The 56,313-nt window shown below is 65.1% G+C and carries 55 protein-coding genes; 15 read left to right on the top strand and 40 right to left on the bottom strand.

The annotated features are described in order from the left end of the window. Positions 1–27: 27 nt before the first annotated feature. The 29 genes from tatC to V7778_RS20655 form a co-directional block, all read right to left on the bottom strand. Positions 28–783, bottom strand: a complete 756-nt coding sequence (gene tatC / locus V7778_RS20795) for a twin-arginine translocase subunit TatC (protein ID WP_335558754.1) — start codon at positions 781–783, stop codon at positions 28–30. After that, positions 783–1,277, bottom strand: coding sequence for a Sec-independent protein translocase protein TatB (tatB, locus tag V7778_RS20790; RefSeq protein ID WP_335558752.1), 495 nt, complete (start codon positions 1,275–1,277; stop codon positions 783–785). The genes tatC and tatB overlap by 1 nt, the downstream gene beginning before the upstream one ends. Positions 1,278–1,289: 12 nt before the next feature. Next, on the bottom strand, positions 1,290–1,541 hold the full coding sequence (gene tatA / locus V7778_RS20785; RefSeq protein WP_211521041.1) for a Sec-independent protein translocase subunit TatA: 252 nt from the start codon (positions 1,539–1,541) through the stop codon (positions 1,290–1,292). Positions 1,542–1,657: 116 nt separating this feature from the next. After that, complete coding sequence (locus tag V7778_RS20780) at positions 1,658–2,032, bottom strand: histidine triad nucleotide-binding protein (RefSeq protein ID WP_335558750.1); 375 nt, start codon at positions 2,030–2,032, stop codon at positions 1,658–1,660. A 123-nt stretch (positions 2,033–2,155) separates the two neighbouring features. Then, positions 2,156–2,494, bottom strand: coding sequence for a phosphoribosyl-ATP diphosphatase (locus V7778_RS20775; protein WP_335558748.1), 339 nt, complete (start codon positions 2,492–2,494; stop codon positions 2,156–2,158). Next, entirely contained in the window at positions 2,491–2,901 is a 411-nt protein-coding gene (gene hisI, locus V7778_RS20770; protein ID WP_335558747.1) for a phosphoribosyl-AMP cyclohydrolase, read from the bottom strand. The genes V7778_RS20775 and hisI overlap by 4 nt, the downstream gene beginning before the upstream one ends. A gap of 2 nt (positions 2,902–2,903) precedes the next feature. Then, a complete protein-coding gene (hisF, locus tag V7778_RS20765; RefSeq protein ID WP_211521037.1) occupies positions 2,904–3,665 on the bottom strand; it encodes an imidazole glycerol phosphate synthase subunit HisF in 762 nt (253 codons plus the stop codon). 169 nt (positions 3,666–3,834) lie between these two features. Then, on the bottom strand, positions 3,835–4,611 hold the full coding sequence (gene hisA, locus V7778_RS20760) for a 1-(5-phosphoribosyl)-5-[(5-phosphoribosylamino)methylideneamino]imidazole-4-carboxamide isomerase (protein ID WP_211521036.1): 777 nt from the start codon (positions 4,609–4,611) through the stop codon (positions 3,835–3,837). A 37-nt stretch (positions 4,612–4,648) separates the two neighbouring features. Then, positions 4,649–5,290, bottom strand: coding sequence for an imidazole glycerol phosphate synthase subunit HisH (gene hisH, locus V7778_RS20755; RefSeq protein WP_335558745.1), 642 nt, complete (start codon positions 5,288–5,290; stop codon positions 4,649–4,651). A 10-nt stretch (positions 5,291–5,300) separates the two neighbouring features. Further along, entirely contained in the window at positions 5,301–5,891 is a 591-nt protein-coding gene (gene hisB, locus V7778_RS20750) for an imidazoleglycerol-phosphate dehydratase HisB (protein ID WP_211521034.1), read from the bottom strand. Between the two features lie 46 nt (positions 5,892–5,937). Then, complete coding sequence (hisC, locus tag V7778_RS20745; RefSeq protein WP_335558742.1) at positions 5,938–7,041, bottom strand: histidinol-phosphate transaminase; 1,104 nt, start codon at positions 7,039–7,041, stop codon at positions 5,938–5,940. Further along, positions 7,038–7,877: a DNA-methyltransferase gene (locus V7778_RS20740; RefSeq protein WP_335558740.1), complete on the bottom strand. Its 840-nt coding sequence runs from the start codon at positions 7,875–7,877 to the stop codon at positions 7,038–7,040. The genes hisC and V7778_RS20740 overlap by 4 nt, the downstream gene beginning before the upstream one ends. Next, complete coding sequence (hisD, locus tag V7778_RS20735; protein ID WP_335558738.1) at positions 7,874–9,211, bottom strand: histidinol dehydrogenase; 1,338 nt, start codon at positions 9,209–9,211, stop codon at positions 7,874–7,876. Before hisD ends, V7778_RS20740 begins: the two co-directional genes overlap by 4 nt. A 2-nt stretch (positions 9,212–9,213) precedes the next feature. Beyond that, positions 9,214–9,888, bottom strand: a complete 675-nt coding sequence (gene hisG, locus V7778_RS20730; protein ID WP_335558736.1) for an ATP phosphoribosyltransferase — start codon at positions 9,886–9,888, stop codon at positions 9,214–9,216. Positions 9,889–9,890: 2 nt separating this feature from the next. Further along, positions 9,891–11,144 (bottom strand): UDP-N-acetylglucosamine 1-carboxyvinyltransferase, encoded by a 1,254-nt coding sequence (murA, locus tag V7778_RS20725; protein ID WP_335558734.1) that lies wholly within the window; start codon positions 11,142–11,144, stop codon positions 9,891–9,893. A 2-nt stretch (positions 11,145–11,146) separates the two neighbouring features. Continuing rightward, on the bottom strand, positions 11,147–11,383 hold the full coding sequence (locus tag V7778_RS20720) for a BolA family protein (protein ID WP_211522907.1): 237 nt from the start codon (positions 11,381–11,383) through the stop codon (positions 11,147–11,149). 25 nt (positions 11,384–11,408) lie between these two features. Continuing rightward, positions 11,409–12,176 (bottom strand): ABC transporter permease, encoded by a 768-nt coding sequence (locus tag V7778_RS20715; protein WP_335558731.1) that lies wholly within the window; start codon positions 12,174–12,176, stop codon positions 11,409–11,411. Continuing rightward, on the bottom strand, positions 12,173–13,096 hold the full coding sequence (locus V7778_RS20710) for an ABC transporter ATP-binding protein (RefSeq protein WP_335558729.1): 924 nt from the start codon (positions 13,094–13,096) through the stop codon (positions 12,173–12,175). Before V7778_RS20710 ends, V7778_RS20715 begins: the two co-directional genes overlap by 4 nt. A 185-nt stretch (positions 13,097–13,281) precedes the next feature. After that, positions 13,282–13,557: an STAS domain-containing protein gene (locus V7778_RS20705; protein ID WP_335558727.1), complete on the bottom strand. Its 276-nt coding sequence runs from the start codon at positions 13,555–13,557 to the stop codon at positions 13,282–13,284. Next, positions 13,557–14,204, bottom strand: a complete 648-nt coding sequence (locus tag V7778_RS20700; protein WP_335558724.1) for an MlaC/ttg2D family ABC transporter substrate-binding protein — start codon at positions 14,202–14,204, stop codon at positions 13,557–13,559. The genes V7778_RS20705 and V7778_RS20700 overlap by 1 nt, the downstream gene beginning before the upstream one ends. A gap of 102 nt (positions 14,205–14,306) precedes the next feature. Beyond that, positions 14,307–15,134: an MlaA family lipoprotein gene (locus V7778_RS20695; protein ID WP_335558722.1), complete on the bottom strand. Its 828-nt coding sequence runs from the start codon at positions 15,132–15,134 to the stop codon at positions 14,307–14,309. Continuing rightward, complete coding sequence (gene mlaD / locus V7778_RS20690) at positions 15,131–15,604, bottom strand: outer membrane lipid asymmetry maintenance protein MlaD (RefSeq protein ID WP_211521610.1); 474 nt, start codon at positions 15,602–15,604, stop codon at positions 15,131–15,133. The genes V7778_RS20695 and mlaD overlap by 4 nt, the downstream gene beginning before the upstream one ends. A gap of 33 nt (positions 15,605–15,637) precedes the next feature. Next, a complete protein-coding gene (gene mlaE, locus V7778_RS20685) occupies positions 15,638–16,420 on the bottom strand; it encodes a lipid asymmetry maintenance ABC transporter permease subunit MlaE (protein WP_335558720.1) in 783 nt (260 codons plus the stop codon). Next, positions 16,417–17,220, bottom strand: coding sequence for an ABC transporter ATP-binding protein (locus tag V7778_RS20680; RefSeq protein WP_335558718.1), 804 nt, complete (start codon positions 17,218–17,220; stop codon positions 16,417–16,419). The genes mlaE and V7778_RS20680 overlap by 4 nt, the downstream gene beginning before the upstream one ends. Positions 17,221–17,566: 346 nt before the next feature. Next, positions 17,567–19,030: a glutamate synthase subunit beta gene (locus V7778_RS20675; protein WP_335558716.1), complete on the bottom strand. Its 1,464-nt coding sequence runs from the start codon at positions 19,028–19,030 to the stop codon at positions 17,567–17,569. Between the two features lie 91 nt (positions 19,031–19,121). After that, a complete protein-coding gene (locus V7778_RS20670) occupies positions 19,122–23,843 on the bottom strand; it encodes a glutamate synthase-related protein (protein WP_335558713.1) in 4,722 nt (1,573 codons plus the stop codon). A 250-nt stretch (positions 23,844–24,093) separates the two neighbouring features. Beyond that, a complete protein-coding gene (locus V7778_RS20665) occupies positions 24,094–24,804 on the bottom strand; it encodes a transposase (RefSeq protein WP_335558710.1) in 711 nt (236 codons plus the stop codon). Positions 24,805–25,094: 290 nt separating this feature from the next. Then, entirely contained in the window at positions 25,095–25,775 is a 681-nt protein-coding gene (locus V7778_RS20660; RefSeq protein ID WP_335558707.1) for a response regulator transcription factor, read from the bottom strand. Further along, a complete protein-coding gene (locus V7778_RS20655; RefSeq protein WP_335558705.1) occupies positions 25,772–26,962 on the bottom strand; it encodes a sensor histidine kinase in 1,191 nt (396 codons plus the stop codon). Before V7778_RS20655 ends, V7778_RS20660 begins: the two co-directional genes overlap by 4 nt. Before the next feature lie 156 nt (positions 26,963–27,118). Here V7778_RS20655 and V7778_RS20650 point away from each other — a divergent pair, with 156 nt between their 5' ends. Beyond that, positions 27,119–27,367, top strand: a complete 249-nt coding sequence (locus V7778_RS20650; RefSeq protein WP_211522920.1) for a DUF3297 family protein — start codon at positions 27,119–27,121, stop codon at positions 27,365–27,367. 170 nt (positions 27,368–27,537) lie between these two features. Here V7778_RS20650 and V7778_RS20645 read toward each other — a convergent pair whose 3' ends face one another. Continuing rightward, positions 27,538–30,651: a DEAD/DEAH box helicase gene (locus V7778_RS20645; RefSeq protein ID WP_335558702.1), complete on the bottom strand. Its 3,114-nt coding sequence runs from the start codon at positions 30,649–30,651 to the stop codon at positions 27,538–27,540. Between the two features lie 272 nt (positions 30,652–30,923). Between V7778_RS20645 and V7778_RS20640 the strand changes: the two genes are divergently transcribed. Continuing rightward, positions 30,924–33,290 (top strand): Tex family protein, encoded by a 2,367-nt coding sequence (locus V7778_RS20640; RefSeq protein ID WP_335558699.1) that lies wholly within the window; start codon positions 30,924–30,926, stop codon positions 33,288–33,290. A 10-nt stretch (positions 33,291–33,300) separates the two neighbouring features. Continuing rightward, positions 33,301–33,747 (top strand): GNAT family N-acetyltransferase, encoded by a 447-nt coding sequence (locus tag V7778_RS20635; RefSeq protein WP_335558696.1) that lies wholly within the window; start codon positions 33,301–33,303, stop codon positions 33,745–33,747. A 28-nt stretch (positions 33,748–33,775) separates the two neighbouring features. Here V7778_RS20635 and V7778_RS20630 read toward each other — a convergent pair whose 3' ends face one another. Further along, positions 33,776–34,054 carry a hypothetical protein gene (locus tag V7778_RS20630; RefSeq protein WP_335558695.1) on the bottom strand — a complete coding sequence of 93 codons (279 nt, stop codon included), beginning with the start codon at positions 34,052–34,054 and terminating at the stop codon, positions 33,776–33,778. 57 nt (positions 34,055–34,111) lie between these two features. Next, complete coding sequence (locus tag V7778_RS20625; RefSeq protein WP_335558693.1) at positions 34,112–34,420, bottom strand: hypothetical protein; 309 nt, start codon at positions 34,418–34,420, stop codon at positions 34,112–34,114. Positions 34,421–34,563: 143 nt separating this feature from the next. Between V7778_RS20625 and grxD the strand changes: the two genes are divergently transcribed. After that, positions 34,564–34,878 carry a Grx4 family monothiol glutaredoxin gene (gene grxD, locus V7778_RS20620; RefSeq protein ID WP_211521625.1) on the top strand — a complete coding sequence of 105 codons (315 nt, stop codon included), beginning with the start codon at positions 34,564–34,566 and terminating at the stop codon, positions 34,876–34,878. Then, positions 34,871–35,464: a UbiX family flavin prenyltransferase gene (locus V7778_RS20615; protein ID WP_335558691.1), complete on the top strand. Its 594-nt coding sequence runs from the start codon at positions 34,871–34,873 to the stop codon at positions 35,462–35,464. Before grxD ends, V7778_RS20615 begins: the two co-directional genes overlap by 8 nt. 42 nt (positions 35,465–35,506) lie before the next feature. On the opposite strand, the gene V7778_RS20610 is transcribed toward V7778_RS20615, so the two are convergent. The 3 genes from V7778_RS20610 to V7778_RS20600 all read right to left on the bottom strand — a co-directional run bounded on the left by V7778_RS20610 (position 35,507) and on the right by V7778_RS20600 (position 37,555). Further along, a complete protein-coding gene (locus V7778_RS20610) occupies positions 35,507–35,680 on the bottom strand; it encodes a hypothetical protein (RefSeq protein ID WP_211521627.1) in 174 nt (57 codons plus the stop codon). A 133-nt stretch (positions 35,681–35,813) separates the two neighbouring features. Continuing rightward, entirely contained in the window at positions 35,814–36,233 is a 420-nt protein-coding gene (locus V7778_RS20605; protein ID WP_211521628.1) for a hypothetical protein, read from the bottom strand. 257 nt (positions 36,234–36,490) lie between these two features. Next, positions 36,491–37,555: an MBL fold metallo-hydrolase gene (locus V7778_RS20600; protein ID WP_335558688.1), complete on the bottom strand. Its 1,065-nt coding sequence runs from the start codon at positions 37,553–37,555 to the stop codon at positions 36,491–36,493. 128 nt (positions 37,556–37,683) lie between these two features. Here V7778_RS20600 and V7778_RS20595 point away from each other — a divergent pair, with 128 nt between their 5' ends. The 8 genes from V7778_RS20595 to V7778_RS20560 all read left to right on the top strand — a co-directional run bounded on the left by V7778_RS20595 (position 37,684) and on the right by V7778_RS20560 (position 46,239). Next, positions 37,684–38,085 (top strand): MerR family transcriptional regulator, encoded by a 402-nt coding sequence (locus V7778_RS20595; RefSeq protein WP_335558686.1) that lies wholly within the window; start codon positions 37,684–37,686, stop codon positions 38,083–38,085. Between the two features lie 118 nt (positions 38,086–38,203). Then, positions 38,204–39,388: an isovaleryl-CoA dehydrogenase gene (locus tag V7778_RS20590; protein WP_335558685.1), complete on the top strand. Its 1,185-nt coding sequence runs from the start codon at positions 38,204–38,206 to the stop codon at positions 39,386–39,388. Between the two features lie 253 nt (positions 39,389–39,641). Next, positions 39,642–41,492, top strand: coding sequence for a bifunctional isocitrate dehydrogenase kinase/phosphatase (gene aceK, locus V7778_RS20585; protein WP_335558682.1), 1,851 nt, complete (start codon positions 39,642–39,644; stop codon positions 41,490–41,492). Beyond that, positions 41,485–42,684: an acetyl-CoA C-acyltransferase gene (locus tag V7778_RS20580; protein ID WP_335558680.1), complete on the top strand. Its 1,200-nt coding sequence runs from the start codon at positions 41,485–41,487 to the stop codon at positions 42,682–42,684. Before aceK ends, V7778_RS20580 begins: the two co-directional genes overlap by 8 nt. A gap of 91 nt (positions 42,685–42,775) precedes the next feature. After that, complete coding sequence (locus V7778_RS20575) at positions 42,776–43,444, top strand: SDR family oxidoreductase (RefSeq protein ID WP_335558679.1); 669 nt, start codon at positions 42,776–42,778, stop codon at positions 43,442–43,444. A gap of 36 nt (positions 43,445–43,480) precedes the next feature. After that, entirely contained in the window at positions 43,481–44,608 is a 1,128-nt protein-coding gene (locus tag V7778_RS20570; RefSeq protein WP_335558678.1) for an acyl-CoA dehydrogenase family protein, read from the top strand. Further along, entirely contained in the window at positions 44,605–45,150 is a 546-nt protein-coding gene (locus V7778_RS20565) for a GNAT family N-acetyltransferase (RefSeq protein WP_335558675.1), read from the top strand. The genes V7778_RS20570 and V7778_RS20565 overlap by 4 nt, the downstream gene beginning before the upstream one ends. A 15-nt stretch (positions 45,151–45,165) precedes the next feature. Continuing rightward, complete coding sequence (locus V7778_RS20560) at positions 45,166–46,239, top strand: hypothetical protein (RefSeq protein ID WP_335558673.1); 1,074 nt, start codon at positions 45,166–45,168, stop codon at positions 46,237–46,239. Positions 46,240–46,245: 6 nt separating this feature from the next. Here the strand turns inward: V7778_RS20560 and V7778_RS20555 are convergent, their stop codons facing one another. The 5 genes from V7778_RS20555 to V7778_RS20535 form a co-directional block, all read right to left on the bottom strand. Beyond that, positions 46,246–46,659 carry a YciI family protein gene (locus V7778_RS20555; RefSeq protein ID WP_335558671.1) on the bottom strand — a complete coding sequence of 138 codons (414 nt, stop codon included), beginning with the start codon at positions 46,657–46,659 and terminating at the stop codon, positions 46,246–46,248. A gap of 40 nt (positions 46,660–46,699) precedes the next feature. Next, a complete protein-coding gene (locus V7778_RS20550; protein ID WP_335558668.1) occupies positions 46,700–47,137 on the bottom strand; it encodes a nuclear transport factor 2 family protein in 438 nt (145 codons plus the stop codon). Between the two features lie 2 nt (positions 47,138–47,139). Further along, the gene (locus tag V7778_RS20545; RefSeq protein ID WP_335558665.1) at positions 47,140–48,201 is read right to left on the bottom strand and encodes a S66 peptidase family protein; all 1,062 of its coding nucleotides are present in this window, start codon (positions 48,199–48,201) and stop codon (positions 47,140–47,142) included. Positions 48,202–48,426: 225 nt separating this feature from the next. Further along, positions 48,427–51,273 (bottom strand): TonB-dependent receptor domain-containing protein, encoded by a 2,847-nt coding sequence (locus V7778_RS20540; protein ID WP_335558663.1) that lies wholly within the window; start codon positions 51,271–51,273, stop codon positions 48,427–48,429. A gap of 175 nt (positions 51,274–51,448) precedes the next feature. Then, entirely contained in the window at positions 51,449–53,254 is a 1,806-nt protein-coding gene (locus V7778_RS20535) for an ABC transporter substrate-binding protein (RefSeq protein WP_335558661.1), read from the bottom strand. A gap of 180 nt (positions 53,255–53,434) precedes the next feature. Between V7778_RS20535 and V7778_RS20530 the strand changes: the two genes are divergently transcribed. Together V7778_RS20530 and dacB are read left to right on the top strand one after the other, a co-directional pair. Then, entirely contained in the window at positions 53,435–54,673 is a 1,239-nt protein-coding gene (locus tag V7778_RS20530) for a nucleoside recognition domain-containing protein (RefSeq protein WP_335558659.1), read from the top strand. An 8-nt stretch (positions 54,674–54,681) separates the two neighbouring features. Further along, the gene (gene dacB / locus V7778_RS20525; RefSeq protein WP_335558658.1) at positions 54,682–56,169 is read left to right on the top strand and encodes a D-alanyl-D-alanine carboxypeptidase/D-alanyl-D-alanine endopeptidase; all 1,488 of its coding nucleotides are present in this window, start codon (positions 54,682–54,684) and stop codon (positions 56,167–56,169) included. Positions 56,170–56,313 lie beyond the last annotated feature (144 nt).

Raw genomic sequence — 56,313 nt, 5'->3', positions numbered from 1 at the left:
ATGAGGCTGGGAGCGTCGAGGTGAGGTTTAGACCGTCTCTTCCGGCCGCCGTGTCGCCCTGACGAACACCGGCGCCAGCAGCAAGCCCAGCTCGTACAGCAGGCACATCGGAATCGCCAGCGCCAGCTGGCTGACCACGTCGGGCGGTGTGACGATGGCGGCGATGACGAAGGCGCCGACGATCACGTAGGAGCGGATCTCGCGCAGCTTCTGCAGGCTGACGATGTTCATGCGCACCAGGATCACGACCACCACCGGCACTTCGAAGGTGACGCCGAAGGCCAGGCACATCGACATCACGAAGTCGAGATAGTTTTCGATGTCCGGCGTCACCGCGATCGACTGCGGCGCGAACTCGCCGATGAAGTGGAACACACGGCCGAACACGAAGAAGTAGCAGAAGGCCACGCCGGCGATGAACAGCAGCGAGGACGAGACCACCAGCGGCAGCACCAGGCGTTTTTCGTGGGCGTACAGGCCGGGCGCGATGAAGGCCCAGGCCTGGTAGAACACCCAGGGCAGCGCCAGGATGAAGGCCAGCAGCAGCGTGACCTTCATCGGCACCAGGAAAGGCGAGATCACGCCGGTGGCGATCATCTTGGAGCCGACCGGCAGCGATGCGATCATCGGTGCGGCAATGAGGTCGTAGATGTGCGAAGGCCCCGGCCACAGCATCAGCGCCGCGCACACGATCGCGACCCCGATCGAGGCCTTGACCAGGCGGTCCCGCAGCTCGACCAGGTGGGAGATGAAGGTTTCTTCGCCGGCGGCTTGCTCAGTCATCAGAAGAAGGAAGTATTGGATTTGGAACCCGGGCGGAACTTGCGCACCCGTGCGGCGCCCGACATCACATGGCGCTTGGTGCCATGGCGGTTCTTGTACCAGGCCGGCACGCTCGAAGTGCGCACCAGTTTCTTGCGGCGGAAGTCGCGCGCCTTGCGCTCGATGTCCTGCGGCGTGGCCGGCACGTTGAAGCCGGAATCATGGGCCGCGCGGCCGTCCCACAGCGCCTCGACCTCGTCGACGTGGCTGTGGACCGTGTGCTCGACCTCGTCCTTGAACGACTGCGCGCTCTCCTGCACTTCCTTGTGCAGGTTGCGCAGCTCGTCCAGCTCGATCTCGCGGCTGACTTCGGACTTCACGTCGTGCAGGTAGCGCTGGGCGCGCCCGTACAGGGTGCCCGCCATGCGCGCCACCTTCGGCAGCTTTTCAGGGCCGATCACGACCAGGGCGACGACGCCGATGATCGCGAGTTTGGACAGTCCGAGATCGATCATGGGACCCTGGAATTACGAACGGGTCTTGTCGCGGGCTTCCACGTCGATGGTCGTCTTGTCGGCGACCTGCTGCGGCTGGGTGGTGGAAGCGTTCGGGTTGGCGTTGGCCGCATTGGCCTTCTCTTCGTCACCCTTCACGCCGTCCTTGAAGCCCTTCACTGCTTTGCCGAGATCGGAACCGATATTGCCGATCTTCTTGGTGCCGAAAATCAGCATCACGACGACCAGGACAATGACCCAGTGCCAAATACTCATCGAACCCATGTTTGTCTCCTAGCAAGGCGCCAAGCGCCTGTAAATCGGGAATGCGTATATTTCAGTATACGCGATGTGGGGCTCTTGCCCCCATATAAAAGCTTAGAAGGGACTTAGGCGCTTGCTCACGTTCCCAGGCCGCGCCAGGGGCGCTTGCCGCCGTACATATGCAGGTGCAGGTGGTAGACCTCCTGTCCGCCATCCGGCCCGCTGTTGATCAGGGTCTTGAAGCCGCCGCTACGGCCGCCGTCGCCGTCGGTCTTTACCGCGACACCATGCTCCTCGGCAAGCCGAGGCGCCAGCGCCAGCATCTTGCCCAGCACGGCGGCATGCTCGGCGCTGCAGTCGGACAGGGTGGCCACGTGCTGCTTCGGGATCACCAGCAGGTGCACCGGCGCGGCCGGGTTGATGTCCTTGAAGGCGAGCAGGTCGTCGTCCTCGTAGACGACGGCGGCCGGGATCTGCTTGGCGACGATCTTGCAAAAAATGCAGTTATCCATCTTGTCTCCGGATGATTACAGTGCTTTCCGTTGGAAAACCCGACTATCCTACCAGCGCCGCATGACATCGGGATGACGATCTTGTCACCACATGCCGGCCGATGGATAGCGAGTGAGTACTGACTACTCTTTCCGGGCAGCTTTTTCGTCGAGTCCGGACAAGCCTTCGCGGCGCGCCAGTTCGTCCAGTACCTGCTGCGGCGTCAGGTTGAAGCGGGCCAGCAGCACCATCGAGTGGAACCACAGGTCGGCGCACTCGTACAAGACCTTGGTGGCGTCGCCGGAGACGCGCGCGTCCTTGGCGGCCATCACGGTCTCGGTGGCTTCCTCGCCGATCTTCTTGAGGATGGCGTCGTCGCCCTTGGCGAACAATTTGGCCACATAGGATTTGTCGGGGTCGCCGCCGTTTTCCAGCTTGCGCGATTCGATCACGGCCGCGACACGGGCCAGGGTAACGCTCATGAGGGTTTCTTATCCGCGGAATAAATGGTGTCGGGATCCTTCAGCACCGGCTCGGCCGTCTGCCAGTCGGCGCCGTCGAATTTCTGGAAGAAGCAGGAGTGGCGCCCGGTGTGGCAGGCAATGCCGCCCGCCTGCTCGATCTTGAGCAGCACCACGTCCTCGTCGCAGTCGAGGCGCATTTCCAGCACCTTCTGCACGTGGCCGGACTCTTCGCCCTTGTGCCACAGCTTCTTGCGCGAACGGCTCCAGTACACGGCCTCGCCCAGCTCGGCGGTCTTGGCCAGGGCGTCGCGGTTCATCCAGGCGAACATCAGGATGTCGCCGGTGGCGGCTTCCTGGGCGATCACCGGCACCAGGCCGTGTTCGTCCCAGCGCACCTTGTTCAGCCATTTTGCGTTGGTCGCCATGCTTACTCCAGCCTCATCGGGATGCCACGCTCGGCCATGTAGCGCTTGGCTTCGCCCACCGTGTGCTGCCCGTAGTGGAAGATGCTGGCCGCCAGCACCGCGTCGGCGTGGCCTTCCAGGATGCCGTCGGCCAGGTCTTGCAGGCCGCCGACGCCGCCGGAGGCGATCACGGAGATGCCGACCGCGTCCGAGACGGCGCGCGTCAGGCCCAGGTCGAAGCCGACCTTGGTGCCGTCGCGGTCCATCGAGGTGAGCAGCAGCTCGCCGGCGCCCAGGCTTTCCATCTTGCGCGCCCACTCGACGGCGTCGAGGCCGGTGGCGTTGCGCCCGCCATGGGTGAAGACTTCCCACTTGCCGGGCGCGACCTGCTTGGCGTCGATCGCCACCACGATGCACTGCGAGCCGTGCTTTTGCGAGGCGTCAAATACCAGCTGGGGGTTGGTGACGGCCGAGGTGTTCATGCTGACCTTGTCCGCGCCCGCATTCAGCAGGCGGCGCACGTCCTCGACCTTGCGCACCCCGCCGCCGACGGTCAGCGGAATGAAGACGGTCGAGGCCACGGCTTCGATGATCGGCAGGATCAGGTCGCGGCCGTCGCTCGAGGCGGTGATGTCGAGGAAGGTGATTTCGTCGGCGCCCTGCCCGTCATAGCGGCGTGCGATCTCGACCGGGTCGCCGGCATCGCGCAGCTCGGTGAAGTTGACGCCCTTGACCACACGGCCGCCGGTGACGTCGAGACAGGGGATGATGCGTTTTGCGAGCATATAAGTTGTAGCGTTAGCCTGGTTCCGTCGTTAGCGCCCGAACGTCATCCCCGCAAAGGCGGGGACCCAAGTTTGCTTGCAGATCGGTACTGCATCCCCGTTCACACTGGACAAGGGCATTGGGTCCCCGCCTTCGCGGGGATGACGTGCCAAGGCTGCGGACTGACGGTTAAGCGTCCGCGCCCTCAGTCAGTTCATCCGCACGCACCTGCGCCGAGGTCAGGTCCAGCGTGCCTTCATAAATCGAACGGCCGCAGATCACGCCTTCGATGCCTTCGTCCTGCACCGCGCACAGCGCTTCCACGTCGGCCAGGTTGTGCACGCCGCCCGAGGCGATGATCGGGATGCGCACGGCCTGGGCCAGCTTGACGGTGGCTTCGATGTTCACGCCGGCCATCATGCCGTCGCGGCCGATGTCGGTGTAGACGATCGATTCCACGCCGTAGCCTTCGAATTTCTTGGCCAGGTCGATGACCTCGTGGCCCGACATCTTGCTCCAGCCGTCGGTGGCGACCTTGCCGTCCTTGGCGTCCAGGCCGACGATGATGCTGCCCGGGAAGGCGCCGCAGGCGTCGTGCAGGAAGCCGGGGTTCTTTACCGCGGCGGTGCCGACGATGATGTAGGTGATGCCGTCGTCCAGGTAGCGCTCGATGGTGTCGAGGTCGCGGATGCCGCCGCCCAGCTGGACCGGGATCTCGTCCAGGTCGTTCTGGTCGGCGTATTCCTGCACCACTTGCAGGATCGACTTGATCGCCGCTTCGTTCTTGGGCTTGCCCGCGAACGCGCCGTTCAGGTCCACCAGGTGCAGCCGGCGCGCGCCTTTCTTGAGCCAGTGCAGCGCCATTTCGGCGGGATCTTCGGAAAACACGGTGGCGAGGTCCATATCGCCTTGTTTCAGGCGAACGCAGTGACCGTCTTTCAGGTCGATGGCGGGGATCAGCAGCATGATGGTGGTCGTTTGGTTGACGGGGTTGAACGGAAGTTCAAGGATTCCAGTGGATGAAATTGCGGTACAGGCGCAGCCCTGCGGCCGCGCTCTTTTCGGGGTGGAACTGGGTGGCGACGAGATTGTCGCGCGCCACCGCGCAGCAGTAGGGCGCGCCGTAGTCGGCTTCGCCTATGGTGTCGAGCGGGTCGCCCGGCGCCGCATAGTAACTGTGCACGAAATAGAAATAGCTGTTGTCGGCCACGCCTTCCCACAGCGGGTGGGCGCGGGTCTGGCGCACGCGGTTCCAGCCCATCTGCGGGACCTTGAAGCGCGAGCCGTCCGCCTGCAGCTTGCCGTCGAGCTGGAAGCGCACCACCTTGCCGGGCAGCAGGCCCAGGCCGGGGGTGCCCTCGTTTTCCTCGCTCGCGTCGAACAGCATCTGCTCGCCCACGCACACGCCCATGACCGGCTTGTTCTTCACGGCGCGCAGCAGGGCTTCCTCGGCGCCGGATTCACGCAGGCTGTTCATGCAGTCGCGCATCGCGCCCTGGCCGGGCAGGACGATGCGGTCGGCCGCGTCGATGTCGGCCGCCTTGCTCGAGACCAGCACTTCGGCCTCCGGCGCGGCCGCGCGCAGGGCCTGCGCCACCGAGCGCAGGTTGCCGAGGCCGTCCACCACCACAATCTTGGTCGTCATGGTGTGGGCCTCAGAGGCTGCCTTTGGTCGAAGGAATGATGCCGGCGGCGCGCTCGTCCAGCTCGGTGGCCATGCGCAGGGCGCGGCCGAAGGCCTTGAACACGGTTTCGCACTGGTGGTGGGCGTTCACGCCGCGCAGGTTGTCGATGTGCAGGGTCACGCCGGCGTGGTTGACGAAGCCGCGGAAGAATTCGCCCGTCAGGTCGACGTCGAAGGTGCCGATCATGGCGCGCGTGAACGGGATGTGCATTTCCAGGCCCGGACGGCCGGAAAAATCGATCACCACGCGCGACAGCGCTTCGTCCAGCGGCACATAGGAATGACCGTAGCGGCGGATGCCCTTCTTGTCGCCCACGGCCTTGGCCACCGCCATGCCGAGGGTGATGCCGGTGTCCTCGACGGTATGGTGCGCATCGATGTGCAGGTCGCCGACGGCTTCGACCTCGAGGTCGATCATGCCGTGGCGCGCGATCTGGTCCAGCATATGGTCGAGGAAGGGAACGCCAGTGTTCAGCTTCTGGCGGCCGGTGCCGTCGAGATTGATCGCGACGCGGATCTGCGTCTCGTTGGTGTTGCGCGTGATGTCGGCGGTGCGGGTCATTGCAGGGTGCTCGTCAGTCGGCCTTCTCCCCTTGGGGAGAGACCGGTTACAGGGACGCTTTCAGGGCAGTCAGGAATTGGATGTTTTCTTCCGGGGTGCTGACCGTAACGCGGATGCAGTTCGTCAGCAGCTTATGCATTTTACTCAAATTTTTGATCAGGACCTTCTCGGCATGGAGACGGGCGCAGACGGCGTCGGCGTCCGGTACCCGCAGCGCGATGAAATTCGCGGCGGACGGGAAGACTTCGACACCCGGCAGGGCCGCCAGTTCGCTCGCCAAACGGCTGCGCTCGGCATTGATGCTCTCGGCCTGGCGGTCCAGGATCTCCAGGTGGTCGAGCGCGAACTCGGCCGCCACCTGGGTCAGCACGTTGACGTTGTAGGGCGGACGCACTTTTTCGAACTCGGCCAGCAGCTCGGCATTGCCGGACAGATAGCCCAGGCGGATGCCGGCCAGGCCCAGCTTGGACAGGGTGCGCATCACCACCAGGTTGGGGAAGTCCGGCAGGCGGCCCATGAAGCTTTTCTGGGCGAAAGGCTGGTAGGCCTCGTCGACCACGGCAATGCCCTTGTCGCCCAGGGCGCGGATCACCGCTTCCATGTCGGCGTCGTCGAACAGGTTGCCGGTCGGGTTGTTCGGGTAGGCCAGGAACACCAGCGACGGCTGGTGCTGCTCGATGGCGGCCAGCATGGCTTCGCGGTCGAGCGAGAAATCGGCCTTCACCGGCACGCCGACGAAGTCCGCCCCGGCGAACTGGGCCGAGCGCGAGAACATCACGAAGGCCGGCACCGGGGCCATGACCACGGCCCGTCGCATGTCAGCGCCATTCGCTTGCCGTGCGACGGCGGTGGCCATGATCGCAATCAACTCGTCCGAGCCGTTGCCGAGCAGGACATCATAGCCGGCGGGCACGCCCAGCTTGGCGCAGATCTTGTTCTTGATGGTACGGTAGGACGCTACCGGATAACGGTTCAGGGCCGCGTCGGCCAGGCGCGCGCCCAGCTCGGCGCGCAAGCCTTCCGGCAGCGCGTAGGGATTCTCCATCGCGTCGAGCTTGATGTAGCCGCTGGCGTCCGGCACATGGTAGCTGCCGATCGCCCGCACGTCCGCACGGATGGTGTTCTCGATCAGCTTGTCGATGGCGCTCATGGATTTCCTTCAGAAGTGATGGCAATGGCCCCCTTGGCCGCCGCCTTGCGTTTTTTGGCTGCCGCCTTGGCCGCCAGGGGCACCTCGGGCGCCGCCAGGCGGGCCTGGATGATCTCGCAATAGGCCGGGTTCAGCTCGAAGCCGGTAAACCGGCGCCCCAGGCGCTGGGCCGCGATGGCCGTGGTGCCGCTGCCCATGAAGGGATCGAGCACCACGCCGCCCGGCGGGCAGGAGGCCTTGACCATGCGCTCGATGATCTCGAGCGGCTTCTGGGTCGGGTGGTCGGCGCGCTCCGGGTGTTCGCGGTGCAGGCGCGATACGCTCCACACGTCCTTCGGGTTGTAGCCGACTTCCAGCCACTTGGCCCCCACGAAGATCGAACGCGAACGGGCCTTCTTGGTCTCGGCGTCGTAGGGAATGCGCACCGCGTCCAGGTCGAAGTAATAATCCTTGCGGTTCACGAAGAAGCCGATGGTGTCGTGCACCGAGCTGAAGCTGCGCACGCTGCCGCCCATCGAGGGCACGCGGCGGTCCCAGATGATCTCGTTCATCATCGTCATGCGTTTCTTCAGCATCACGAAGATCTCGGGCGCAAAGCGCCAGGTCAGGAAGATGTACAGGCTGCCGTTGGCCTTCAGCTTGGGCAGCACGGCGGCGATCCACTGCTCGGTCCAGGCCAGGTAGGCTTCGACGCTCTGCTGGTCGGAAGCGTTGCCGTAGTCCTTGCCGAGGTTGTAGGGCGGGTCGGTCAGGACCAGGTCGATGGACGCATCCGGGATGCGCGCGAGTCCTTCGAGCGCATCCTCGCAGAAGACCTGGTCGACCCAGTCCGTCATGACGATTTGATCCTTAAAGGTTGGAGCCTAAATTCGGCGCTCCTGGCGTGCGCCTGCAGGCCTTCGCCATAGGCCAGTTCGGCCGCCACCTTGCCCAGGGTTTGCGCGCCCTGCTCGCTCACCTGGATGATGGACGAGCGCTTCTGGAAGTCGTACACGCCCAGCGGCGAGGAGAAGCGCGCCGTGCGCGAGGTCGGCAGCACGTGGTTCGGGCCGCAGCAGTAGTCGCCCAAGGACTCCGACGAGAAGCGGCCCAGGAACATGGCGCCGGCGTGGCGGATTTTATCGGCCCAGCGCATCGGCTCCTCGGCCGAGATTTCCAGGTGCTCGGCGGCGATGGCGTTGGCGATCGCGCAGGCTTCCTCCATGTCGCGCACCTTGACCAGGGCGCCGCGGTCAGTCAGCGAGGTCGTGATGGTTTCATGACGCGGCATGGTCGGCAGCAGCTTGTGGATGCTCTGCTCCACCTTGGCGATGTAATCGGCATCCGGGCACAGCAGGATGGCTTGCGCCAGCTCGTCGTGTTCGGCCTGCGAGAACAGGTCCATCGCCACCCAGTCCGGATCGGTCGTGCCGTCGCACAGCACCAGGATCTCGGAGGGCCCTGCGATCATGTCGATGCCCACGGTGCCGAACACGCGGCGCTTGGCCGAGGCGACGAAGGCATTGCCCGGGCCGACGATCTTGTCGACGGGCGGGATGGTCGCGGTGCCGTAGGCCAGGGCGCCGACGGCCTGGGCGCCGCCGATGGTGATCACGCGGGTCACGCCGGCGATCGCGGCGGCAGCCAGCACCATGCGGTTCTTCACGCCGTCCGGGGTCGGGACCACCATGACGATCTCTTTCACCCCCGCGACCTGTGCCGGAATCGCGTTCATCAGCACCGACGAGGGATAGGTGGCCTTGCCGCCCGGGACATAGATGCCGACGCGGTCGAGCGGGGTCACACGCTGGCCCAGCACGGTGCCGTCAGGCTCGGTGAAGGTAAAACCGTTCAGTTCCTGTTTCTGGCGCTCGTGGAATACGCGGATGCGTTCGGCGGCGGTGCGCAGCGCGGCGCGCTGGGCTTCGGGAATCGCGGCCAGGGCCGCGTCGAGTTCCGCCTGCGCGACGTCGAAGGCGGCGATCGAGGATGCGCCGCCGTTCGGGATCCGGTCGAACTTGTTGGTGTACTCCAGCACGGCGGCGTCGCCGCGCTTCCGGACATCCGCAAGAATCGCCGCGACCGCCGTTTCGATGGCGTCATCGGTCTCCGCCTCGAACGCCAGCAGTGCGTCCAGGGTGGGCTTGAAATCGGGAGCGGTGGAATCGAGCTTGCGGATCTGTACTGCCATGGTCAGCCTTGTTGAGCGGTGGCGCGCTGGAACGCGTCGAGGATGGGTTGCAGGCGCTCGCGCTTGAGCTTGAGCGCGGCCTGGTTGACCACCAGGCGCGAGGAGATGTCCATGATCTTTTCGACTTCGACCAGGTTGTTGGCGCGCAGGGTGCCGCCGGTCGAGACCACGTCGACGATGGCGTCCGACAGGCCGACCAGCGGCGCCAGCTCCATCGAGCCGTACAGCTTGATCAGGTCGACGTGCACGCCCTTGCTTGCAAAGTGCTCGCGCGCGGTGTTGACGAACTTGGTCGCCACGCGCAGGCGCGCGCCCTGGCGCACCGCGGTCTCGTAGTCGAAGCCGGCGTTCACCGCGACCGACATGCGGCACTTGGCGATCTGCAGGTCGATCGGCTGGTACAGGCCTTCGCCGCCATGCTCGAGCAGCACGTCCTTGCCGGCCACGCCGAAGTCGGCGGCGCCGTGCTGGACATAGGTCGGCACGTCGCTGGCGCGCACGATCAGCACGCGCACGCCGGGGTCGTTGGTCGGCAGGATCAGCTTGCGCGAGGTCTCGGGGTTTTCCAGCACCTCGATGCCCGCCGCGGCGAGCAGCGGCAGGGTGTCTTCGAAGATGCGGCCCTTGGACAGCGCCAGGATCAGGCCGGAACTCGTGTTTTGACTGTTCGGATTCATGCTCACTTGATACGGACGATGTCGGCGCCCACGGCCGACAGCTTCACTTCCATGCGGTCGTAGCCGCGGTCCAGGTGGTAGATGCGGTCCACCAGGGTCGTGCCTTCGGCCGCCATGCCGGCGATGACCAGGGACGCCGAGGCGCGCAGATCGGTCGCCATCACGGGCGCGCCCACCAGGCGGTCCACGCCTTTGATGAAGGCGGTATTGCCTTCGGTGTGGATCGAGGCGCCCAGGCGGTTCATCTCCTGCACGTGCATGAAGCGGTTCTCGAAAATCGTCTCGGTCACGCGGCTCGGGCCCGAGGCGATGGTGTTCACGGCCATGAACTGGGCCTGCATGTCGGTCGGGAAGCCGGGATACTCCGTGGTGCGGAAGGACACCGGGTTCGGACGGCCGTCCATGCGCGCACGGATGGTGTTGCCCGACACGGTGAGCTGCAGGCCCATCTCGCGCAGCTTGTCGAGGGCGACGTCGAAGATGTCGGTGCGGGTGTTGGTCAGGACGATATCGCCGCCGGTGGCCGCGACCGCGCACAGGAAGGTGGCGGCTTCGATGCGGTCGGAGATGACGGCGTGTTCGGCGCCGTGCAGCTCGGCCACGCCCTGGATCACCAGGCGATCGGTGCCGATGCCGTCGATCTTGGCGCCCATGGACACCAGGAGGTTGGCCAGGTCGGTCACTTCCGGCTCGCGCGCGGCGTTTTCGAGCACGGTCTCGCCTTGGGCCAGGGTGGCGGCCATCAGCAGGTTCTCGGTACCGGTGACGGTGATCATATCGGTGTGGATGCGCGCGCCCTGCAGCTTGTTGGGCGCCTTGGCGTAGATGTAGCCGCCTTCGATCGTGATCTCGGCGCCCATCTGGCGCAGGCCCTTGATGTGCTGGTCGACCGGGCGCGAACCGATGGCGCAGCCGCCCGGCAGCGAGACCTTGGCTTCGCCGAAGCGCGCCAGCAGGGGACCGAGCACCAGGATCGAGGCGCGCATGGTCTTGACCAGCTCATACGGCGCTTCGAGCGAGGTGATGTTGGCGCCGTTCAGGGTGACGTTCTCGTCGTCCTGGTCGACCTTGAGGCCGGTCTGCTCGAGCAGGCGCAGCATGGTGCGCACGTCGTGCAGGCGCGGCACGTTCGACAGGCGCACGTCGCCCGCAGTAAGCAGGCCGGCGCACAGGATGGGCAGGGCCGCGTTCTTGGCGCCCGATACCGGAATCTCGCCGTTCAGGCGCTTGCCGCCAACGATCTGGAGCTTGTCCATGCTTAGCCTCCGAATTCTTCAGGGGTCAGGGTTTTCATCGACAGCGCGTGGATTTCCTCGCGCATGCGGTCGCCGAGCGCGGCATACACCAGCTGGTGGCGCTGGATCGGGCGCTTGCCGGCGAAGGCAGGCGACACGATCACGGCCGTGAAATGGCGGCCGTCGCCTTCGACCTGCAAATGGGTGCATTCGAGGCCGGCGCTGATGTAGCTGTGGATCAGTTCTGGTGTGGTTTCCACGACAAACTCCAATAGATTCTTTATTTTAATGGCGCAGCTTGTAGCCACGCTGAAGCAGGTTGATCGCCATTGCCGCCAGCACCGCGAAGAACACGGCGACGATGGCCAGGCTGGTCCAGGGCGAGACGTCGGACTTGCCGAAGAAACCGTAGCGGAACCCGTCAATCATATAAAAGAACGGGTTGAAATGCGAGACGGCGAGCCAGAAGGGCGGCAGTTTTTGAATGGAATAGAACACGCCGGCCAGGAAGGTCGCCGGCATGATCAGGAAGTTCTGGAAAGCGGCCAGCTGGTCGAATTTCTCGGCCCAGATGCCGGCGATCACGCCCATGGTGCCCAGGATGGCCGCGCCCAGGAAGGCGAACACGACGATCCATAGCGGCGCCACGAAGTCGAGGTGGGCGAACCAGGCGGTGACCAGGAAGACGCCGGCGCCGACCGCGATCCCGCGCAGCACCGAGGCCAGCACATAGGCCGACAGGATCTCCGCATGCGACAGCGGCGGCAGCAGGATGAAGACCAGGTTGCCGGTGATCTTGGACTGGATCAGGGACGAGGACGAGTTGGCGAAGGCGTTCTGCAGCACGCTCATCATCACCAGGCCCGGGATCAGGAAGGCGGTATAGGACACGCCCTCGAGCATCTCGATCCGGCCGTCGAGCACGTGGCCGAAGATCAGAAGGTAGAGCATGGCGGTGACGATCGGCGCCGCCACGGTCTGGGTCGCGACTTTCCAGAAGCGCAGCGACTCCTTGTAGAACAGGGTGCGGAAGCCCACGGAGAACAGGTTCATTGCTTTCCCTCCTCCATGATCTGGATGAAGATGTCTTCCAGGTCGGCCTGCTCGAGCTGCATCTCGTCGATCACGGCGCCCGACTCGCGCAGGCGCGCCAGGATGGGTTCCACCTCGGCGTAGTCGTTCACGCGCAAAGTGAAGGTGTTGCCACCCCGGTTGCCGTTATTGTGTTCGTCGTGCGAGACCAGGTGGCGCAGGCCTTCCGGCAGCGCGCCGCTCTTGAGGTGCACCACCAGCTGCGACCCCGACACGCGGCGCAGCAGGTTCGGCATGGTGTCCAGCGCCACCACCTGGCCCAGCTTGAGCATGGCCACGCGCTGGCACATGGCCTGGGCTTCCTCAAGGTAGTGGGTGGTCAGGACCACGGTGTGGCCTTCGCGGTTCAGGCGCGCGATGAACTTCCACAGGGTCTGGCGCAGCTCCACGTCGACGCCGGCGGTCGGTTCGTCGAGCACGATCACGGGCGGCTTGTGCACCAGGGCCTGGGCCACCAGCACGCGCCGCTTCATGCCGCCGGACAGGGCGCGCATGTTGACGTCGGCCTTGTTGGTCAGGTCGAGGTTGTGCATCACCTCGTCGATCCAGGCATCGTTGTTCCTGATCCCGAAGTAGCCGGACTGCAGGCGCAGGGTCTCGCGCACCGTGAAGAAGGGATCGAACACCAGCTCCTGCGGCACCACGCCCAGGCGGATGCGCGCTTCGCGGAAGTCGCTCACCACGTCATGGCCATGCACGCGCACGCTGCCCGCGTCGGGACGGATCAGGCCTGCGATGGTGGAAATCAGGGTGGTCTTGCCGGCGCCGTTGGGGCCGAGGAGGCCGAAGAACTCGCCTTCCTCGATATTCAGGGAAACGCCCTTGAGGGCCTTGAAGCCCTTGTAGCTTTTCTCGACGTTGCTGATCTGGATCGCTGTCATTCTTGTTGGGAGGCGCGGACGCGCTGGGACGGTGCGGGGAAACAGCCCATTATAGGTGAATTCGCAATGTCAAGAGCGCCAGGGGGAATTTCGGTACGGGCGATACGGCGGGAGGGTTGGCGGCATGGCCGCCAACCCTCCCGCGAAGCGACAAACAAAAACGGCGGGCCGCAGCCCGCCGTGTATCAGTCTTGCGGCAGCAGCGAATCGACCCCGTAGAGGATTGCGAGCTTGTGGACGTTGTCCGGCATGTTGATGAAGCGCAGGCGCTGGCCGGCTGCCTGCGCGCGGCGCTGCCAGGCCAGCAGCATCGCCACGCCCGAGGAATCGGCGGCCTGGATGCCGGCCAGGTCGAACACGGTCTCGCCGGCCTGGATCGCCTGCGCGCCCTGCTCCAGCGCCGCGCGCGCGGTCTGGAAGGTCAGTGCCTCGAGCGTGAGCATCGCGTTCGCCTCGGCCATTATTTCGGCGCCTTCAGCGGCTTGGACGCCAGCTGCGCGTTGCGATCGGCCAGGGTCTTGATCAGGCCGTCGATGCCGCCCTTGTTGATCTGGCTGGTGAAGGTGCTCTTGTAGGTCTCGACCAGCCAGGCGCCCATCACGTTCAGGTCATAGATCTTCCAGCCCTGCGCGCCCTTGGCGACGCGGTAGTTCAGGGTGATCGGCTCGCCGCGGGCGACGTTCACCTGCGAACGCACTTCGACGTCGGTGGCGCCGGCTTCCGCGCGCAGCGGCTTGAATTCGACGGTCTGGTTATCCACCTGCGACAGTGCGCCGGCATAGGTGTAGACCAGCAAGGTGCGGAACTCTTCCGACAGGCGCTTTTGCTGTTCCGGGGTGGCCTGGCGCCAGAAGCGGCCGGCCGCCTGCATGGTCATTTTTTCGGAATCGACGTGCGGCAGGATCTTGGTGTTCACCAGGCCCATGATCTTGTTGCGGTTGCCGGCCTGGATTTCCTTGTCGGCCTTGACCGAATCGAGGATCTCGGTGCTGATGCGCTTGACGAAGACGTCCGGCGCTTCGGCGCTGGCGGGAGCGGCGGCAAGCGCGCTGGTGGCGAAGGCGACGCTGGCGGTCGCGGTGGCGATGAACTGGATGAATGGCTTCATGTATGGCTTTCCTTATCGATGGGGCCCGCCGTGCTCAGCCGGGGGGCTTTCCCTGTTAACTCTTTCTGGCGCCATCGGATGACACCAGTGTGTAAGGACTTGTTACTTCGTCGGCGTCTCGCTGGCCTTGCCCGCCGGATCGGCAGCCGGCTCGGCATTGCTGGTCGCCGCGTCGGCCGCAGCCGGCGCCTCGGCCGCATTCGACGCCTCGGCCTCGTCCGCTTGACGCGGCACATTGCCGTCGTAGACCTGGCTCTGGCGGCGCTGCATGTAGCCGTCGCGGATGAACTCGTAGCGGTCCAGGGCGGCGTCTTCCAGCAGGCTGGTGGCGTCGAGCAGGCTGGCGCGCTTGTCGACCACGCGCACGGCGGCACCGATGTTGCGCCAGTTGGCCGGTTCCTTGTACTTCCAGATATCGCCGCCGAAATCGGCCGGCAGGGCGGCGGTGTCACGCACCGTAGATGGGCCCAGCAGCGGCAACATCAAGTAGGGACCGCTCGGCACGCCCCACACGCCCAGGGTCTGGCCGAAATCCTCGTTATGCTTCGGAATGCCGGCTTCGGAGGCGATATCGAGCAGGCCCAGGATGCCGAAGGTCGAATTGACGGCGAAGCGGGTGACGTCGCCCATGCCGGCCTCGCCCTTACCTTGCAGCAAGTTGTTCACGGCGCTCCAGGCGTCCGACAAGTTGCCGAAGAAATTGCCCACGCCGGTCTGCACGAAGCTCGGCGTGACGTTCTTGTAGGCGGTGGCGGTCGGCTTGAGCACGGTGCGGTCGACCGCATCGTTGAAACTGAACACGGCGCGGTTATAGCCTTCGAGCGGGTCCTGCGGATTGGTCGCGGTCGAGGCGCAGCCGGAGAGCACCAGGGCTGCCGCGACGGCGGCAAACACGGGAGCGCGGCGGGCGGTACGGGAAACGTGGGTCATTCGCTACCTTCCTTTCCTTCAGCGGCCTTGCTATAGATGAATTGGTTGATCAGGTCTTCCAGCACCGCAGCCGACTGGGTGCGGTTGATGCGGTCGCCGTCGACCAGGTTCTGGGTATCGCCACCCGGCTCGATGCCGATGTACTGCTCGCCCAGCAGGCCGGCGGTCAGGATCTTCAGCGAGCTGTCCTTCGGGAATTTATAGGAAGGCTCGAGATCGAGGCGCACCAGGGCCTGGTAAGTCTTGTCGTCGAAGCTGATTTCGCCCACGCGGCCGACCACCACGCCCGCGCTCTTGACCGGCGCCTGCGGCTTGAGGCCGCCGATGTTGTCGAACTTGCCGGTCACGGCATAGGTCTTGCTGAACGAAATCGTGCTCATGTTGCCTGCCTTCAGGGCCAGGAACAGCAGCGAGGCCAGGCCAAGGAGAACGAACAGGCCGACCCAGACGTCGATAGTTTTGCGATGCATGTGAATACCTTACGAACCTAAGTTGTGAATTCTTTACTTGTTGAACATCAGGGCGGTCATGATGAAGTCCAGCCCCCAGACCATCAGCGATGCGATCACGACGGTGCGCGTGGTGGCGCGCGAGACGTCTTCCGGCGTCGGCTGGGCCTGGTAGCCCTGGAACAAGGCCGTAAAGGTCACTGCCACGCCAAAGATAAAGCTCTTCAGCACACCGTTCAGTACGTCAGCTCGCACATCGACGCCGGATTGCATCTGCGACCAGAACGCGCCTTCGTCCACGCCGATCAGCTGCACGCCGACCAGGTAGCCGCCCAGCACGCCCACCGCCGAGAACACCGCGGCCAGCACCGGCATGGCGATCACGCCGGCCCAGAAGCGCGGCGCCAGCACGCGCTGCACCGGGTTGATCGCCATCATTTCCATGGCGGAAAGTTGCTCACCCGCCTTCATCAGGCCGATCTGGGCCGTGAGCGAAGTGCCGGCACGGCCGGCGAACAGCAGGGCCGTCACCACCGGTCCCAGTTCGCGGGTCAGCGCCAGCGCCACCACCTGGCCCAGCTTCTGCTCGGCGCCGTACTGGTTCAGGGTGTAGTAGCCCTGCAGGCCCAGCACCATGCCGACGAACAGGCCGGACACGACGATCAGCACCAGCGAATAGTTGCCGATGAAGTGGACTTGCTCCGAGATCAGGGCCGGGCGGCGGAAGGCGCCCGGCGACACGCCCAGCAAATTGAAGAAGGCGCGGGTGGCGAAGCCCAGACTGGCGATGGCTTCGCGCACCGTGCGGCCGATGGTTCCCAGGAGACGGGCGATCATTTGCGCGCTCCCAGGCCCAGGTCGTCGGCCAGCGACTTGCCCGGGTAGTGGAAGGGCACGGGGCCGTCCGGCGCCGCGTTGACGAACTGCTTCACGTACGGGTCTTCCGAGACGCGCAGCTCGGCCGGCGTGCCTTCGGCCACGATCTTGCCAGCCGACATGAAGTACACATAGTCGGCAATGGCGAAGCATTCGTGCACGTCGTGCGAGACCAGGATCGAGGTCGAACCGAGGGCGTCGTTCAGGTTGCGGATCAGGTTGGCGGTCACGCCCATCGAGATCGGATCGAGGCCGGCGAAGGGCTCGTCGTACATGATCAGCTCGGGATCGAGCGCCACGGCGCGCGCCACCGCGACGCGGCGCGCCATGCCGCCCGAGATCTCGGCCGGTTTCAGCTTGTGCGCATTGCGCAGGCCGACGGCGTTCAGCTTCATCAGGACCAGGTCGCGGATCAGTTCCGGCGGCAGGTCGGTATGCTCGCGCAGCGGGAAGGCCACGTTGTCGAACACCGACAGGTCGGTAAACAGGGCGCCGAACTGGAACAGCATGCCCATGCGGCGGCGCAGGCGGTACAGGCCGTCGTTGTCGAGCTGGTGCACGACTTCGCCGCCGACACGGACCTCGCCGCGCTGGGGGCGGATCTGGCCGCCGATCAGGCGCAGCACGGTGGTCTTGCCGCAGCCCGAGCCGCCCATGACGGCAACGAGCTTACCGCGTGGGAAGTCCATGCGGAGGTTCGACAGGATGGAACGCTCTCCGTACGCAAAGTGCAGATCGCGGATTTCGACTAGGTTCGACACAGCGTTATGAAATTTTTGGGAATCCGGTATTGTAGTGCAGAAAGGGCAATCCCTGCTGGCAGCACCCCGGATCCTGGTGGCGCATCGACGTGCAATTACAACACAAATAACCCACGAGTCATTAATTTTCTCTCGTAAGTAATTGTTTTTGAAGACATATGTATGTCTATTAATATTGCAGTTTGTTGAATAATATCAACAAGTGCCCATAAGAAACTACCCTCACGGGTGGTGGGAATGACTGACCAAAGGGTCAGAGACGGCGCGGCATGCTGCACAGCAGCAAAGCAAATTTGCATAAAAAAAAGGCGGCCGCGAGGCCGCCCAAGACGCAAAAACAAACAGCTCAGCGCGGCAAGACCGAGCTGCCCATCAGGTATTCATCGACCGCGCGTGCGCACTGGCGGCCTTCGCGGATCGCCCACACCACCAGCGACTGGCCGCGGCGCATGTCGCCGGCGGCGAAGATCTTCGGCGACGAGGTCTGGTAGCAGCCGTCGCCGTCGGTGGTGGCGCGCGCATTGCCGCGGGCGTCCTTCTGCACACCGAAGGCGTCCAGCACCTGCTGCACCGGCGAGACGAAGCCCATGGCCAGGAACACCAGGTCGGCCTTCATCTCGAATTCCGAATCCGGCACTTCGACCATCTTGCCGTCCTTCCATTCGACGCGGCAGGCGACCAGCTTCTCGACCTTGCCGCCCTTGCCTTCGAGGCGCTTGGTGGCCACCGCCCAGTCGCGCTGGCAGCCTTCCTCGTGCGAGGACGAGGTGCGCAGGCGGGTCGGCCAATAGGGCCAGACGAGGGGCTTGTTTTCCTGCTCCGGCGGCATGGGCATCAGCTCGAACTGGGTGACCGAGGCCGCGCCGTGGCGGTTCGAGGTGCCGACGCAGTCGGAACCGGTATCGCCGCCGCCGATCACGATCACGTGCTTGCCCGTGGCCTTGATCTGGTCCTTCAGCTTGTCGCCCGCGTTGACGCGGTTCTGCTGCGGCAGGAATTCCATCGCAAAGTGCACGCCCTTGAGCTGGCGGCCCGGGACCGGCAGGTCGCGCGGCTGTTCCGCGCCGCCGGCCAGGACCACGGCGTCGAAGTCCTTCTCCAGGTCTTCCGGGAAGATGGTGTCACGCGCCATGTTGCTGACGGTGGCCGGGAAATCCTTGCCGATCAGGACGCTGGTGCGGAACTGCACTCCCTCCTCGCGCATTTGTTCAATCCTGCGGTCGATCAGGTCCTTCTCCATCTTGAAGTCGGGGATCCCGTAGCGCAGCAGGCCGCCCAGGCGGTCGCTTTTCTCGAACACGGTCACGTCGTGGCCGGCGCGCGCCAGCTGCTGGGCCGCGGCCAGGCCGGCGGGGCCGGAGCCGACCACGGCGACCTTCCTGCCGGTCTTGATTGCCGGGGGCTGGGGCACGATCCAGCCGTGCTCCCAGCCGCTGTCGGCGATCTTGCGCTCGATCGACTTGATGCCGACCGGCTCGTTGTTGATGCCCAGGGTACAGGCGGCTTCACAGGGCGCCGGGCAGATGCGGCCGGTCACTTCGGGGAAGTTGTTGGTCGAGTGGAGGTTCTCGACGGCCTGGCGGTAGTTGCCGTGATAAATCAGGTCGTTCCAGTCCGGGATCATGTTGTTGACCGGGCAGCCCGTGTTGCAGAAGGGGATGCCGCAATCCATGCAGCGCGCGCCCTGCACCTTGGCCTGGCCGTCGGTCAGGGTGACGACGAATTCCTTGTAGTTCTTGACGCGATCGGTCGGCTCGAGGTGGCCCTCTTCCTGCCGTTCGAATTCCATGAAGCCGGTAATTTTGCCCACGTTGTTTTCCTCTATATATTCAGCTGTAGCGTCAACCAACACCACCCGTCATCCCCGCGATGGCGGGGATGACGTTGTTGAAGTGTGGTGGTTAAGCAGCCATCTCGATCTTGTCGTTCGCCTCTTCCATGCTCGAGTTGTGCATTTCCTCGAGCGCCCGCTTGTAGTCGGTCGGGAAGACCTTGACGAACTTGGTGCGGCTGTTGGCCCAGTCGTCGAGCAGGTTGCGCGCGCGGGTGGAACCCGTGTGCTTGAAGTGGCGTTCGATCAGGCGGCGCAGGATGGTTTCGTCCGATTCGCGCTCGCCGTCGCGGGTCTGGCTGTGCCAGCCCGCCTTGTCGGCTTGCTGCTTGGACGGCAGCACCGGCTCCAGGTTCACCATCGCGGTATTGCACTTGCCCTCGAACTCGCCTTTCGGATCGTAGACAAAGGCCACGCCGCCCGACATGCCCGCCGCAAAGTTGCGGCCGGTCTCGCCCAGCACCACCACGGTACCGCCGGTCATGTATTCGCAGCCGTGGTCGCCGCAGCCTTCCACCACGGCGGTGGCGCCCGAGTTACGCACCGCGAAGCGCTCGCCGGCCACGCCGTTAAAGAAGGCTTCACCGGCAATCGCGCCGTACATCACGGTATTGCCGACGATGATGTTGTCCACCGCCCAGCCGCGGAACTCGGTGTTCGGACGCACGATGATGCGGCCGCCCGACAGGCCCTTGCCCACGTAGTCGTTGCCTTCGCCGACCAGGTCCATGGTGATGCCGGCCGCCAGAAAGGCCGCGGCCGACTGGCCCGCGGTGCCCTGCAGCTGGATGTGGATGGTGTCGTCCGGCAGGCCGGCATGGCCGTAGCGCTTGGCCACTTCGCCCGACAGCATGGCGCCGACGGTGCGGTTGACGTTCTTGACCGGCGAGATGAAGGAGACGCGCTCGCCCTTCTCCAGCGCCGCCTTGGCCTGGGCGATCAGCTTGTGGTCCAGGGCCTTGTCCAGGCCGTGGTCCTGCTCGCCGGTGTGGAAGAGCTGGGTGCGCGAATCGGTCTTCGGCTGGTAGAAGATGTTCGAGAAGTCCAGGCCCTGCGCCTTCCAGTGGCCGATGGCTTTCGACTTGTCCAGCAGGTCGGCCCGGCCGATCAGTTCGTCGTAGGTGCGGATGCCCAGTTGCGCCATCAGCTGGCGCGCTTCTTCGGCGACGAAGAAGAAGTAGTTCACCACGTGTTCCGGCTTGCCCTGGAACTTGGCGCGCAGGACCGGGTCTTGCGTCGCCACGCCCACCGGGCAGGTGTTCAGGTGGCACTTGCGCATCATGATGCAGCCTTCCACCACCAGCGGCGCGGTGGCGAAACCGACTTCGTCGGCGCCCAGCATGGCGGCGATCACGACGTCGCGGCCGGTGCGCATCTGGCCATCTGCTTGAACCCGAATTCGGCTGCGCAGTCCGTTCAGCACCAAAGTCTGCTGGGTCTCTGCGAGACCCAGCTCCCATGGGGTGCCGGCATGCTTGACCGAGGACAGCGGCGAAGCGCCGGTGCCGCCGTCATGGCCCGCCACCACCAGGTGGTCGGCCTTGGCTTTCGAGACGCCCGCGGCCACCGTGCCGATGCCGACTTCCGACACCAGCTTGACCGAGATCGATGCGCGCGGGTTGGCGTTCTTGAGGTCGTGGATCAGCTGCGCCAGGTCTTCGATCGAGTAGATGTCGTGGTGCGGCGGCGGCGAGATCAGGCCCACGCCCGGCACCGAGAAGCGCAAGGATGCGATGTACTCGGACACTTTATGGCCCGGCAGCTGGCCGCCTTCGCCCGGCTTGGCGCCCTGCGCCATCTTGATCTGGATCTGGTCGGCCGAGTTCAGGTACTCGGCGGTGACGCCGAAGCGGCCCGAGGCGACCTGCTTGATCTTGGAGCGCAGCGAGTCGCCCTCTTCCAGCGGGATGTCGGCCACGACACGGTCCGAACCCAGGATCGAGGCCAGGGTCTCGCCCTTGCTGATCTTGATGCCCTTGAACTCGTTCATGTAGCGCGCCGGATCCTCGCCGCCTTCGCCGGTATTGCTCTTGCCGCCGATGCGGTTCATCGCGATCGCGAGCGTCGCGTGGGCTTCGGTCGAGATCGAGCCGAGCGACATGGCACCGGTGGCGAAGCGCTTGACGATGTCCTTGGCCGGCTCCACTTCCTCGAGCGGGATCGCCTTGCTCGGGTCGATCTTGAACTCGAACAGGCCGCGCAGGGTCAGGTGGCGGCGCGTCTGGTCGTTGATCAGCTGCGCGTATTCCTTATAGGTGCTGAAGCTGTTCGAGCGGGTCGAGTGCTGCAGCTTGGCGATCGCGTCCGGGGTCCACAGGTGGTCCTCGCCGCGCACGCGGTAGGCGTATTCGCCGCCCACGTCCAGCGCATTGGCCAGCACCGGGTCGTTGCCGAAGGCCAGGGCATGCAGGCGCAGCGCTTCCTCGGCCACTTCGAACAGGCCGATGCCTTCCACGGTCGACGAGGTGCCCTTGAAGTACTTGTCGACCAGCGACTTGTTCAGGCCGATCGCTTCGAAGATCTGGGCGCCGCAGTAGGACATGTAGGTGGAGATGCCCATCTTGGACATCACCTTCATCAGGCCCTTGCCGGTCGCCTTGATGTAGTTGTAGATGGCGGTGTCCGCCGACATCTCGTGCGGCAGGCCATGCGCCAGGTCGGCCAGGGTTTCCAGGGCCAGGTAGGGGTGCACGGCTTCGGCGCCGTAGCCGGCCAGCAGGGCGAAGTGGTGGGTTTCGCGGGCCGAGCCGGTTTCGACGACCAGGCCGGTGGAGGCGCGCAGGCCGCGGCCCACCAGGTGCTGGTGGATGCTGGAAGTGGCCAGCAGCGCAGGGATCGCGACCATGTCCGGCGACAGGCGGCGGTCCGAGACGATCAGGATGTTATGGCCCGACTTGACCGCGTCGACGGCTTCGGCGCACAGCGAGGCGATCGAGGCCTCGATGCCTTCCTTGCCCCAGGCAATCGGGTAGCAGATGTTCAGCTCATACGACTTGAACTTGCCGCCGGTGTGCTGGCTGATGTGGCGCAGGCGCGCCATGTCGTCGAAGTTCAGGATCGGCTGCGACACCTCGAGGCGCATCGGCGGGTTGACGTTGTTGGTGTCCAGCAGGTTCGGCTTGGGACCGATGAAGGAGACCAGCGACATCACCATGCTTTCGCGGATCGGGTCGATCGGCGGGTTGGTGACCTGGGCGAACAGCTGCTTGAAGTAGTTGTACAGCGGCTTGAGCTTGTTCGAGGTGACCGCCAGGGGCGAATCGTTGCCCATCGAACCCGTGGCTTCCTCGGCCAGCACGGCCATCGGCGCCATCAGGAATTTCAGGTCTTCCTGGGTATAGCCGAAGGCCTGCTGGCGGTCCAGCAGGGTGAGCGCGGGCTTCTCGCCCTGGGCGGCGCCGTCCTTGGCGCGGTGCAGGGCCAGCTGCGATTCGGACAGCTTGATCTCGTTGAGCTTGATGCGCACCGACTTGATCCAGGCTTTATAGGGCTTGGCGTTGGAGTAGGTGTCCTTCAGCTCCTTGTCGTCGATGATGCGGCCGGCTTCGAGGTCGATCAGGAACATCTTGCCCGGCTGGAGGCGCCATTTCTTGACGATGCGCGATTCGGGGATCGGCAGCACGCCGGATTCGGAAGCCATGACCACCAGGTCGTCCTCGGTGACGACATAGCGCGCCGGGCGCAGGCCGTTGCGGTCCAGGGTGCCGCCGATGTGGCGGCCGTCGGTGAAGGCCATGGCGGCCGGGCCGTCCCAGGGTTCCATCATCGCGGCGTGGTATTCGTAGAAGGCGCGGCGGTTATCGTCCATCGACGTATGGTTTTCCCAGGCTTCCGGGATCATCATCATCATCGCCTGGGCGACCGGATAGCCGGCCATCACCAGCAGTTCGAGCGCGTTGTCGAAGCAGGCGGTGTCGGACTGGCCTTCGTAGATCAGCGGGAACAGCTTGTTCAGGTCCTCGCCCAGCACGGCCGACTTGAGCATGCCTTCGCGGGCGCGGGTCCAGTTGAAGTTGCCCTTTACGGTGTTGATCTCGCCGTTGTGCGCGATCAGGCGGTAGGGGTGGGCCAGCGGCCATTCCGGGAAGGTATTGGTGGAGAAGCGCTGGTGCACCAGGGCCAGGGCCGAGATACAGCGCGGGTCCTGCAGGTCCTTGTAATAGACGCCGACCTGGTCGGCCAGCAGCAGGCCCTTGTACACGATGGTGCGCGCCGACATCGAGGGCACGAAGAATTCCTTGCCGTGCAGGAGCTTGAGCGCCTGGATCGCGTGACCGGAAGACTTGCGGATCACGTAGAGCTTACGTTCCAGCGCGTCGGTGACCATGATGTCCGGGCCGCGGCCGATGAAGATCTGGCGGATCACCGGCTCCTTGGCCTTGACGAAGGGCGACATCGGCATGGTCTCGTCGACCGGCACGTTGCGCCAGCCCAGCACGACCTGGCCTTCGATGCGCACCGCGCGCTCGATCTCCTGTTCACAGGCGATGCGCGAGGCGTGTTCCTTCGGCAGGAAGACCATGCCCACGCCATATTCGCCCGGCGGCGGCAGTTCCACGCCCTGCTTGGCCATCTCGTCGCGGTAGTACTGGTCCGGAATCTGGATCAGGATGCCCGCGCCGTCGCCCATCAGGGCATCGGCGCCGACGGCACCCCGGTGGTCCAGGTTCTTCAGGATCAGCAAGCCTTGCTCGATGATCGAATGGCTCTTGTTGCCCTTGATATGGGCGATGAAACCGACGCCGCAAGCGTCGTGTTCATTGGCGGGATCGTACAAACCTTGGGCAATCATGGGGCTTTCTCCACAGCTTTGGTAGGGGTATTTAAATCGAGAATAGTGCAATGCAGCAGAATCGGCAACAACAATAATTAGGGTCAGAGTCGAATTGTTTGACAACTTTTTGATAAACGAATTAATTGGGGACAGAGTGAATGGAAAGCGCGGAGGATCTGGCTTTCATGCTGCAAGCGCTTGATTTAAAATGGAAAAATAAGAAGAAAACGGCACGGATAACCGTGCCGTCAGGAGGGGAATGTGCTGCTCAGGGCTGCGGAAGAGGCGGAATCGGCTCGCGGAAAGGGCGTCCGCGCTTGGCCGGCAGGATCTGGCGCCTGGTTTTGCGCTCGAGCTCGGCCTTGAAGGTGTCCGAACCCAGCGGCGCGTTCTTCATGACCGAGGTGGTGACGAAATCGACCTCTTGCTGGGACATGCCCTGCTCCACCAGCGCCATGTAGGCCGCCTCGCGCTGGAAGGGCGTATTGCCCAGCCCCCAGTAGAGCGAATGCTCGGTGACGATGCTGTCAGGACGCAGGCCGGCATGGTGGATATAGCTGGACCAGGGGTAGTCGGCGGGGGCGTTCACCAGTTGGGCGCGTACCGGATTGAGCTCGATGTAGCGGCTGCACACCAGGAAATAGCGTTCGGTATCGATCAGCGAGGTACGGAAGCGTCCTTCGAACAGGCTGCCGGTGCGCTCGTACTTGTTGTTGAACCAGGGGACATAGAAGCGGCCGACCTTTTGCATCATCTGGGCCAGGCCGGTATCGTTCGAGGGCGTGGCGAGCAGGTGCAGGTGGTTCGGCATCAGCACATAGGCATGGATCGCCACCTCGTAGAAGCGGGCGGTCTCCTTCAGCCAGGCCAGGAAACGCTGGTAGTCCGCCTCTTCGCGGAAAATGGGCTGGCGGTTATTGCCACGCTGGATGACGTGATAGGGCTGGTTTGGAACGATGAGTCGGGGAAGGCGTGCCATGGCATCTGCTCAAACGATGAGCAGGCATTTTACCTGAGAAATCGACTCTGTCCCTTATTAATCGCAAGCCACTGCTGAAAACCGTGGACTCTGTCCCCATTTATTACGAACCAAGGCCAAAAATCAATTGACTCTGTCCCTATTTAGGGCAAATCCTGGCCTGAGGTTCAGATCGCTGGGGATATTGGCCAATAAATCGACTCTGACCCTCATTATCCGGGTGGATATTGGCCAATAATTCTACTCTGACCCTCATTGTAAGAAAGGGGACCATCGGGTCCCCTTGCGGATCAGGCCAGCGTGAAGCCGGCGGAGAGGCTGTAGCCTTCGCCGTAGGCGCTGCGCAGCGGCAGGTCCTGGCCGAGGCCGGAACGCGCCTTCTTGCGCAGGCGGTAGACCAGCATGTCCACCCGCCGGCTGGCGTCCGGATCCTCGCCCCCCATGCCGGCCACGATCACGTGGCGCGGGACGGGACGGGTATTGATCGTCAGCAGGTGCAGGAAATTGCACTCTTTTTCGGTCAGGTCGATCACCTTGCCCATCAGCTCGAGCTGGCGCGCGCTCACGCGCAGGGTCCATTTGCTCGGGGTCGGCGCAGGGTCCTGAGGACGCACGCGGCGGTCCAGGGCTTCGATGTGGGCGGCCAGTTCCGGGAACTTGATCGGCTTGGTCAGATAATGGTCGGCGCCCAGGCGCAGGCCGAGGATGCGGTTGTCGAAGGCCACGCGGCCGGTCAGGACCAGCAGCCCGATTTCCGGGTACAGCTGGCGCATGCGGGGGATCACGTTGAAGCCGTCCTCGTCCGGCAGGCCGAGGTCGAGCACCACCACGGCGGCCGGGGTGCGCGTCAGGGCGGCCCACATCTCGCTGGCGGTCCTGGCGATCGTGACCTCATGGTCGAGCTCCCGCAGGAACTCGGCCATGTCGTCGGCGTACTCGCCATTGTCTTCAACAATCAATATCTGCGTCATGGGTTGGCCATGTTATTCGTATCTTGCCTTGCGTCCAGATCCGGAGCGCGGGACCGATTATCACTGCTGGAACTCCCTGAGGCAAGCTGTTGTTGCCCTGAATCCTCACTCGACGGCAGCCAGAGACGGAATTCAGTGGCTTTCTCGCCCTCCCTGGCCGGCGCCAGCAGCACACTGCCGCCATGGACGTCGAGGATGGAGCGCGCCATATATAAGCCGAGGCCGCTGCCCGGCAGGTCCGCCGCATTGCTGCCGCGATAGCCCTTGTCGAAAATGAAGGCGGCGTCCTCGGGCGGAATACCACCGCCCTCGTCGCGCACGGCGATCTCGACGCCGCCTGCGGCGGGACGCACCGCCAGCGCCACCGGCGTGCCCGGCGGCGAGAAGGCCAGCGCATTGTCGACCAGGACCTTCAGCGCCAGCCGCAGGCCGGCCGGCTCGCCGCGCAGCTGGAAGGCGTGGGCGCCGGTGTCGACGCGCGCTTCGCGGCCGGCGGCGCGCACCTGGGCGGCCGCGGCCTCGACCAGCTCGTTGACCGCCATCGTGTTGGCCTGGCGCGCCTTGCCGAGGGCCGCCATGCGGTCCGGCGACAGGTATTCATCCAGCATCCCGATCAGGCGGTCGACGGCGGCGCCGATCTTGCGGTAGCGCTGGCGCGTGGGCTCGTCGGCGTTGACCGCCGTGGCTTCCAGGCGCTGGATGGCGCCGTCGATGGTGGCCAGCGGCGTGCGGAATTCGTGGTTGAGCATGCTGGCGAAGCGCTTCTGCTCGGCCTGCTGGGCGCGGCGCGGCGACAGGTCGCGCAGCAGGCCGACCAGGGTCGCCGGCGTTTCGGTGGGGACGATGCTCAGGACTTCCAGCGGCAGCGGACGGCCGCCGGCGTCTGGAACGTCGAGCTCGGTCGAGCGCCGTTCGCCGGGTGCGGCGCCCGCCACTTCGCGCAGGCAGGCCGCCAGCACCGCCAGCGGACCGCCGGCGCCAGGGGCCGCCAGCGACTCGCGCAGCGCGTCCGCGTCGTGGCCGAGCAGCGTGGTGAACGCGGGGCTGAGATAGCGCAGCTGGAAGCCGGGCAGCGCGATGCTGAATGCGATGTCGCCGCCCAGTTCGGCCATGGTGCGGAACTGTCCGGCCGACACCCCGACGTCGGGCTGTGCTGCGGCGTCGGTGGTGTCATGGGTGAAATTCATCAAGGCTTTCGGTTCGAGGCGTTGAACATGCTTGCGTGCCAGTATATCGTCCGCATTCATTATTTGCACGGCAACACCTGTCGAAGAATATTCGACGCGCAGATTCTGCGAACAAATGCGCCACGGAGCGGGGACTTGCGCGATAATTCGCCCACTATGAACGATACCGCAACCCTCCCCCCACTCCCAGACCGGCTCTCGATCGACCCGAGCAGCCCTTTCCACAACCCGGACGTGTTCCAGCGCGAGATCGGCATCCGCTTCAACGACAAGGATCGCCATGATGTCGAGGAATACTGCCTCAGCGAAGGCTGGATCAAGGTCGCTGCCGGCAAGACGCTCGATCGCAAGGGCAAGCCGATGCTGATCAAGCTCAAGGGCAAGGTCGAGGCTTTTTACAAGTAACTACTTCTCTCTACATACCAAAGGCTGCTTCGGCGGCCTTTTTTATTGTTGGTGGTGTGCCGGCAAACTTGGGTTCCCGCCTTCGCGGGAACCTAAGTTTTTTCGCAGACCACAACATCGAACAAAAGAATGGCGGACCCAAAGCCCGCCATTCTTTTGTCTTCGTCCGCCTACTGCTCGTCCAGCGGCGCAAAGATCGCCTGCAGGTCCTCCTGCGTCAGCGCCATCTTCTGCGATTCGCCTTCCGCCAGGATCGACGCCGCCAGCTCCGACTTCTTCTGCTGCAGCTGCTGGATCTTTTCTTCCAGCGTGCCCTTGGCGATCAATTTATAGACAAACACCGGCTTGTCCTGCCCGATGCGCCAGGCGCGGTCGGTGGCCTGGTTCTCGGCTGCCGGGTTCCACCACGGGTCGTAGTGGATCACGGTGTCGGCCGCGGTCAGGTTCAGGCCCACGCCGCCGGCCTTCAGGCTGATCAGGAAGATCGGCACGGCGCCCTGCTGGAAGGCGGCCACCTGGGCCGAGCGGTCGCGCGTTTCGCCGGTGAGGATGGCGTAGGGGATGTCGCGGGCGTCGAGTTCTTCCTCGATCAGGCCGAGCATGCTGGTGAACTGCGAGAACACCAGGATCTTGCGGCCTTCCTGCAGCAGGTCCTCGACCATCTGCATCAGGTCCGTGAGTTTGGCCGACACCGCCGCCGTATTCTTCTTGGCCGGCATCGACTTCACCAGGCGCGGGTCGCAGCAGACCTGGCGCAGCTTGAGCAGCGCTTCGAGGATGACGATCTGGCTGCGCGCCACGCCCTTGCGGTCGATCTCCTCGCGCACCTTCTTGTCCATCGCCAGGCGCACCGTCTCGTACAGGTCGCGCTGGGGGCCGGACAGTTCGATACGGCGCACCATCTCGGTCTTCTGGGGCAGTTCCTTGGCCACGTTGTCCTTGGTCCGGCGCAGCAGGAAGGGACGGATGCGGCGGTTCAGGAGCATGCGGCGCACCGGATCGTCCTGGCGCTCGATCGGGTGGCGGAACTGGGTATTGAAGCCCTTCTCGTCGCCCAGCAGGCCGGGCAGCAAGAAGTGGAACTGCGACCACAGCTCGCCCAGGTGGTTCTCGAGCGGGGTGCCCGACAGGCAGAGACGGTGGCGGGCGTTGAGCGAACCGGCCGTCTGCGCCGCCTTGGAGCGGGTGTTCTTGATGTAGTGCGATTCGTCCAGGATCACCAGGTGATAGTGGTGCTCGCGCAGCTGTTCCTCGTCGCGCGGCAGCAGCGCGTAGGTGGTCAGCACGATGTCGGCCTTGTCGATCTGGTCGAACAGGTCGACCCGTTCCTTGCCCTGCAGGAGCAGCACCTTGAGGCTGGGCGCGAAGCGCGCGGCTTCGTCCTGCCAGTTGCCCATCAGGCTGGTCGGCGCGATCACCAGGGCCGGGCTGGTCAGGCGGCCGGCTTCCTTCTCGGTGAGGATGTGGGCCAGGGTCTGGACGGTTTTACCGAGACCCATGTCGTCGGCCAGGATGCCGCCCAGGTCGTACTCGCGCAGGAACTGCATCCAGGACAAGCCGTCGAGCTGGTAGTCGCGCAGGGTGGCCTGCAGGCCTTTCGGCGCCTGCACCTTTTTGACGGAGCCGAACTGGCTCAGCTTGCGGCCGGTCTCGCGCAGCTGCTCGCCGCCGGTCCAGCGCAGCTCGAGGCCGCGCGCCAGTTCTTCCAGGCGCGCCGCGTCGAGCGTCGACAGGCGCACGCGCTGCTTGATCTTGTCGTTGAAATACAGCTCGCCCAGGGTGGCCAGGATGGGCTTGAGGCGGCCCCAGGGCAGCGCCACGCGCACGCCTTCCGGCAGCACGGCCAGCATCTGGTCGGCTTCGGCATGCGCGGCCAGCACGGCCGGGTCGAAGTCGGCCGGCGCGCTGCGGATCAGCTGCACCAGCACCGGCAGCAGCGGCACGCGCTTGCGGTTGACCACGATCCCCAGTTCCAGTTCGAACCAGGCATTGCCCGCTTCCTCGGGCTCGTCGATGTCGGCATACCAGTCTTCGACCGGCACCACGTCGTAGCGGTACTTGGCGGACTTCTGCACGTGCCAGCCGGCGTCGGACAGCGCATCCAGGTCGGTCTCGGCGAAGCGCAGCCAGTGCGCCTGGCTTTCGAGCTGGATCGCGCCGGCCATGGCGTTGAAGGGTGCGGTGGCCGGCTTGCGGAAGCCCAGTTCGTTCAATTTCGCGAGCGCGGCGCTTTCGGCCTTGGGATCGCGTTCGATGATCTCGGTGAGGTCGCCGATCTGGCGCACCACGCGCTGCGAGGGGTCGAAGGACACGCGCTGGCCGTCGTAGTCGTAGGCCAGCACGGCGAAATCGATCCAGCGCGCCACGCCGCCGTCGGCCAGCTGCACCGAATCGAGCAGCAGGTGGGGGATGGGCTTGACGTCATTGCGCAGGCGCTGGGTGAGCGGCTGCGGCAGCGGCATCAGCTGCTGCAGCCCGTGCGCCAGCAGCAGCTGCGAGACGCGTTTCTTGTCGTTGCCGGTGAGGGCCGGGGCCTGGGCCACCAGCGCCTGCAGTTCGGCCAGCGAGATGTCGATGCCGCCGCGGTTGAGGTCGAGCGCGCCGCAGGACAGGTTGTCGATGTACCACGGCGGGTCGGTCGGCAGCATGTAGTCGATCTGGTCGGCGGCGCTGTGGGTAGCGCCCTTGGCCGGCTCCACCGACCAGCCCAGCTTGGCCACGCGGCCTTCGTCGCGCCAGGCGAGATTCGCCTTGCGCACCGGACCGGCCTGCAGCGGGTAGACCAGGCCGTTGGCCATGTCGGACCACGAGTTCGCCCACAGCAGCTTGCCCTGCTCGAGCAGCATCTGCAGCAGGATGGCGCCGACCTTGCCCTTGGGCTCGGTGGCGCTGGTGCCCTGCGAGGAGCCGCTGCGCATCGCGATGAAGAAGCGCACCAGGTCGACGTCGTCGCCTTCGAGGTAGGCGGGCGGCGCCGACAGCAGCGAGAACACCTCGCTCACCGGGCTGGCCGCGGCCACCTCGCCGTTCGGGCGCAGGCGCGCCTTGCACAGGCAGATGGCGACGTGGCGCCCGCCGCTGGTGGGCGCCATCACATACACGAACTTGTATTGCGCGGCCTTCGGATCCGTGACCTCGGCGGTCAGCTTAGGCTGCGGATGCGCAGCCGCCTCGACCCGTTGCAGCCAGCTCACCACCGGCGCGGGCAGGGCGGGAGCGCGTGCGGGAGCGCGGACCGGTGCTGCATCGCCGGCGTTCTCGCGGGGGTAATCGACTGTGTGCATGGGGTCTCGTTTACTTAACGTGTTGTGCGTAAAACTGTGCGTAACCAAAACGACAATAAAGAACATTATCCGTCATACGGACGCTTCCGTTTTGTTCGGAATCGCACGTAGCGGACAATTCTCATTCATGCGGCATCGGTACGACAGATGCGACGACCGGTGCTGCATGCAGAACCGGTTGTTCTCTCATGTTCGCGAGGCGCTGTCAAGACTGGTGTATCGTTCCGGTTTGCGTATCATTGGCTGCTTGACTTCCTGAATCCCCGGTACCAATGCTGCCCTCCATCGAACAACGCCTCGCCCTCGAACTCTCCGCCCGACCAGCCCAGGTGGCGGCCGCCGTCGCCCTGCTGGACGAAGGCGCCACGGTCCCCTTCATCGCCCGCTACCGCAAGGAGGCGACGGGCGGCCTGGACGACATCCAGCTGCGCCTGCTGGAAGAGCGCCTGCGCTACCTGCGCGAGCTGGAAGACCGGCGCGCCGCGATCATCGCCTCGATCACCGAGCAGAACAAGATGAACCCGGAGCTGCTCGACGCCGTCACCCACGCCGAGGACAAGACCCGCCTCGAGGACCTCTACCTGCCCTACAAGCAGAAGCGCCGCACCAAGGCGCAGATCGCGATCGAGGCCGGCCTGGCGCCGCTGGCCGACAGCCTGCTGGCCGATCCTTCCCTGCACCCCGAGGAAGCCGCCGGCGCCTACCTGCGCGAAGCCTTCACCAATGCCGACGGGGGCGCCAATCCCGGCGTGCCGGACACCAAGGCCGCGCTCGACGGCGCGCGCCAGATCCTGATGGAGCGCTTCGCCGAAGACGCCGGGCTGCTGCAGTCGCTGCGCGAATACGTGCAGGAGCACGGGGTGGTGGAGTCCAAGGTGGTGGCTGGCAAGGAAGACGAGGGCGAGAAGTTCGCCGACTACTTCGATTATTCGGAACCGCTGTCCAGCGTGCCCTCGCACCGCGCCCTTGCCCTGATGCGCGGCCGCCGCGAAGGCGTGCTGGACGTGGTCCTGCGCCTGGATTCGGAACCGGAAAAACCAAAGTGGGACGCGCCGCACAATCCCTGCGAGGGCCGCATCGCCGCGCGCTTCGGCATCAAGGGCGCGGGCCGCCCGGCCGACAAGTGGCTGCTCGACACCGTGCGTTGGACCTGGCGCGTGAAGAGCTTCATGTACATCGAGACCGAACTGATGGGCGCCCTGCGCGAAAAGGCCGAACTGGACGCGATCCAGGTCTTCGCGCGCAACCTGAAGTCGCTCCTGCTGGCGGCGCCGGCCGGCCCGCGCGCCACCATGGGCCTGGACCCGGGCCTGCGCACCGGCGTCAAGGTCGCCGTGGTGGACGCCACCGGCAAGGTGGTCGACACCGCCACCGTCTACCCGCACCAGCCGCGCAACGACTGGGACGGCGCCCTGCACGTACTGGGCCAGCTGGCGGCCAAACATAAGGTGTCCCTGGTATCGATCGGCAACGGCACCGCCTCGCGCGAAACCGACAAGCTGGCCCAGGACCTGATCAAGCAGCATCCGGAGCTCAAGCTCCAGAAGATCGTGGTGTCGGAAGCCGGCGCCTCGGTGTACTCGGCCTCGGAATTCGCCTCGCGCGAACTGCCGGAATTGGACGTGTCGCTGCGCGGCGCGGTGTCGATCGCGCGCCGCCTGCAGGATCCGCTGGCGGAACTGGTGAAGATCGATCCGAAATCCATCGGCGTCGGCCAGTACCAGCACGATGTGTCGCAGACCCAGCTCGCGCGCTCGCTCGACGCGGTGGTCGAGGATTGCGTGAACGCGGTCGGCGTGGACGTGAATACCGCCTCGGCCCCGCTGCTGGCGCGCGTCTCGGGCCTGTCGTCCAGCGTGGCGCAGAGCATCGTCACCTACCGCGACATGAAAGGCGCTTTTGCCTCGCGCGCGGCGCTGAAAGCAGTGCCGCGCCTGGGCGACAAGACCTTCGAGCAGGCGGCCGGCTTCCTGCGCGTGATGGGCGGCGACAACCCGCTCGACGCCTCGGCCGTGCACCCGGAATCCTATCCGGTCGTGGAAAAAATCCTGGCTGACATCAAGCGCGACATGAAGGCGGTGATCGGCGATGCGGCGCTGATCAAGAGCCTGAACCCGGCAAAGTACGCGGACGAGAAGTTCGGCGTGCCGACCGTGACCGACATCCTGAAGGAACTGGAAAAGCCGGGACGCGACCCGCGTCCGGAATTCACCACCGCCACCTTCAAGGAAGGCGTGGAAGAGATCAGCGACCTGCGTCCGGACATGATCCTGGAAGGCGTGGTGACTAACGTGGCGGCTTTCGGCGCGTTTGTGGACATCGGCGTGCACCAGGACGGCCTGGTGCACATCTCGGCGCTGTCGAACACCTTCGTCAAGGACCCGCATACGGTGGTGAAGGCCGGCCAGGTGGTGAAGGTCAAGGTGCTGGAAGTGGACGCCAAGCGCAAGCGCATCGCCCTCACCATGCGCCTGAGCGACAGCGCGCCGCAGGCAGGTGCGCGTCCGGAGCAGCGTGGCGACCGCAACGACGGCAAGCGCCTGGCCCAGCACCAGCAGCGCCAGCAGCGTGAAGGAGGCGGCGGCGCGCCGCCGTCCGGCAATGCGATGGCGGCGGCTTTCGCCAAGCTGCGCAAATAAGGAAGCGGCCATGATCACGCTCGGCAGCGCCGATCCCGACAGCCTGGATGCCGTGGTGCTGCTCGCGGAACTGGGCGCCGCCCTGAGTGCGATCACGGGCGACAGCGGCGCCGCCTCCTTCGACCCCCAGGACGTGCGCGGCCCGCGTTCGGTATTCCTGGTGGCGCGCGATGACCAGGGTGTGGCGGTCGGCTGCGGCGCCCTGCGTCCCTTGACGCCCGATGTGGCGGAATTCAAGCGCATGTATGCGCGCCCGGGCAGCCATGCGGGCAAGAACATCCTGGCGGCGCTGGAATGGCATGCCGTGATCTTCGGCTACAGCGAAGTGTGGCTGTCGACGCGCCGCGTCAACCGGCGCGCCATGGATTTCTATCGCCGCAACGGCTACGTGCCGGTGCCGGCCTACGGCAAGTATGTGGGGAGCCAGGCCTCGGCCTGCCTCGGCCGCTGGCTCTGAAGCTGGTTCTGAAGCGCGGGCACGCCGCCTACTTGAGGAAGACCCCGAGCAGGTAGATCGACAGGCAGGCGAAGCCGATCAGGAGCATGTGTTTCTGCGCCATGGCCGGACGGCCGGTTTTCTTCACGTGCAGGGCGTCGCGCACGAGCAGGCCTGCGTAGACCAGGGCCGCGATGCCGGACAGGAGGCCACCGATGCTCGCGTGCGAGATGCCGGCGACGATGTTGATGATGCCGGGGATGCCGAGCAGTGTCGCGATGACGAGGTTCATGCCCGTCGAGGGGCCGCGGTTGGGGGGTTGTTGCATGGTGCAGCTCCGGTTGGCGTCAAAACCGGGCGATCATACCGCAAGCCCGGGATTGCGTCAGCCGAACACCTGCAGCGCCTTGCCGGCAAGCTTGGCCAGGAAACCGCCCACGCACAGGCCGAGGCAAACGTAGCCAACCAGCGTCGCACGCGGCGACGCCAGCCGCTCGGTTCGTCCGGCACGGCGCTGCAGGGCATACCAGACCAGGAAGGCGGCCAGCGCCAGCGCGCCGGCCGCATGGAAGACCTGCTGGCCCAGGTGCAGCCGGAGCCCCTGGATTAAATCGTACAAGCCTGGAATGCCCAGGAAAGCCGCGAAGCCCCACATGAAGGCAGGCGACATGGTGGAGAAAGGAGTTTGCTTCATTGGCAAGTAACTAGTGAGTATCCGGCAATGGTAGCGCATCGAACGGCATCATCTCTCTCGAAAAACCACGGCAGCCGGCGGACGGCTTTCGTCGAATCTTATAGAATGTCGCCATCCACCATTTCCCCCCAAAGGCAGAACAAATGAGCGACGTACAAACCTGGATCAAAGAAACCGTGACCAACACCCCGGTCGTGCTGTTCATGAAGGGCACCGCCCAGTTCCCGCAGTGCGGCTTCTCGGGCCGCGCCATCCAGATCCTGAAGGCATGCGGCGTGGATAACATCGCCACCGTCAACGTGCTGGAAGACGCGGAAGTCCGCCAGGGCATCAAGGACTACTCGAACTGGCCGACCATCCCGCAGCTCTACGTGCGCGGCGAATTCATCGGCGGCTCGGACATCATGAACGAGATGTACGAATCGGGCGAACTGCAAACCCTGCTGCAGAATGGCTGATCGCCCGCGCCGGATCACCGTCGCCATCACCGGCGCGACCGGCGCAACCTATGGCGTGCAGCTGCTGCGGCGGCTGAACGCCACTCCCTGCGTCGAGACCCACCTGGTCGTTTCCGACGCCGCCACCCTCACCCTGCACCAGGAACTGGGCCTGCAGCGGCGCGACGCCGAGGCCCTGGCCCAGGTCGTGCACCGCAACCGCGACATCGGCGCCTCGATCGCCAGCGGTTCGTTCCAGGTCGACGGCATGGTGATCGCCCCCTGCTCCATGAAGACCCTGGCCGCCGTGGCCCATGGCCTGTCGGATAACCTGGTCACCCGCGCGGCGGACGTGATGCTGAAGGAGCGCCGGCGCCTGGTGCTGATGGTGCGCGAGACGCCCTTCAACCTGGCCCACCTGCGCAACATGACGGCCGTGACCGAAATGGGCGGCATCGTGTTTCCGCCCCTGCCCAGCTTTTATCACCGGCCGGCGTCGATCGAGGAGATGGTCGAGCACAGTGTCGACCGGGTGATGGATTTGCTTGGGCTTGAGAATGCCCAGGCCGCCCGCTGGAGCGGCATGAAGGCTGCGCCGGACGCCTGAGCGGCTTGCCCAGGCCGGGACTCGGAGCCAACCCGGGGCGGGTCAGCGTTTTTCTTCGAACAGGTCGTTGTCGGCCTTTTTCAGCTCACGTGCTTCTTCGATCATCCGCCGCCGGGCGTTGCGTTCTCGCATGACCTCGGCGTGGCGCGCCGCCGTCATCGGCGGTGCGGTCATCAGTTCCTTGAGCTGAGCGGTGTTGGCGTAGTTGTTTCGCATGCGGCAGCTGCTCCTTGACGTGACCGGTGGCGAAAACCGCTGCCACCTGTAATGGATTATGTACCAGGATCGCAGGTTTGTGCGGTCCCGGCTTCACGAAAAGTGCACTACGACAACGTCCAACAGACCTGCCTTATTTTTGATCTGTCTTCTGGTGGTGCATGCGCACCAGCATGCGGATGAACTCGCGCGCCAGCTGGCGGTGATGTTCATCCAGGCGTTGCAGGTCGGCGATCAGCTTGACGTCGGCCGACTCGAAGCGCGCGGCGCCATTGGCGCCGGATTCCGCATTGGCAGCCTGCTCGCCGCCGCCGAAGCGCAGCCAGTCGGCAGGCACGCCCAGCCACTGGGCGATCATGCGCAGCTTTTCCTGGGTAGGGATCGCCTCGCCCACCAGCCACTTGCGGGCCGCGTGCACGGTAATAGGACGTCCTTCAAAGCGAATATTGAATTCCCGCGCCAGCCGGGTCGGGCTGTCGGGGGAATAGTGTGCGTTTTTCAGGGCCTGCTGCAGTCGCTCGCTGAAGCTCTCCCGTTCATTCGTCGAATTCATTTAGAAACTACTTAATGTTGCGTAAGCGGACGGCAAACTCTCTACTGATGAGCAGGCCTCGGGTGAATCATACCCCTAAAAAGTAACAAAGATGTGATTTTTTAAGAGAATTTTCGGTAGTGCAACGATTACTGACAGCAACCCATGGAAGTATGAACCTTCCACAAAATGTAGCCTAACTGAAATATTCGAAGAACGCCGCACGATTTGCAGCTTGTTACTTAGGATGTATTTACTAAATTTTAATAAGACTACAGTTACAATTTGTTAGGAACAGACTGAAAACGTATGATGTCATCCATGCTGTTTATTCGCAGCAAGACACCATCTCGCCACAGCTTGTGCAGGTGGGCCAGCGCCTCGCCCAGCGCAAAGCTGAGCTGGTGGGCGTCGAGCTGGCGCCGGAACATGATGGGCACGATGTCCACCGCCGACTTCGGCTCGGCGCAGGCCGCCACGACCTCGGCCAGCCGCGCAGTGTGGTGGGCGCGCAACTGAGCGATGCGGGTATGCAGGCCGCGGAAGGGCTTGCCGTGGGCGGGCAGCACCAGGGTGTCCTCGGGCAGATCGGCGAACTTGCCGAGCGAGTCGAGGTAGAGCTGGAGCGGGTTGCCTTCCGGCTCGACCGCGAACACCGAGACATTGGTCGAGATCCGCGGCAATACCATGTCGCCCGAGACCAGCACCTTCAGTTCTTCCGAATACAGCGACGCGTGCTCCGGCGAATGGCCGAAGCCGGTGATCACGCGCCAGCCATGGCCGCCGATCCTCACTTCGTCCCCGTCCTGCAGGCGCGTGTAGGAGGCGGGCACGGCGGGGACCAGGCTGGGATAGTAGTTGCGGCGGCTGCGCATCTGCTCCAGCAGCGCCGGGTCGGTCAGGCCATGGCGCTCGAAGTGGGGAATGGCCGAGGGCCCGTCCACGCCCGGCAGGGCCGCCGCCATCATGCGCGCGAAGGCGAATTCGCCGGTGGTGGTCCAGAACGGCGCCCCGAAGCGCTCGCACAGCCAGCCGGACAGGCCCACGTGGTCGGGATGGCAATGGGTGGCGATCACGCGCACCAGCGGTGCGCCCGCCAGGCCCTCGGCCAGCACCTGCTCCCATGCGGCGCGGGTGGCGTCGGTGCCGGCGCCGCAGTCGACCAGGCTCCAGCCCTGGCGGCCTTCCTGCTCGTCCTCCAGCAGCCACAGGTTGATGTGATCCAGCGCGAACGGCAGGGGCATGCGCGCCCAGCGCAGCCCGGGGACGATTTCGTGCAGCGCGCCGGGGGCGGGAATGGTGTCGCCAAATGGGTAGGCGAGCTGGGACTCGAGCGGGTTCATGGAAATCTTTCGTGTTCGTGGAAAGGCGGGCGCGCTACAATGCGATTGACGTTGACGTAAACGGAAAATGGCATCGACGATTTTAAGCGATTCCGTGTTTTGAGACTTTTTGACCGCCACCGCACACCATGGCCACCTACACCATCGCCGAACTGGCACGCGAATTCGACATCACCGCCCGCGCGATCCGTTTCTATGAAGACCAGGGCCTGCTCAGCCCCAAGCGCGAAGGCGTGGGCGGACGCAACCGCGTATATACCCCGCGCGACCGCACCCGCCTCAAGCTGACCCTGCGCGGCAAGCGCCTCGGCCTGACTTTGTCCGAGATCAAGAGCATCGTCGACATGTACGAGTCGCCCAAGGACACCCATGCCCAGATCAACCGCTTCCTCGGCGTGCTGGCCCAGCAGCGCGTGACTTTGGAACAACAGCGCGCCGATATCGAGATGGCGCTGGAAGAAATCTCGGCCCATGAAGACGAATGCCGCCGCCTGCTGCTCGAAGATGAGGCAGACCGCAGCGCGGCATAAGGCTTAGGCGGGCCTGTCGACGGGCCCCTTTTTTTGCGCTTTAGTTGACGTTTACGTTAACGTCACAGGCGAGTATGATTCAGGCTCCTGCTCAACCACCGTTCATCGTGAGGACGACATGCTGCATCTCCCAGGCTTGACCTTTGACCATGGCGAAGACATCGCCGCACTGCGCGAAGCAGTCCAACAGTTCGCCGCAGCCGAAATCGCACCGCGCGCCGCGGAGATCGACCGCACCGACCAGTTCCCGATGGACCTGTGGAAAAAGATGGGCGAGCTGGGCCTGCTGGGCATCACCGTCGGCGAGGAATACGGCGGCGCCAACATGGGCTACCTGGCGCACATCGTGGCCATGGAAGAGATCTCGCGCGCTTCGGCCTCGGTCGGCCTGTCCTACGGCGCCCACTCGAACCTGTGCGTCAACCAGATCAAGCGCAACGGCAGCGAAGAGCAGAAGCGCAAGTACCTGCCCAAGCTGATCTCGGGCGAGCACGTGGGCGCCCTGGCGATGTCCGAGCCGAACGCCGGTTCCGACGTGGTCAGCATGAAGCTCAAGGCCGAACTGAAGGGCGACCGCTACGTCCTGAACGGCACCAAGATGTGGATCACCAACGGTCCGGACGCCGACACCCTGGTCGTCTACGCCAAGACCGACCTCGAAGCCGGGCCGCGCGGCATGACCGCCTTCCTGATCGAAAAAGGCTTCAAGGGCTTCTCGATCGCCCAGAAGCTGGACAAGCTGGGCATGCGCGGCTCGCACACCGGCGAACTGGTGTTCCAGGACTGCGAAGTCCCGGTCGAGAACGTGCTGGGCGGCGTGGGCAAGGGCGTCAACGTGCTGATGTCGGGCCTGGACTTCGAGCGCACCGTGCTGTCGGGCGGTCCGCTGGGCATCATGTCGGCTTGCATGGACGTGGTCGTTCCTTACATCCACGAGCGCAAGCAGTTCGGCCAGGCCATTGGTGAGTTCCAATTGATGCAGGGCAAGATCGCCGACATGTATTCGACCATGATGGCATGCCGCGCTTATGTGTACGCCGTGGGCCAGGCCTGCGACCGCGCCGACAACGCGGCGGCGGTGCGCGCCCTGCGCAAGGACGCCGCCGGCGCCATCCTGTACAGCGCCGAGAAGGCCACCTGGATGGCGGGCGAAGCGATCCAGACCCTGGGCGGCAACGGCTACATCAACGAATACCCGGTCGGCCGCCTGTGGCGCGACGCCAAGCTGTACGAGATCGGCGCGGGCACCAGCGAGATCCGCCGCATGCTGATCGGGCGTGAGCTGTTTGGCGAGACGATGTAAAGCCGGCGCCGGGTTAGCGGCATTCCCCCGCTAACCCATGCACCGTCATTCCCGCCACTGGCGTCAATGACTCCCCGCGCAGGCGGAAACCCAAGTTTTACGCATACCACTGGCGTTTCAAGAAACTGGTACGCCCGCGAACTTGGATCCCCGCCTTCGCGGGGACGACGGGTTAAGGCTAATGATCCTTGATACTGCTGCACTGCACAAGTTGCCGTAGAATGTCCGCTCCCGGACCCGCGCGAGACGAACGATGACACAAGTTGCGTTCCCCAAACTGCTGTCTTCCCAGATCGCATTCGATATCGCGCGCACCATCCTGGACGGCTTCGACAAGCACTACCGCCTGTTCCGCCAGGCCAGCCAGCAGGCCAAGCGCCTGTTTGAGCAAGCCGACTGGCCCACCGCCCAGCAAGCCGCGCGAGCGCGCATCGGCTATTACGACCAGCGCGTGCAGGAATGCGTGCAGGCGCTCGAGGACGACTACGCCCCCGAGGACCTCACCGACCGCGTCTGGCGCGAGATCAAGCTGCACTACATCGGCCTGCTCGCCGGCCACAAGCAGCCGGAACTGGCCGAGACCTTCTTCAATTCGGTCAGCTGCCAGATCCTGCACCGCACCTACTACCACAACGACTACATCTTCGTGCGCCCGGTGATATCGACCGAGTACATCGAGACCGAGGAACTGCTGCCCACCTACCGCGTCTACTACCCGGCGGCGGACGGCCTGCGCTTCGCGCTCAAGCGCATCGTCACCAACTTCCAGCTCGACGCGGACTTCGTCGACCTCGACCGCGACGTCAGGCTGGTCGAGGCGCGCATGACGGAACATTTCGGACTGGATCGGCCGGAGCCGAACCTGCAGTTCCAGGTGCTGTCCAGCCTGTTCTTCCGCAACAAGGGCGCCTACATCGTCGGCCGCGTGATCAATGGCGCGCGCGAGTATCCGTTCGTGATCCCGGTGCTGCATCAGCCGCCGGGCCACGAAAAGCGGCGCCGGCTGGTGCTCGACACCGTGCTGACCGACCAGGAACAGATCGTCGTCCTGTTCTCCTTCACGCGCGCCTATTTTTTGGTGGACATGGAAGTGCCCTCGGCCTATGTGACTTTCCTGCGCGGCTGCATGCCCAGGAAGGCCAGGAGCGAGATCTACACCATCCTCGGCCTGCAAAAGCAGGGCAAGGCCCTGTTCTACCGCGACTTTTTGCAGCACCTGAAGCACAGTTCGGACGATTTCCGCATCGCGCCCGGCATCCGCGGCCTGGTGATGCTGGTGTTCGAGCTGCCGTCATTCCCCTATGTATTCAAGGTGATCAAGGACTTCTACCCGCCGCCGAAGGACACCACGCGCGCCCAGGTCAAGGAAAAATACCTGCTGGTGAAGTACCACGACCGCGTGGGCCGCATGGCCGACACGCTCGAGTACTCGAACGTGGCCTTCCCGCGGGCGCGCTTTTCCGAGGAACTGCTCGACGAGCTCAACAAATATGCGCCCTCGCTGGTCGAGATCGAAGGCGAGTGCATCGTCATCCGCCACCTCTACATCGAGCGCCGCATGGTGCCGCTGAACCTGTTCCTGGCCGACGCCCAGCAGCAGGGCAAGCAGGAGCTGGTCGAACATGGCATCATCGAATACGGCAATGCCATCAAGGACCTGGTCGCGGCGAATATCTTCCCCGGCGACATGCTGTACAAGAACTTCGGCGTGACCCGCCACGGCCGCGTCGTGTTCTACGACTACGATGAGATCGAGTACCTCACCGACTGCAATTTCCGCGACATCCCGCAGGCGCGCAACGAGGAGGACGAGATGGCCTCGGAACCCTGGTACCCGATCGGCAAGCACGACGTGTTCCCGGAACAGTTTGGCCGTTTCCTCCTTGGAAATCCGGCCATTCGCCACCATTTCATGCAGCACCACGCGGATCTCTTGACCCGCGATTATTGGCAATCGCACAAGGACCGCATCCTGGAAGGCGTCGTCGACGACATCTTCCCTTACCCCCAGCAGATCCGTTTCTGTCACGAAGCAAACCCCACCACGGCGCCGCATGCCGCGCATGCATCGCCACCCTCTATGGAGAACCTACACAATGAATGATCCAGTCGTTATCGTCGGCGCCGCCCGTACCCCGATGGGCGCCTTCCAGGGCGATTTTTCCTCGAAAACGGCGAGCGATCTCGGCGCGGTGGCGATCAAGGCCGCGGTGGAGCGCGCCGGCGTCGCAGCCGATGCCGTGGAACACGTCTACTTCGGTAACTGCCTGATGGCGGGCCAGGGCCAGGCCCCGGCGCGCCAGGCCCTGATCAAGGCCGGCCTGCCGATGTCGACCGGCGCCGTGACCCTGTCCAAGATGTGCGGTTCGGCCATGCAGGCCGCGATCTTCGCCCACGACCAGCTGGTCGCCGGCAGCGCCGACGTGGTCGTCGCGGGCGGCATGGAATCGATGACCAACGCGCCCTACCTGATCCCGAAGGCGCGCGGCGGCTACCGCATCGGCCACGCGCCGATGTTCGATCACATGATGCTCGACGGCCTGGAAGACGCCTACTCGCGCAACGAGAAGACCGGCGAAGGCCGTTCGATGGGCACCTTCGCCGAAGAGTGCGTGGCCACCTACCAGTTCTCGCGCGAAGAGCAGGACAACTTCGCGATCGAATCGGTCAAGCGCGCACAAGCCGCCAACAACGAAGGCTGGTTCGGCTGGGAAGTGGCGCCGGTCTCGGTTGCGACCCGCACCGGCGAACTGGTGATCGAGAAGGACGAAGGCCCGATGAAGGCCAAGGTCGACAAGATCCCGTCGCTCAAGCCGGCCTTCAAGAAGGACGGCACCGTGACCGCCGCCTCGTCCTCGTCGATCAACGACGGCGCCGCCGCGCTGGTGATGATGCGCGAATCGAAGGCCAAGGAACTGGGCCTGACCCCGATCGCCCGCGTGATCGGCCACGCTACCCATGCGCAGGAACCGAACCTGTTCACCACCGCCCCGATCGGCGCGATGCAGAAGCTGTTCAAGAAGACCGGCTGGAAGGCGAGCGACGTCGACCTGTTCGAGATCAACGAAGCCTTCGCCGCGGTGCCGATGGCCGCCATGCGCGACCTCGACATCCCGCACAGCAAGGTCAACATTCACGGCGGCGCCTGTGCCCTCGGCCACCCGATCGGCGCCTCGGGCGCGCGCATCATCGTCACCCTGCTGGGCGCGCTGAAGCGCACCGGCGGCAAGCGCGGCGTGGCCTCGCTGTGCATCGGCGGCGGCGAAGCGACCGCGATGGCGGTCGAGCTGGTGTAATGTTCGGTGCCGGCGGCAACGCCGGCGCCCTAGGGTCGGCGGCTCCGCCGCCGACGCGTTCAATCACCGTATGAATGGCCAAGGAGCTCCCATGCCCACTGCCCTGATCCTCGGCGCCTCGCGCGGCATCGGCCACGAGATGGTGCGCCAGTACAAGCAGGACGGCTGGCGCGTGATCGCCACCGCCCGCAAGCAGGAAGACTGCGACGCCCTGGCCGCGCTGGGCGCCGAAGCCCACCCGCTCGACGTCACCAGCGCCGATTCGATCGCCGCGCTGGGCTGGCGGCTCGACGACGAAAAGATCGACTGCGCCTGGCTGGTGGCCGGCGTCTACGGCCCTGTCCATTCCAGCTTCCCCACCCAGCAGGAATTCGACAGCGTCATGCACACCAACGTGCTGGCGGCGATGCGCCTGATCCCGATCGTGGCGCCGCTGCTCGCTCCCGCCGGGGGCAAGCTGGCCGTGCTGTCCTCGAAGATGGGATCGATCGGTGCGCGCCACAGCACCGAAGGCACGCTTTACCGCGCCAGCAAGGCCGCGCTCAACTCCGTGCTGGCCGATGCGGCCCTCACTTATGGCCCGCAGGGCGTGACCTGCGTGGCCTTCCATCCGGGCTGGGTGCAGACCGACATGGGCGGCGCAGGCGCGCCGCTCACCCCCGAAGACAGCGTGCGCGACCTGCGCGCCACGCTGGCACGACTGGATGCATCGTCCAACGGCGCCTTCCTGGACCACGACGGCAGCCCGATTCCGTGGTAACCACATCACAACGCACATAAGAACGAACGAGACACCATGATTCTGAACGAAGAACACCAGATGATCCGCGACGCCCTGCGCAGCTATGCGCAGGAGCGCCTGGCCCCCAACGCCGCCCGCTGGGACCGCGAGCACTACTTTCCCAAGGACGAGCTGAAGGAACTGGCCCAGCTGGGCGCCTTCGGCGTGGCGGTGCCGGAACAGTACGGCGGCGCAGGCCTGGACTACGTGGCCCTGGCCCTGGTGCTGGAGGAAATCGCGGCCGGCGACGGCGGCACCTCGACCATCATCTCGGTGAACAACTGCCCGGTGTGCAGCATCGCCATGATGTACGCCAACGAAGAGCAGAAGGCACGCTTCCTGCGCCCGCTGGCGCAAGGCGAGATGCTGGGCGCCTTCGCGCTCACCGAACCGCACACCGGCAGCGACGCCGCCGCGCTGCGCACCACCGCGGTCCGCGACGGCAACGAGTACGTCATCAACGGCACCAAGCAGTTCATCACCAGCGGCAAATACGGCGACGTGGCGATCGTCATGGCGGTCACCGATAAGGCGGCCGGCAAGAAGGGCATCAGCGCCTTCTGGGTGCCGACCGATACGCCGGGCTACACCGTGGCCGGCATCGAGCACAAGATGGGCCAGCATTCCTCGGACACGGCGCAGATCGTGTTCGAGAACTGCCGCGTCCCGGCCGAAAACCTCATTGGCGAGGAAGGCATGGGCTACAAGATCGCCCTGTCCGGCCTGGAGGGCGGCCGCATCGGCATCGCTTCGCAATCGGTCGGCATGGCGCGCGCCGCCCATGAAGCGGCGCTGGCCTACGCCAAGGAGCGCGAGAGCTTCGGCAAGCCGATCTTCGAGCACCAGTCGGTGCAGTTCCGCCTGGCCGAGATGGCGATGAAGATCGAGGCCGCGCGCCAGCTGATCCTGCACGCCGCATCGATGAAGGACGCCGGCCTGCCCTGCCTGAAGGAAGCCGCGATGGCCAAGCTGTTCGCCTCCGAGATGGCCGAGCGCGTGGTGTCCGACGCGATGCAGGTCTTCGGCGGCTACGGCTACGTGGCCGACTTCCCGGTCGAGCGCATCTACCGCGACGTGCGCGTGTGCCAGATCTACGAAGGCACCAGCGACATCCAGAAGATCCTGATCGCACGCGCCCTGTGATCGCGATCCGCCTGGCGCAGGAGAGCGACCTGCCGGCGCTGTTCGCCTACCTGGGCGAACAGCTGCTGGAGAACGGCAGGGACGGCATGGCGCTGTTCCAGCCGATGGCGCGCACGGACGATCCGCTGGTGCCGGAGCCCATGCGCGCGCGTTTCACGGCCGGCATGGCCACGCCCCTGGACGAGCCGGGTTGGCGCCGCGTATGGATCGCACTCGACGCGCACGGCGCCATCGCCGGACACATCGACCTGCGCGCCCATGCGGAAGCCGAGGCGGCGCACCGCGCCGTGCTCGGCATGGGCGTCCACCGCGGCCACCGCCGCCACGGCCTGGGGGCGCGCCTGGTCGACGCCGCCCTGTCCTGGGCGCGCGCTACCCCGACGCTGGCATGGGTGGACCTCGATGTGCTGTCGGCGAACACCGCGGCGCGGCGCCTGTACGAGCGCACCGGTTTTGTCCAGATTGGCGAGATCGCCGACTTGTACCGCATCGATGGCGAATCCATCGGATCGGTCATGATGAGCTGCCGCCTGCATCGCTGACCTCCTGTCCTCCTCATGATGCCAACCACAGCCCGACTTCTCTCCGCCCTGGCCCTGCTTGCACCGGGCGCCGTATCCGCAGCCGACGCGCCGGGCTATCTCGGCGAAGCGGACTGCCGCATCGCGGCGCTCAAACCCGCACCTGTGGACAACAGGATCGCATGGAACGGCGGGTGCAAGGATGGCTATGCCGACGGCAAGGGCGCGCTCGAATGGCGGACCGGCGAAAAGAAGCCGCGCCGCATCGAAGGAACGCTGGTGCGCGGCGAGATCGCCGGCGAAGCCACCCTCACCTACCAGGGCGGCGCCTACATCGGCACCTTCAGGCATGGCGTGCCGCATGGTTCCGGCTATTTCAAGCATGCCAATGAGGGCGGACTGTACGAAGGCGGTGTCGTCGATGGAAAACGCGAAGGCGCCGGCATGCACATTGCACCCGACCGCTCGACCTATGAAGGCCAGTGGAAGGCCGGCAAGCGCCATGGCTTCGGCAAGGCGGTGTTCGCCCTCGGCGGCAGCTACGAAGGCGAGTGGCGCGAGGGCGAGTTCAACGGCAAGGGCAAGATCGTCTATGCGGGGAGCGGCAGCGTCCACGAAGGCGAATTCCATGACGGCAGGCCTGCCGCCGCGGCGCCGGAGGCTGCGCGCGAGCCCGGGCGGTTCACCCTCAAGAGCGAGCGTACCGATTTCGGATCGCGCTTCCGTAGCGAACGCGCCGTCGGATTCGCCCCGCTCGACGCGCCGTGGCAGGCACTGACGCCCGGCCAGCAACGCGTCGTGCGTGATGCTTATCCGGCATTGGACGAGCGTGACGAGCCGCCCTATCCGCTCGAGGGAACGCGCGCCTTCTACAAGGCGACGGCGGATGTCTATCAGAAGTTCGTGGGCCTGGAGGGCAGCGCGCTCGTCTATGTGCTGGTGGGAACCGACGGCGCGCCGAAGAGCGCCAGCGTGATCGGTGCGCCCCATCCGGACCTGGGACGCTATCTCTCGATGGTGGCCATGACCCAGCGCTTCAAACCCGCCTCGTGTGCGGGCAAGCCTTGCGAAATGATCTATCCGGCCGCGTTCCAGTTCACCACCGATTGAGCCGCGTTACTGCTTGCGCTGCAGCGCCACCGAATAGGGATGCAAGGTCGCCTTCATGATGCCGGCCTTCACGGCCGGATCCTCGTTCATGAACTTGCGCGCCGCCGCTTCGTTCTCGGCCTCGAAGATCACCAGTCCGAAGGTCTTGTCCAAGGTTTCCGAAGTACGCCCGGCCAGGATCACCTGCCCTTTTTCGGTGGCCTGCTTGAGGCGCTCGAAGTGCTGCGTGGTCGCGGCCCTGTCCTTCTCGCTCCATCTCGCTTCGTCCTGCAGCCGCGGCGCCACGCGCAGCATGTAGAGGAATTGCTGGCGCTTGCCCGCCTGGGCATGATCGTACCCCTGCGCCTGGACCTGCGCCAGCGGCGTGGCCAGCAGTGCGCCCAGCGCGGCGTGCAGGATGGCGGTCTTCAACTTCATCATGCTGGTCTCTCCGGTGTGAACGGTCCAGTATGCCACGGACCTAGGACGGGTCGGCGATGCGCGAGGAATGCGAGGACACCAGCACCCAGTCGGCGCCCTGCTTCAGCCACACGCGCGTGAAGCGGAAACGCCCGCTCCATGGCTTGCCGTTCGAGACCGCCGACTGCACGCTGATCCCGTTCACCACCGCCATCGCGCCGTATTCGCGGATCGTCACCTCCTGGTTGACGATTGGTCCGTTGACCCGCTGCCGCATGCGCAGCTCGGCCAGGTAGTCGGCTTTGTGCTGGACCCGCCCGTCTGAATGGACCAGCACGAAGTCGGGCGCGATCAGGCGCTCCAGGGCGTCGACGTCGGCCTGCTGGCGCAGGGTGTTCCAGGAAGCGTCGCGCGCGGCCAGCACGGCGTCGAGGGCCTGCGCGGCCATCGGGGCGCCGGCGAGCGCCAGCGCGAGGAAGATGGAGGATATGGTCTTCATGGTCAGGCGACGGCGCTCTCTAACAAGGTCACGGTCTGCCTATGGGTGTCGAGCGTGGCGCGCACGCCCATCGGCAGGGTGAACTGATTGCGGATATGGCCGATGGAATAACCGCTCACGGCCGGGATGGTCAGGGGCTGCAGGTGCAGGTCGAGCGTCTGGTCGAGGGTCAGCGAGATCTCTTCGTGTTCCGGTCCGCAGTTGTCGCAGATGCCGATCATCAGCGCCGCGGCCTGGTCGAAGCCGCCGGCCAGGTTCAGCTGGGTCATCCAGCGGTCGATGCGGTAGGGCGCCTCGTTGACCTCTTCCAGGAACAGGAGGCAGTCTCGGTAGTCGCAGGCATAGGGCGTGCCGGCCAGCGCGGCCACCAGCGACAGGTTGCCGCCCATGAGCGGGCCGGTGGCCACGCCCGCGGTCACGGTGCGGATGCCGTAGTGCGGCTCGGTGAGCGCGCGCTGGGCGTTTTCCGCCGCCATCGGGATGGTGTAGGTCGGGCGCGGATCGGTCAGCACGGCCATCATGTGCTCGCGCGAATAGTCCGACATGGTCGACGAGGCCACCGGGCCGTGGAAAGTCACCAGACCGACGCGTGTGTAAATAGCCAGGTGCAGGGCGGTGATGTCGGAGTAGCCGAGCAGGACCTTCGGGTTCCTGCGTATGAGTTCGTAGTCGAGGCCGGACAGCAGCGAGATGCAGCCGGAGCCGCCGCGGATCGGCCAGATCGCCTTGACCTCGGGATCCGCGAACATGGCGTGCAGGTCGGCCAGGCGCTGCTGGACGGAGCCGGCATAGTTGCCGAACACCGAGCGCAGGTAGGCGCCGGTCTTGACCCGGAAGCCGAGCGATTCGATGTTGCGCACGGCCTTTTCGATGGCGCGCTCAGTGGTATAGCCGCCCGGGGCGATCAGGCCGACGGTGTCGCCCTGGCGCAGGCGTGGGGGTTTGATGAGCTGTTTCATGGGGCGTGGGGGCGAACGGCGGCGTGCGGCGGAGGCGGCGCCGGGGAAGGACACGGTCAATGCGGCAGCGACCAGGGCGCCGAAGCCGCGGCGGTCAATCTTCATACGCGACGTGTAGTACGTCATCCCCGCGCAGGCGGGGACCCAAGTTCTGCATGCACAGTCGACACGCGAGCAAACTTGGGTTCCCGCCTGCGCGGGAATGACGGTCTTGGGGCAGCGGGATGAATGGTTTCATTGGCTGCTCCCTATTAATGAAAAAACGGCCCGCGCCCAAGGCGCTGGGCGCCTTGCGGACGACGGGCCGCCAATGGGACCGAACCGGACCAATCAGAAGAACTTATAGGTCGCCATCAGGGTGAACGAGCGGCCACGCGGGTCGGCCACGCGCGGTTCCCACGAGCTGCCGGCGCCGGTGTTGCTGTCGTAGGTGATCGCGAACGGCGGATCCTCGTCCAGCAGGTTCTTCACGCCGGCGGTCAGGGTCAGGTTCTTGAAGCCGGTGTAGTTCACGGTCAGGTGGAAGATCGAGTAGTCGTCCACTTTCGCGTTGTAGTTCGACGGCGTCACCAGGCCATTGGCCACGCCCGGCAGCACCTGGTCGTCATAGCCCGAACGGTAGATGTTCTGCAGCATGCCGCTCCAGTTGCCGTACTTGTAGGTCGCGTAGGCGCTGTGCTTCCACTTCAGGCCCAGGTCGCCGGTGAAGACGAAGCGGCCCACTTCGCTCTCGCCGAAGGGTGCGTTGGTGGTGGCGCGCGACTTCTTCTCCAGCAGGCGCGAACCGTCGATGCCCACGCTCCACTGCGAGCCGGTGCTGAACTTGCCGTTGAAGCGGGCGCCCACCTCGACGCCGCGGGTGATGCGCTCGCCGGCGTTGAGCCAGCGCTGGTCGATGCCGACCAGCTGGCCGGCGGCGTTGCGCACGAAGGAATCCTGGAAGAACTCGTAGTTGGCGACCATGGTCGTCAGGTTGAACGAGTCGATCGTGTTTTCCTTGCGGATTTCCCACAGGTCGGCGTTGGCCGAGAAGGTGCTGGAGGGCTCGAACACGAAGCCGATGCTGCCCTGCTTCGCGGTTTCAGGACCCAGCTCCGGCCTGCCGCCGCTCAAGGTTTCCGGGTTCACCGATTCGCAGCCAGGCTTGGTGCTGTCGGCCTTGCCGCCCGGGCAGGTGGCCGGGTCGGCCAGGTCCTTGCCGGCATACGGCGAGACGGTCAGGCCGTTGAACAGCTGGTTGAAGGACGGGGCGCGGAAGCCTTCGTTGTACGAACCGCGGAACAGCAGTGACGCGATCGGCTGGTAGCGGAACGAGATCTTCGGGTTGGTGGTGCTGCCGAAGCCCGTGTAGTCGTCGCGGCGCACGGCCAGCGTGACTTCGAGGTCCTTGGTGACCGGCACCAGCACCTCGGCGTAGACCGCCTTGATGTCGCGCTTGACCTTGTCCAGTGCGTTGACGTCGTCGAAGGGCGCGTTCAGGATCGCGCGGCGCTCGGCGATGTTGCGCTCGTCGCCGTTGAACTTGTATTCCTCGCGGCGCAGGTCGGTGCCGACAGCGGCCATGACGGAACCGCCCGGCAGCTTGAAGACTTCGCCCGACAGCGCGGCGTCGAACTGGGTCATGGTGGTCTTGCCGCCATACAGGGTGACGCCGGCGGCCGAGGTGCTGTTGATCAGGGCGATCGCTTCCGCGCTCTGGGCCTGGCCCGGCATCAGGAAGGGATTGATCTTGCCCGAGCCGAGGGCCGCGGCCAGCGGCGCGGTGTAGTTGTAGCCGGTGCCCAGCAGCGAGCTCGACTCGCTGTAGGCGCGCGCCAGGCCGACGCGGTAGTCGAAGCGGCGCTCGCCGATGTTGAGCGGACCGTCGGCGCCGACCAGCACGCGGCCGGCCTTGGTTTCGGTGGTGATCTCGCGGTTGCCGCACTCCATGCAGCGCCAGCGGTAGGCGATCGGCAGGCCATAGTTGGCCGCGATGCCCGGGAACTGCTTGACCAGCGCGTCGTACACGGTGTTATACGCGGCGCCGGTGCTCGGGTAGAACGAGGTCGGGCCGAAGGTCGATGCCGACGGCGAGACCTGGTTCGGCGAGAAGCGCTTGGCGACTTCGACGCGCGAGCCGACCGCCTCGGCGAAGAACTGGTGCTCGCCGGACTGGAAGGTGGCGCGCGCGAGGGCGTTGCTGTTCTTGACCGGCTGCTGCAGCACGGCGGCGCGGCCGGTGTCCCAGGCGCAGCCGAAGGCGGCGGACGCGGTGTCCCACAGCTTCTCGTCATAGGCGCCCATGCCGTCGATGCTGTTGCAGCCCGGGCCGCCCGGCAGGTCGAGCAGGCTGATGCCGTTGTAGCCGACAGTGCCGCCCGGCAGGGTCGGGCCGGTGCCGGTGCGCGACAGCAGGGTCGGCGCCAGGCCGGTGGCGAAGATGTTGGCGTGCGGCGCGCCGCGGGTGTCGACCGACACGCCGCGGTTCGGCTGGAAGGTGTTCACGAAGTCGCGCTGGTCGCCGCGCAGGGCCTTGTTCTCGCTGTGCGCGAGGGTCGCCAGCACGTTCCAGCCGTCGTTGTCCAGGTCGCCCCAGCCGCCGGTCAGCGAGGCGCGGCCGATTTCGCCGCCGCTCTCTTCGGCCACGTCGACGAAGCCTTGCGCTTCCAGGCCCTTGTAGTTCTTGCGCAGGATGAAGTTGATCACGCCGCCGATCGCGTCGGTGCCGTAGGTCGAGGACGCGCCATCCTTCAGCACTTCGACGCGCTCCACCGCCGCCATCGGGATCGAGTTCAGGTCGACCGCCGAGCCCTTCATGCCGTGGGTCGCCACGCGGCGGCCGTTGAGCAGCACCAGGGTGGAATCCGAGCCCTGGCCGCGCAGGTTGGCCGAGGAAGCGCCGTTGTTGCCGCGCTGGGCGCCCGAGGTCACGTCGGCGTTCGAGGCCAGGTTGTCCGAGCCGTTGCCGTTGACGTTGAGGGTGGCGATCAGCTGTTCGGCGGTGACGATGCCCTGGTCTTCGAGCTGCTTGCGCGAGATGATTTCCACCGGCAGCGCGCCTTCCTTGGCGATGCGCTTGATGCTACTGCCGGTGATTTCCACCCGCTGCATCCCCTGCACGGGCGGCTGCTGCTGCGCCACCGCCGGGCTCATCACCCCGATCAGGGCGATCATGTGTGCCAGCTTCTTTACCTTCACGCGTTTCTCCTAACGTTTCCTTGGTCGTCGACCCGTGGACCGGGCCTGCTCTGTGCGCAATCTCTTGGTATTACGCTATTTTGTTGACTTGAGAGTAAGCGCAACAAATTAACGCTATCCAATGAATAATCTAGAGGCCAGTATAACTAAGGGGAATATTTTCCTTAGGAAAAACTCACCGATTCCCGCCTCTCCCTCTGGCTGAACGTGCTCTTTCTGCAACATCGACATCCAGATAACGCCAGGCCGTGAATTCGACCGGATGGCGTTTGTAGTTTTTCAACCACGGATGGCGCAGGTCGCCGGACAACACATGGGTCAGCGGCACCCAGGGGTTGTAGGCATGGATCAGCTGGTTCATCTCGAAGTAGAGCTTCTGGCGCTCCGGCCCGTCGCTCAGGCGGCGCGCCTGTTCGTAGCGCAGGTTATAGGCCGGCAGGTCGAAACGCGCATAGTTGGCGCGGCCCGCGTTGGGGCCGTAGAGCAGCTGGTAGAAGTTGTCGCCGTCGGGGAAGTCGGCGATCCAGTTACTCTCGAACATCTGGACCGTCCCCAGGCGCGAGGCCTTGATGATCTCGGTCTTCTTGTCCGACTTGAACACCACGCGCAGGCCGATCGCGTTCAGGCACTTGCGCCACAGTTCGTCGCGCAGGCGGCCGCCGACGGTGGCCTCGCTGTGCATGGTCAGCGTCAGCGCCTTGCCGTCCGGCGCCCGGCGAAACCCATCGGGGTCGCGCCGGCTGTAGCCGTGGCGGTCCAGCAGCGCGTTGGCCAGCGCGGGGTCGTAGGGCACCGGGCTGCGATAGCTGGGATCGTAGCCCAGCACATTGGGCGGCAGCGGCGACTCGGCCTTGATCGCGAAGCCTTTTTTCAGCAGGGCGATGTCCTCGGCATTGTTATACGCCATCGAGATCGCGCGCCGCAGGGCCACCTTGTCCTTGCCGTAGCCGCCGACCACCGGGTCGTTCATGTTCATCCACATGTAATAGGTCTGCAGCACCGGGAAGCGCGACAGCACGATGCCGCGCGCCGCCAGCTCCGGCTTGAGCCGGCCGTCGCGCACCACCATGTCGGTCATCGATTCGGGAATCTGTTCCAGGTAATCGTATTCGGCGTTCAGGAAGCCCAGCATGCGGCCCTGGAACTCCTCGGCGATCTTCACTTCCACCCGGTCCACGCGCGGCAGGCGCTTGCCTTCCAGGGCGGCGGCGAGCGCACGGTCCTCCGCGTTGTGACCTGGCGTGGCGTGGAACACCGCCGTCGAATCCGGGTTGGCCAGCAGGACGATGCGGTCGCTGCGCTTCCAGTCGCCGAGCATGAAGGGGCCGGTGCCGACCGGATGGTTGCCGGCCTGGCCGGGATAGGCCTCGATCACCTCGCGCGCCACCACGCCGGTGGCCGCCGTGGCCAGGTAGAACAGGAAGTTGTTGTCCGGTGCGTTCAGGCGGATGCGCAGGGTGTAGCGCTCAAGCGCCTGCAGGCCGGCCACCGGCACGTCGGGGCCGTAGCGCTTGCGCAGGGTCTCGTCGCCGGCGATCTTCCCCTCGAACATATAGGCCCAGGGCGACTTGAGCGTGGGGTCGTACAGGCGCTTGATGCTGTAGACGTAGTCCTGGGCCGTGACCTCGCGCCGGGCGCCCTTGAAGGCCGGGTCGGGCGTGAACAGGATGCCGGGGCGGATGCGGAAGGTGTAGCTCAGCCCGTCGGCACTCACCTCGGGCATGGCGGCGGCCGTGTTGGGGCGCAGCTTGGCGGGGCGCGCCAGGTAGTCGTAGCGCAGCAGGGGGTCGAACAGGTTTTCCAGCAGCGACAAGGTGGCGTTGTCGGAGGCGACGGCCGGATCGAGCCCGGTTTCGCTGGTGGACAGGAACATGCGCAGGACTTTTTCTGTCCGCATTTTCTCCCCTGGCGCCCCCTGTGGAGCGGCGGCGCCACAGAGCAGGGGGAACAGCAAGGCGGCGGCGGTCAGGCGAAGTTTCATGGCGGCGGGTCCTGTTGGGCGTTGCGTATCATATGCGCGGCCCCCGGCGCAGGCAAATGGCGACAGCGCGGCGGTGCATAACTTTTTCGCATGGCGCGGCTGCATTCTTTCATCGTGGCAGCACTTTCCCGGCCTATACTCTCCGCTGCACAATCTGCAGACCTTTGCGGCGATTCCTTCATGGCACTCAATTACATCTGGACCGGCTTTTTCCTCGTAGGCTTCATTGCCGCCCTGTTTCAATGGATGTTCCTGGGCGATACCGAGATCTTCAAGCGCATCATCGACGGCACCTTCGACTCGGCCAAGATGGCGGTGATGGACATCGCCCTGCCGCTGGCCGGTGTCATGACCTTCTGGCTCGGGATCATGAACGTGGGCGAGAAGGCCGGTGCGATCCGGGTATTCGCGCACGTCATCGGCCCCTTCTTCGCGCGTATCTTCCCGGGCGTGCCGCGCGACCATCCGGCCAACGGCCACATGGTGATGAACTTCTCGGCCAACATGCTGGGCCTGGACAACGCCGCCACCCCCTTCGGCCTGAAGGCGATGGAAAGCCTGCAGTCGCTCAACCCGAAGAAGGACGAGGCCACCGACGCCCAGCTCATGTTCCTGGTGATCCAGACCTCGGGCCTGACCATCATTCCGCTGGCGGTGATGGCCCAGCGCGCCGTGCTGGGCGCGGCCAATCCGGCCGACATCTTCATCCCGACCCTGATCGCGACCTATACCGCCACCATCGCCAGCATCATCGCCGTCGGCCTGCGCCAGCGCATCAACCTGCTCGACCCGGTGGTGTTCGGCTGGATCGGCGGCACCGCCGCGCTGATCGCCTCGATCGTGTTCAGCTTTACGTATTTCCTCGACAAGGCGCAGATCCAGCTGGTGTCGAACGTGATCGCCAACCTGGTCCTGTTTTCGGTGATCGCCGCCTTCATGACGGGGGCCCTGATCAAGAAGGTCAATGTCTTCGAAAACTTCATCGAGGGCGCCAAGGCCGGCGTCGAAACCTCGATCAAGATCATTCCCTACCTGGTCGGCATGATCGTGGCGATCAGCGTGGTGCGCAATTCCGGCGTCCTGGGCCTGATCGTCAGCGGCTTCGCCTGGGTCTTCAACGCGCTCGGACTGCAGACCGACTTCGTCGGCGCCCTGCCCACCGCGCTGATGAAGTCTCTGTCCGGCAGCGGCGCGCGCGCCATGATGATCGACGCGATCAAGACCTATGGCGTGGATTCCTTTGTCGGCCGGCTGTCGAGCATCCTGCAGGGCGCGTCCGACACCACCTTCTACATCATCGCGCTGTATTTCGGTTCGGTCGGCATCCGCAAGACCCGCTATGCGGTCAGCTACGGCCTGCTGGCCGACCTGATCGGCATCATCGCCGCCGTCTTCGTCGCCTACCTCTTCTTCGGTTAAGGAGTCCCATGTTCCGCCCCCTCGTCCTTGTCGCCGCCCTGTTCGCCGCTTCGGCCTTTGCCCACGCCCAGCTGCCGGAACCGGTAGCCCAGGTCCTGGCGCAGAACGGCCTGCCCGAGGATGCGCTGGGGGTACTGGTGCTGAAGGGCGACGCGGTGGTGCTGTCGCACCAGGCGAACCTGCCGATGCAGCCCGCCTCCACCATGAAACTGGTGACCACCCTGGTGGGCCTGGAGCGCCTGGGTCCCGTGTTCCGCGGACGCACCGAGCTGCGCACCACGGGCACGATCGAGGGCGGGGTCCTGCGCGGGAACCTGATCCTGAAGGGCGGCGCCGACGTCGACCTCTCTAGCGAAGCCATCGAAAGCATGCTGCGCGCCCTGCGCTACCAGGGTGTGAAGCGCATCGAAGGCGACCTGGTGCTGGACCGCCAGCTGTTCCAGCCGGCGCGCCAGGATGCCGTCGCGCCGCCCTTCGACGAGTCGCCGGAAGCGTATTACAACGTGATCCCCGACGCCCTGCTGGTCAACAAGAACATGGTGCAGGTCGACATGCGCGCAAGCGGCAAGCGCCTGGCGCTGCGCATGCAGCCGGAGCTGGACGGGGTGAGCATCGCGTCAAGCATGGCCCTGGTCGACGCCGACTGCGCCAAGTGGGAAGACGGCTGGAAGCTGCCGGAAGCGGTGCGCGGCAAGGATGGGAAGATCCGCATCGTCCTGCACGGGACCTTCCCGAAGAACTGCAACCAGACCTACAGCATCAATGTGCTGGACCGCGACGACTACGTCGGCCGCCTGGTGCGGCAGACCTGGAAGTCGCTGGGCGGGCGCATGAACGGCAAGACGGTGGCGGGCGTCACGCCGCCGGAATCGACCCTGCTGGCCGAACACAGCGCGCGCATGCTGCCGGAGCTGGTCCGCGACATCAACAAGCCCTCGGACAACGCACTGGCGCGCACCCTGTTCCTGAGCATGGGCAGCCTGCAATCCGACCCGGCAAAAGGCAGCGTGGCCCTGCCTGCACCTGGCGAGGGCGAGACCACCTTCACGCGCGCCGACGCCGCCGTGCGCGAGTGGATGCGCAACCAGCGCATCGACGACACCGGCTTCGTGATCGAGAACGGTTCCGGCCTGTCGCGCATCGAGCGCATCAGCCCCCAGCAGATGGGCTACCTGCTGCTGGCCGGCCTGCGCAGCCCCTGGGCGCCTGAATTCCAGGCCAGCATGCCGATCGTCGCCATGGACGGCACCATGCGCCGCCGCCTGCACGGCAGCGCCGCGGCGGGACGCGCGCGCCTCAAGACCGGCACGCTGCGCAATGTGACGGCGCTGGCAGGCTATGTGCCGGATGCGAACGGGACGATGTGCGTGTTCGTGGCGATGGTGAACAGCGAGCAGGCGGGCAATGGCAAGGGGCGGGCGGTGCTGGATGCGCTGGTGGACTGGGTAGCGCGGTCGGGAGGACAGCAGGCGGGAGTTGTGCAGGCGGCGCCGTGATCAAACCTGGGTAAAAACACGGCTCAACCGTAACAATGTTTAGTTAAGACGAAACATGCACGTCGTCCCCGCGTAGGCGCACTGCTGTCCCGGATAATTTCACCTAGCTGAAAATCGTCATCCCCGCGAAGGCGGGGACCCAAG

Origin of the sequence: Massilia sp. DD77 (assembly GCF_036961685.1) — a bacterium.
Lineage (GTDB): Bacteria > Pseudomonadota > Gammaproteobacteria > Burkholderiales > Burkholderiaceae_D > Telluria.
The sequence above is the reverse complement of the archived record's forward strand: the minus strand, read 5'-3'. Positions and strand labels throughout refer to the sequence as shown.

Excerpts from the sequence above, each read along its gene's own strand:
- tatC (WP_335558754.1), bottom strand. The coding sequence starts at position 783 with ATGACTGAGCAAGCCGCCGGCGAAGAAACCTTCATCTCCCACCTGGTC.
- tatB (WP_335558752.1), bottom strand. The coding sequence starts at position 1,277 with ATGATCGATCTCGGACTGTCCAAACTCGCGATCATCGGCGTCGTCGCC.
- tatA (WP_211521041.1), bottom strand. The coding sequence starts at position 1,541 with ATGGGTTCGATGAGTATTTGGCACTGGGTCATTGTCCTGGTCGTCGTG.
- V7778_RS20780 (WP_335558750.1), bottom strand. The coding sequence starts at position 2,032 with ATGGATAACTGCATTTTTTGCAAGATCGTCGCCAAGCAGATCCCGGCC.
- V7778_RS20775 (WP_335558748.1), bottom strand. The coding sequence starts at position 2,494 with ATGAGCGTTACCCTGGCCCGTGTCGCGGCCGTGATCGAATCGCGCAAG.
- hisI (WP_335558747.1), bottom strand. The coding sequence starts at position 2,901 with ATGGCGACCAACGCAAAATGGCTGAACAAGGTGCGCTGGGACGAACAC.
- hisF (WP_211521037.1), bottom strand. The coding sequence starts at position 3,665 with ATGCTCGCAAAACGCATCATCCCCTGTCTCGACGTCACCGGCGGCCGT.
- hisA (WP_211521036.1), bottom strand. The coding sequence starts at position 4,611 with ATGCTGCTGATCCCCGCCATCGACCTGAAAGACGGTCACTGCGTTCGC.
- hisH (WP_335558745.1), bottom strand. The coding sequence starts at position 5,290 with ATGACGACCAAGATTGTGGTGGTGGACGGCCTCGGCAACCTGCGCTCG.
- hisB (WP_211521034.1), bottom strand. The coding sequence starts at position 5,891 with ATGACCCGCACCGCCGACATCACGCGCAACACCAACGAGACGCAGATC.
- hisC (WP_335558742.1), bottom strand. The coding sequence starts at position 7,041 with ATGAGCGCCATCGACAAGCTGATCGAGAACACCATCCGTGCGGACGTG.
- V7778_RS20740 (WP_335558740.1), bottom strand. The coding sequence starts at position 7,877 with ATGACGGACTGGGTCGACCAGGTCTTCTGCGAGGATGCGCTCGAAGGA.
- hisD (WP_335558738.1), bottom strand. The coding sequence starts at position 9,211 with ATGGCAGTACAGATCCGCAAGCTCGATTCCACCGCTCCCGATTTCAAG.
- hisG (WP_335558736.1), bottom strand. The coding sequence starts at position 9,888 with ATGAATCCGAACAGTCAAAACACGAGTTCCGGCCTGATCCTGGCGCTG.
- murA (WP_335558734.1), bottom strand. The coding sequence starts at position 11,144 with ATGGACAAGCTCCAGATCGTTGGCGGCAAGCGCCTGAACGGCGAGATT.
- V7778_RS20715 (WP_335558731.1), bottom strand. The coding sequence starts at position 12,176 with ATGAACCTGTTCTCCGTGGGCTTCCGCACCCTGTTCTACAAGGAGTCG.
- V7778_RS20710 (WP_335558729.1), bottom strand. The coding sequence starts at position 13,096 with ATGACAGCGATCCAGATCAGCAACGTCGAGAAAAGCTACAAGGGCTTC.
- V7778_RS20705 (WP_335558727.1), bottom strand. The coding sequence starts at position 13,557 with ATGGCCGAGGCGAACGCGATGCTCACGCTCGAGGCACTGACCTTCCAG.
- V7778_RS20700 (WP_335558724.1), bottom strand. The coding sequence starts at position 14,204 with ATGAAGCCATTCATCCAGTTCATCGCCACCGCGACCGCCAGCGTCGCC.
- V7778_RS20695 (WP_335558722.1), bottom strand. The coding sequence starts at position 15,134 with ATGACCCACGTTTCCCGTACCGCCCGCCGCGCTCCCGTGTTTGCCGCC.
- mlaD (WP_211521610.1), bottom strand. The coding sequence starts at position 15,604 with ATGCATCGCAAAACTATCGACGTCTGGGTCGGCCTGTTCGTTCTCCTT.
- mlaE (WP_335558720.1), bottom strand. The coding sequence starts at position 16,420 with ATGATCGCCCGTCTCCTGGGAACCATCGGCCGCACGGTGCGCGAAGCC.
- V7778_RS20670 (WP_335558713.1), bottom strand. The coding sequence starts at position 23,843 with ATGATTGCCCAAGGTTTGTACGATCCCGCCAATGAACACGACGCTTGC.
- V7778_RS20665 (WP_335558710.1), bottom strand. The coding sequence starts at position 24,804 with ATGGCACGCCTTCCCCGACTCATCGTTCCAAACCAGCCCTATCACGTC.
- V7778_RS20660 (WP_335558707.1), bottom strand. The coding sequence starts at position 25,775 with ATGACGCAGATATTGATTGTTGAAGACAATGGCGAGTACGCCGACGAC.
- V7778_RS20655 (WP_335558705.1), bottom strand. The coding sequence starts at position 26,962 with ATGAATTTCACCCATGACACCACCGACGCCGCAGCACAGCCCGACGTC.
- V7778_RS20650 (WP_211522920.1), top strand. The coding sequence starts at position 27,119 with ATGAACGATACCGCAACCCTCCCCCCACTCCCAGACCGGCTCTCGATC.
- V7778_RS20645 (WP_335558702.1), bottom strand. The coding sequence starts at position 30,651 with ATGCACACAGTCGATTACCCCCGCGAGAACGCCGGCGATGCAGCACCG.
- V7778_RS20640 (WP_335558699.1), top strand. The coding sequence starts at position 30,924 with ATGCTGCCCTCCATCGAACAACGCCTCGCCCTCGAACTCTCCGCCCGA.
- V7778_RS20635 (WP_335558696.1), top strand. The coding sequence starts at position 33,301 with ATGATCACGCTCGGCAGCGCCGATCCCGACAGCCTGGATGCCGTGGTG.
- V7778_RS20630 (WP_335558695.1), bottom strand. The coding sequence starts at position 34,054 with ATGCAACAACCCCCCAACCGCGGCCCCTCGACGGGCATGAACCTCGTC.
- V7778_RS20625 (WP_335558693.1), bottom strand. The coding sequence starts at position 34,420 with ATGAAGCAAACTCCTTTCTCCACCATGTCGCCTGCCTTCATGTGGGGC.
- grxD (WP_211521625.1), top strand. The coding sequence starts at position 34,564 with ATGAGCGACGTACAAACCTGGATCAAAGAAACCGTGACCAACACCCCG.
- V7778_RS20615 (WP_335558691.1), top strand. The coding sequence starts at position 34,871 with ATGGCTGATCGCCCGCGCCGGATCACCGTCGCCATCACCGGCGCGACC.
- V7778_RS20610 (WP_211521627.1), bottom strand. The coding sequence starts at position 35,680 with ATGCGAAACAACTACGCCAACACCGCTCAGCTCAAGGAACTGATGACC.
- V7778_RS20605 (WP_211521628.1), bottom strand. The coding sequence starts at position 36,233 with ATGAATTCGACGAATGAACGGGAGAGCTTCAGCGAGCGACTGCAGCAG.
- V7778_RS20600 (WP_335558688.1), bottom strand. The coding sequence starts at position 37,555 with ATGAACCCGCTCGAGTCCCAGCTCGCCTACCCATTTGGCGACACCATT.
- V7778_RS20595 (WP_335558686.1), top strand. The coding sequence starts at position 37,684 with ATGGCCACCTACACCATCGCCGAACTGGCACGCGAATTCGACATCACC.
- V7778_RS20590 (WP_335558685.1), top strand. The coding sequence starts at position 38,204 with ATGCTGCATCTCCCAGGCTTGACCTTTGACCATGGCGAAGACATCGCC.
- aceK (WP_335558682.1), top strand. The coding sequence starts at position 39,642 with ATGACACAAGTTGCGTTCCCCAAACTGCTGTCTTCCCAGATCGCATTC.
- V7778_RS20580 (WP_335558680.1), top strand. The coding sequence starts at position 41,485 with ATGAATGATCCAGTCGTTATCGTCGGCGCCGCCCGTACCCCGATGGGC.
- V7778_RS20575 (WP_335558679.1), top strand. The coding sequence starts at position 42,776 with ATGCCCACTGCCCTGATCCTCGGCGCCTCGCGCGGCATCGGCCACGAG.
- V7778_RS20570 (WP_335558678.1), top strand. The coding sequence starts at position 43,481 with ATGATTCTGAACGAAGAACACCAGATGATCCGCGACGCCCTGCGCAGC.
- V7778_RS20560 (WP_335558673.1), top strand. The coding sequence starts at position 45,166 with ATGATGCCAACCACAGCCCGACTTCTCTCCGCCCTGGCCCTGCTTGCA.
- V7778_RS20555 (WP_335558671.1), bottom strand. The coding sequence starts at position 46,659 with ATGATGAAGTTGAAGACCGCCATCCTGCACGCCGCGCTGGGCGCACTG.
- V7778_RS20550 (WP_335558668.1), bottom strand. The coding sequence starts at position 47,137 with ATGAAGACCATATCCTCCATCTTCCTCGCGCTGGCGCTCGCCGGCGCC.
- V7778_RS20545 (WP_335558665.1), bottom strand. The coding sequence starts at position 48,201 with ATGAAGATTGACCGCCGCGGCTTCGGCGCCCTGGTCGCTGCCGCATTG.
- V7778_RS20535 (WP_335558661.1), bottom strand. The coding sequence starts at position 53,254 with ATGAAACTTCGCCTGACCGCCGCCGCCTTGCTGTTCCCCCTGCTCTGT.
- V7778_RS20530 (WP_335558659.1), top strand. The coding sequence starts at position 53,435 with ATGGCACTCAATTACATCTGGACCGGCTTTTTCCTCGTAGGCTTCATT.
- dacB (WP_335558658.1), top strand. The coding sequence starts at position 54,682 with ATGTTCCGCCCCCTCGTCCTTGTCGCCGCCCTGTTCGCCGCTTCGGCC.